Here is a 57,671-nt window from a genome sequence, read left to right as displayed (position 1 = left end):
AGCGGATAAAGGTCGTACGCAGGCTCCTCGTAAGGATGGGCTTTGAGCATGGCTTGAATGACCTTACCCTGAAGGCTTTCCGGCACAATCGTTTCGATCCGGATTTCCAGAACCTCCTCGAACTTCCCGGTTGCACCTATATAGGGATTAGTCCCTTCACCTGGCTTGAACGTTCCGACTCCCGACAGATTGAAGCTGCAATGGCTGTAATCGCCAATTGCTCCCGCCCCGTTATCAAGCATCGCCATCAGCACTCGCTCATGATGATCTTGCGGAACGAAAACGACCAATTTCTTCAGCTTCTCCGTAAAAACGGTGTCCAAAGGCTTGGTATTCTCAAGCTTCAGGGCATCCGCCATCATATCATTGATGCCTCCATCCGCTACATCCAGGTTGGTATGCGCGATATAAACCGCAATGTCATGCTTGATAAGCTTGGCATATACACGGCCCGCAGGAGTATCCGTCTGCAAATGCTTGAGAGGCCGGAAAATAATCGCATGGTGGGCGATGATCAGATCCACTTGCTCGGAAATCGCCTCGTCCACGACCTCCTCGACCACATCCAGAGTCACCATCACTTTCCTGATTTCTTTGTTCAGGGTACCCAATTGTAGCCCGATCCGGTCATCCGGAACCGCATAATGCCTCGGAGCGAGCTTCTCCATTAGCTGGATAACCGTTTGGCCTTTTGCAAACATTGCAATACCTCCTTAATTCGGTCAATCCTCTTATTTATTTGCTCCTGCTTGGCTTCCGATGCTTCCAGCCGGGAGTTGGCCAATTGATCGGAAACTTTGACCAGCTTGTCGATTTCCCGTTCCCATTTGGCAACGAATACGGGAGACACCTCTTGGACCAAATAAGGTCCCATGCTTATCAAATCGGCTCGTTCCAGCATGATTCCCTCCGTGCCTTCCACAGGCCGGACGCAATAAAGCGCCTGATTAGCCTCTTCCGCTTCCTCCGACCGGATCGCCGCCATGATTTCGTAGATTTTGCCGTCTTCTTCCATAATGTGCTCCTGCTCCAGGAACCATCCGTTATCCAGCAGCCACTGGCGAACCGCTTCTTCTCCTACATTGGGCTGCAGAATAAGCCTTCGAATGGAAGGAAGGGCTGCAATCCCTTCGCCTAGAATACGCGCGATCAGATGCCCTCCCATGCCGGCTATGACCGCCACATCCGCTTCCCCGTCCTTCAACACGGACAGTCCGTCCCCGTTACGCACATCAATCTGGCGCGACAGGCCGGCTTCACGGACTTGCTTGGCGGCAGCGGCATAAGGTCCGGGATTCAGTTCACCGGCTATAGCAGATTCTATCGTCCCCTGCTGCACCAAGTAAACCGGCAGTAAGGCATGGTCGGAGCCGATATCGGCCAGACGGCTTCCTTGCGGAACCAATAATGCAATTTGCTTCAATCTTTTTGATATAGTTATCATTCTAAACAATCCAATCGGTCCATTTTTTTCTGAACATATATAAAATGATTGCTGCTGCGGCCCATTTGCCCAGCCAGAGAAGCTGCAATGCCTCTTTAGGAAAATCACTGTTCACATAACCGTAAACCTCGGGGATGAACCAAATCAGGGCTCCAACCGCCAATAATACCGAAGCGGCCGATCGATGATGCCTGTGCAGCAGCCATCCAACCCATATTAGCAAAATTCCGCCAGGAATCCATGCCATCTCCAGCTCTATCCAATCCGGATGAAGCAGGTAGCGATTTAGCATGGATGCATATATGACCAGAAGCAGAATCCATCCGGCGAAATGAAACAAGGGCAGCCTGGCTGACAGGCCCGCTACCATCCAGATGACTGCACAGGCTGCGGCATAGGCAGACAGTACTGTCTCCGCAGCACCCGCGCTGCCTAACAGATTCACCCCTCCTGCCAAAAGCAGCAAGGAAGCAGCCCCCATGCAAATGCAGGAAAGAACCGGAAGCCGGTTCCGCAAACGTATCCCAAAGCCGTAGCATACAATAACGAAAAAGGAAACGGCGGCTATTTGCAATGGGAGGGGAAAAGAGTTAAAATTAAAAGCAATCAAACAAATTATCCCAACAGTTCCAAAAAATGATAACCAACTGCGAAGGCTTCCTTTACGAATAGCGGCCGGAGACAGCCCATGCCAGCCCCGATCATTCCTGTCCTCCGGATCGTCTTGATACAGATTGAGCAGGAAATCGCAGTACTGCTCGGGAAGCAACCGGCTGCTGCGCCATTCCCTAATTTCCCGGATAATCAGCTTTCTTCTCTCCGGTTCCAAACCGTTCACCTCATTCCAACGGGATGAGACAAGCCGGGAGCCTGTCATACAGTGCTCAGCTTCAACCCGTTTATCCGAAAAAAATTGGCCTTACTGCAAGCAGAAAGGCCAAACGGAATTATTCTAGAAAATCCTTTAACCGTTTGGAACGGCTAGGGTGACGAAGCTTGCGCAGAGCTTTCGCTTCGATCTGCCGGATTCTTTCCCGGGTGACTCCGAAGACTTTACCCACTTCCTCCAAAGTCCGGGTACGGCCGTCATCCAGTCCGAACCGAAGCCGGAGTACATTCTCTTCCCGCTCGGTCAATGTATCCAGCACATCCTCCAGCTGTTCCTTAAGCAGCTCGTAGGCTGCCGCGTCTGCCGGAGCCAGCGCTTCCTGATCCTCTATAAAATCTCCAAGATGAGAATCATCTTCCTCACCGATTGGGGTTTCCAAAGAAACCGGTTCTTGGGCAATTTTCATAATTTCACGCACTTTATCCGTGCTTAAATCCATTTCCTTGGCGATTTCTTCCGGCGTAGGCTCTCTTCCCAATTCCTGCAGCAGCTGACGGGAGACACGAATTAACTTGTTAATGGTCTCCACCATATGAACAGGAATACGAATCGTTCTCGCCTGATCGGCAATAGCCCTTGTTATCGCTTGACGAATCCACCATGTAGCGTAAGTGCTGAATTTAAAGCCCTTCGTAAAATCAAACTTCTCGACCGCTTTAATTAAGCCCATATTCCCTTCCTGAATCAAATCAAGGAACAGCATTCCGCGACCTACATATCGTTTGGCAATGCTGACCACCAGCCTCAGGTTGGCTTCGGCCAGTCTGCGCTTCGCTTCTTCGTCCCCATTCTCTATTCTCTTGGCAAGGTCGACTTCATCTTCTGCAGATAAAAGCGGAACGCGGCCAATTTCTTTCAAGTACATACGGACCGGATCATTAATTTTAATTCCCGGGGGCAGAGATAAATCGTCGTCGAAATTAAACTCGTCGTGCTCCTGCTCATCATCTCCGATAGGAAGAACATCTTCTTCCGAATCGTTGCCGACATCGATTCCAAGCTCGGACAATTGTTCGAAAAATTCATCGATCTGCTCCGGATCCTGATCGAACGGGGCCAATTTCTCCATAATATCTTTATAAGTAAGTGTGGATCGTTTTTTACCCAATTCGATTAATTGATCCTTAACCTGTTCCAAAGTCAATTCTGTTTCCAGCTCCGTATGATGTTCGTTCGCCATAATGTCTGCTCCCTCCTACCTAGAATCATCAAAAGGTAGAACCTACAATGATTTCATTTGTTTCTCTAGAATGATGATTTCACTAGCAATTTGTGCCGCCTGGACGATATTTCCCGCACGCTCCGCCTGGATCATCTCTTGTTTCTTTTGCTTGATAGCGTTCAGGCAAGGCACTTTCTTAATTTCTTGAATGTAATCTTCTATCACTTGAGGATTGATTCCTTGCCCGCTTTCCCGGATTGCGATAGAGCTGGCCAGCCGGCTTAGTTCCTCGTCTTGCAGGAAAGCCAAAAAACGGCTGATATCTGGCCGGTTCCCTTCATTATAAAAAGCGTACAAATAGGCAGCCAGGGCTGCGTGATCTTCTATATTGAATTGGTCCCCGATCCTTATACTGACCTCTTCCGCAATATCCCGGTCCAGCATCATGGCAGCAAGCAGTTTGATTTCCGCAATATGATAAGCAGGTAATAGGGAGGGGGCTTCATCCTTAGCTCTATTATTATCTATTACATTATTCCACGGATTTTCGTTATTATCCCCGTTTTCCTGCATTTTTAGAAATTGCTGGCGAAATTCGTTCATTTCCTGCTTGATCGCTTCCACCGGATAAGAAAATTCATCGGACAAAGCCTTGACATGGTGCTCCCGCTCTATAGGCGATGAGATCTCCGCTATTATCCTTGCGGCTGCCTTCAAATAGCGGACCGTATCGTTCTTGTCCTTAAAATTAAAGTTGCTGCGGATATAGGTCAATCTGAACTGGACCGCCGACATGGCATAATCCAGCACTTCCGATCGAAATTTATCCGCTCCTCTAGCCGTAATATATTCATCGGGATCCGCGCCGTCGGGAATATAAGCCACTCTAACCTGCAGCCCTGCCTTCTCCAGGATAGGCAGGCTTTTGTACGCGGCCGTTTGACCGGCCCGATCTCCGTCATAACATATAACGACCCGATCGGCCAATCTGCGCAGCGCCAGCGCATGTTCCTGGGTTAAAGCCGTCCCCATCGTCGCCATCCCGTTCACCACGCCCGCTTCCCACGCTTTAATGACATCCATATATCCTTCAAAAAGAACGGCATGCCCCGATTTTCGTATCGCTGGCCGGGCATGGTGCAAATTGAACAATTGACGGCTTTTGTTAAATAGCGGCGTCTCGGGACTGTTTAAATATTTGGGCTGCAAATCCCCGAGCGCACGTCCTGCAAAAGCTATGACCCTCCCCTTATAATCATGAATCGGAAAGATGATCCGGTCCCTAAACCGATCAACAAAGCCGCTTCCATCCGATCGCTCCACGATAAGACCTGCCTTCTCAAGCAATGTCTGAGGCAGCTCCCGTTTGAGCAGAAACTGAAACAACTTATCCTTCATGGCCGGAGCGTAACCAATTTGGAAAAAATCGAGCCATTTATCGCTCAATCCCCGGGAACGCAAATATTCAAGCGCATGCTTTCCCTGCTCCGTATTTAGAAGAATATAGTGGTACCACTTAGCGGCCAATTCGTGAGCGGTCAGCATAGCCGATGCTTCCTTCTGCTTCTCCGTTTCTTCTCCGGTAGGAGTATCCCACGTAATCGGAATATTGGCCTCTTCAGCCATATGGCGTACGGCCTCGACGAAGGAATAGCTTTCCATCTCCATCAGGAAGTTAATGCTGTTTCCGCCCGCATGACACCCGAAGCAGTAATAGGTTTGCCTTTCCGGTGTCACCGTAAAGGAAGGAGTTTTCTCGGAATGGAAGGGACATAATCCTTTCAAATAGTGGCCCTGCTTCGTCAGTTTTACGTACTTGCCCACTACATCGGCAATATCATGGTGCTTTAAGACGGCTTCTATGACCTCTTCAGGAATTCGTCCGTAGCTCATTCCTCATCACCTTCATTCGTTAACACGTATACTATTCGCTACATTGGGCCGTTTTCCTGCAAATTCCCCAAAAGTTTTGTCAAAGTTTGTAGAAATCGCTCCCGATCCTCATCGGTAAAGGGTTTCGGTCCCTTCGTATGCTTCCCGGAACGGCGCTTTTTGGACTGCTCGTGCCTTCTTTCCAACAAGAAATCAATGGTCCGGTCGGTATAAATCTGCCCCCGGTTCGACAGCACGTGCGCTCTTTTGGCCAGGCCGATCGTAGCCAGGCCGAAATCCTGAGTCACCAACACATCCTGAGGGGAGAGTTGATTGGCGATATACATGTCGACGGATTGATCCGAACGGTCCACCTGGATCACCCGAACTCCATCGCAGGGGGACAACTGATGGTCGAAGGAAGCGACCATCCACACACTAACGCCATAAATGCCCGCCGCCTTGATGATTTCGGCCTTCACCGGACACGCGTCGGCATCGACTATTACTTTGGGTCCCTGCATTATACCGTCTTCCTTTCGCGCCCCGGTGGTTTATTCGTCATTTATATATACGCTTCGAACAGAAGAAATCCTTCCAATCTTCGCAAAAACCTATTTCCTTGTCCGCATAATATCTTCGATCAGGCTGGCGGTTTCTTCGACGGCCTTATTGGAGACATCGATCACGACGCATCCGAGCCGCGACATAACGGAGGCGGAATAGTCCAATTCCTCATTGATCCGCTCCACCTTCGCATAATTGGCGTTCCCGGCCAATCCCAATGCTCTCAGTCGTTCTTTCCGTATGACATTCAGCTTGTCCGACCGGATCGTCAACCCAACAATTTTCTTGCTCGAAATAGTGAACAGCTCATCGGGAAGCTTCATTTCGGGCACAAGCGGCACGTTCGCCACCTTAAAGCGTTTATGCAGCGCCAGATACATAGCCAGAGGCGTTTTGGAAGTCCGGGAGACGCCGACAAGAACGATATCCGCCTTGAGAATTCCCCGGGGATCTCGCCCATCATCGTATTTGACGGCAAATTCAATGGCCTCTACCTTCTTGAAATAAGCTTCATCCAATTGATGAATCATACCCGGCTCATGCCTGGCCGGACGATGAAGCACTTTCTCCAGATTGGAAATGATCGGGCCCAGCAGATCAATGGTAATGACCTGTTGAATAACGGCCTGCTCCAGCAAGTAGTCCCGCAGCTCCGGAATAACCAATGTAAAGACGATCACTCCATTAGCTTGCTTAGCGGTTTGCACAATGCGATCGATTCCTTGCCGGTCATGAATATAGGTCGCTCTTCGAATATCTATTTTTATAGGTGAAAATTGGACTGCAGCCGCTTTTACAACCGATTCTCCCGTTTCGCCGGCGGAATCGGAAACTACAAAGACGACAGGTGAAGAAATAGGCTCCGTCAAGTGCAACCCCCCTTTTTCAATACATTAACCTTATAAAAGCTAATGAAATCTCTGTTTTTCATAGTAGTGCATTATATTATATACGCATGATTGCAAAAATTGTTTCATTTTCATCATTTTATTTGAATCCGGTGATCAAAAAGCTCCTGTCGGACTATTTCATGGATGAACGACCCCGTTTAAAGGATGTTCAGGACGTAATAACTTATTGGACGTTTAACTGGATTTTATACAGCTAGTTTTTTCCTCCGGAGCGAAAGACGGAAACTAAGTGGACAAACTGCAGCTAGTTTGTGCAAAAAAGACGATTTCAGCGAAAACCTTGATTCTAAATGTAGTTTTTCCATTTATTTAAATCAATTTATACCGTTCACTTGAATTTAACTACATAAAATACAGTTAAATCGTCGACCCATCTGGTAAATAACACTCCCGCCCCTTTTCTGACCGATTCGGGACGGGAGTAATCGTAGTGCATACTGCTTGCTAAAGCTAAAGCTTGTACTTTTCCATCTGGTCCAAGAAGCTTCTTGATTTCCACCGGACATCCAGATAAGTATCCATAAAGCCTCTCATGGCCGCTTTCAGAACTGCTTTCGTCTCGTCCTTAACCTCCGCCGTTCCCAGCATGCGCAAATCGACTCTCTGAAACAAGCGAAGCAGGCGCAGAATCTTGGCGGACACAGGCATGGCATGATGATCCTTGGCCTTGCATGCGGAGCACAATATCCCCCCGTTGGAAGGACTTAATACCATATCGCCCGAAGTCCGGCCGCAAGAGACGCATTGCTCCAATTGAGGAAGGTATCCGGACAAAGCTAATATTTTCATCTCCATGATATGAATTACAATCATAGCATCCTTGCCTTCCGCAATCGCGGACAGACCGGCCAGCAGCTGCTCGAACATGACGAGATCGGGTTCGGCCTCCGGCATCATCCGCTCGACCAGCTCGACCAAATAGGCGGCATAGGCAGCCTTATGCAGATCTTCTCTTATCTCTTGATAAGAATGAATCGGTTCCCCGTGATTCAGGGTCCCCATCTGACTGCCTTTATAAATAACAAAATCGCCATGCGTAAATAACTGCGCAATGGCGGAATATCTGCTCTTGACCTTCTTCGCTCCCCGCACCATCACGCTTATCTTCCCCATAGACCGCGTGAAGAGGGATATAATTTTGTGGCCTTCCCCATAATCCATCGTGCGGATAACGATACCTTCCGTCCGGTTAAGCATAGGCTTCGTTCCTCTCCGTATAAGCCGAATCGCTTTAGAGGTATGGCGATTTATTGTATGCGGTGCTCCAAGCTTAACAACCCGGGCACCGTTTCTTCAGTCGATCCATTCCTCGCGGTCCGGCTCCTCTTCCGTCAGATTCCATTCGTCTTCCGGCCAATCATCCTTGTCTTTATAAAGCAAATAAGCGTCTATATTTCCCGTTCGGGTAAAATAATCCCAATAGAACTCTCTCATAAGCAACACCCTTCCAAAGAAAAGTATCGATGCTTACTCATTAGAATGCTTTATTGCTTAAGCTCCTATGCGAAGCAATTATTAACAGTTGCTTACAATCAATCGTGCCGGAAACCGAGATCCTTCAAAATGCGCTCCTGATTGCGCCAATCCTTCTTCACCTTGACCCAGAGCTCGAGAAAAGTCTTGGAACCGAGCAGCCGCTCTATATCGACCCGCGCCTGCCTGCCGACTTCCTTCAGCATCGCTCCCTGCTTGCCTATGATAATCCCTTTCTGCGAATCGCGTTCGACGAAGATGACGGCCGAAATATGAACGACACCGTTCTCTTCCTGCCTCATATCCTCTATCGTGACCGCGATGGAATGGGGGATTTCCTCCCTTGTCAGATGCAGTATTTTCTCACGAATAAGCTCCGCGCAGACGAATTGCTCCGGGTGGTCTGTCACCTGATCCGCCGGATAGTATTGAGGTCCTTCCGGCAAATAGCGGACAATAATGTCCAGTAAGTTGGCAACATTATTTCCCTGCAGAGCCGATACCGGAACAATCTCGGCGAAAGAATACAGGTCTTTATATTGAGCGATTATCGGCAGCAGCTCTTCCGGATGCACACGGTCGATTTTGTTAAGCACCAGCAGTACCGGAGTATTTACCTGCTTAAGCCTTTCTATAATAAACCGGTCCCCGCCGCCAATCCCTTCCGCCACATCGACCAAAAACAGGATCGCATCTACTTCGTTAAGCGTCCCTTCCGCCACTTTCATCATATAGTCGCCCAGCTTGGACTGGGGCTTATGAATTCCGGGCGTATCCAGAAAAACAATTTGACTGCTGTCGGTCGAATAGACGCCGTGAATTTTATTTCGTGTCGTTTGCGGCTTGTCGGACATAATCGCTATCTTCTGGCCGATCACCTGGTTGAGCAAGGTTGATTTCCCGACATTCGGCCGGCCGATAATGGCGACGAATCCTGAGTGAAATTTCTGATTCATTCCATCCCTCCTGCTGGTATTATACAATGTTGACGACGGTAAATAAAATGACCTGATACCCGTTGTGCGATTTTCCGCAAAGGACCGATTTCAGGTTGGCAGTGTAAAGGCGCCGGGAAGCAAGGCGGAAACCGTCGTTTCGCTGACATCACCCGCTAAATTGGCCATATACACCGGCATATCCGGCGCGCATAATTCGATCATGACCTGGCGGCAAACCCCGCACGGGGTAATCGGAGCGGGAGTATCGCCGATCACCGCCAACGCCCGAAACGACCTCGGGGCTTGTCCGTCTGCAATCGCCCGGAACAGGGCTGTCCGCTCCGCGCAATTGGTCGGCCCATAAGCTCCGTTCTCCACATTGCAGCCGTGGAAGATCGTCCCGTCCGCGCCGATCAACGCACAGCCCACTTTAAAGCCCGAATAAGGAACATATGCTTTGTCGCGGGCCAATGCAGCCTCTTGAATCCATGCGGATACATCGTTCATTATGCTGTCCCCTCCTCAAATTTTTACTATTACTCCTATAATAACGTATGCAGCCAAAAAGCCATAATCGTGACAGTGATCCCAATAGCTCCTCCAAAAACCAGTGCCGGAAGCGTGCGGGTCCTTCTCTGATACAGTATGAGCAAAAATAGGACAGACAAGCTGTAAGCCAGTACGGATACCAACGGATGGAAAGTCAACAGAACAATCAGCGTCGATATGGAAAAGGAGACGGCCATCCACAAGCTCGGGCGAACATAAGATTTGGCCGAAAACCGTGTTTCTGTCACGATCAGAGTAAAGGCGACCAATCCCAGATAAAGCCAAACCGCCGAGGAAGACAGCTTGGCCGGTTCCTCCCTAATCCCGCTTATCCATCTCTCCAGCGGTTCGAAGAACACGATCGTCCCGACGGCAACGGCAAAAACCGCAGACACCAGAACAGAGGCTGCGGCAACATCTTTCGCGATTTTGGCCAACGGATGGACCTCCGGCATAGCCAGATCAACCGCTTTCTCGACTGCGGTATTAATCAGCTCCGTAACAATGACAAGAGTGACTGCGAGCAGAATGAATAAAATGTCCCACTTGCCCAACCGGAAGAAGAGGGCGGAGAGAAGAGCGACAAAAGAAGCGGAAAAATGAAATTTCATATTCCGCTGGGTAGTTAAAGCATATTTAATTCCTTGGTAAGCGAAGCGGAAGCTTTTCAGCCATTTTGCAATCCCGTTCACCTGATCAAACCGGCCTCCTGCAATATTTCTTCCTGCTTGCGAAACATCCGCTTCTCTTCTTCCTCTGTCTGATGGTCATAACCGATCAGATGGAGAAAACCGTGTACGAACAAAAATCCGATTTCCCGGTTAATGGAATGGCCGTATTCGCCTGCTTGTTCTATCGCTCTCGGCACGGATATGATAATATCCCCCAACTGATCGGCGCCGAACAAGCTTCCGCCAAGCGTATCCTCGTCGGAAGCAATCTCCTCCAGCTCGCCGTAGTTGATTTCAAGCTCCCCGGCACCGAACTCCATCATCGGAAAGGAGAGGACATCCGTCGGCTTATCCAGTCCCCGGTATTCCTTGTTCAGCTTGCGGATTTCTTCGTCGGTAACAAAGCTCAGCGCGACTTCCCCGAGGGGAATATCTTCCCGCTTACCGGCGATTTGCAGCAATTCTTCAATCATGGAGATCAGCTCGGGAGTAATTTCTAACTGATCCTGTTCATTGCTCCATTCCAGCAATAAGGCCATCGTTTAAGACTCTCCTTTGCTATCGTTATTTTTAGGCAAATCGCCCGGGTATTCAATACGGGCATGGAAGATGCCAAGCAATGTTTCTTTGAGCGCTTTGGCAATGGTATCCAAATCCTTGATCGTCAGGTCGCACTCGTCGAATTGCCCGTCATCCAGACGGTCTTTAATAATTTTACGTACCATGGAATCGATCTGTTCAATCGTCGGGCTCCGCAAGGAACGCACGGCCGCCTCCACACAGTCCGAAATTCCCACGATAGCCGCTTCTTTGGACTGCGCTTTAGGACCGGGATAACGGTATTCGCTTTCCTCAACGACCTTGCCTTCCCCGCTTTCCTCCGCCTGCTTAACCGCCTTGTAGTAAAAATACTTGAGCAGCGTCGTCCCGTGGTGCTGTTCGGCAATATCGCGGATCGCCTTGGGCAGGTTATGCTCCTTCAGCATCTCTACACCGTCCCGGGGATGCGCGGTAATAATCGCCTTGCTCAGGCTCGGTTCAATGCTGTCATGCGGGTTATCCATATTCATCTGATTTTCTATATAATAACTTGGGCGCTTGGTCTTGCCCATATCGTGATAATAAGAGCCCACCCGGCAGAGCAAGCCGTTAGCTCCCACCGCCTCTGCTGCGGCTTCTGACAGGTTACCGACCATAACACTATGATGGTAGGTGCCCGGGGCTTCGGTCAGCAGCTTGCGAAGCAGCGGCAGGTTCGGATTAGACAGCTCGACCAGCTTGAGTGGAGACAGAATCCCGAAGGCCATCTCGAAGAACGGCATAATTCCGATCACCAGAATGGCACTAATAATGCCTCCGACAGCCGCGAACGACAATCCGTAAGACAGATCCGTCATCGTAAACCGGTTATCCAGCAGAGCCTGAGTGACGATACCGAGACAGCCGAAGACCGATATCATAATCCCGGCCTTCAAGATCGTAATCCGCTGACTGGCCTTGTGCAAGGAAAAGATAGCGGCAAAGCTTACAATCAGCGAAACGAACAGGTAACGGTAATCCATCAGCCGATCCTGGTCCACGCTGAAGATAATCCCCGACATCAAACTGAAAATAATCGACGAGACGTAGGCAAGAGGCGCATCCAGCAGTACGATTACGAGCATCGTTCCCATAGCAACGGGGGCAAGGTAACCGATATGCGGATACTCCAAATTTTGTCCCAGGGAGACAATCTTCATTCCGATAATATTCAAGAAGAAGATCAGCAGAAGCATGACAAGCTGGGAATTGTTATTCTGGATGCTCAATTTGCTCTGGCGGATGAACATGAAAATGACCAGAACGAACAGCGCTACCAGCAGAGCCAGGCCCAAATGCGGACGAAAATCGGTTTTATCCTTGAGCAGGTTGAAGGTTTTGAGCCGCTGGTACGTCTCTTCCGTTATCATCTCGCCTTTATAGACAAGAACGTCATTCTTTCCGAACAGAACCGGCTTCGTATTCTCTCTTGCCTGAGCCCTGGCCTGATCGGTCTCCTTGGCATCATAAAACTTGTTGGGTGTCAGGGCAAAGCGAACAATTTCCTGCACCAGTTCCCGCGCCGTATTCTTCGTCAATGTCGAAGAGTTGACCATCTCGGTCACTTTGGCCCGGGCAGACTGCGCCTCCACAAGCGGGTCATTCATCAGCCGATTGACGATGTCCTTCGCTACCGTTTCCATGGCCGTCAAATCGTCCTTGGTCAGCCGCGGAAATTTATAGTAGCTTTCCTCCGAAAACTTGTACTGCTGCTCCAGCAGCTGCTTCTCAATCTCATTCATGAGAGTGTCGTTATAATTACCGGCCGCCCTCAATGTCTTCATAAATCTCTCTACATAATCCGTATAGATAGCCGGAAGCAAATTTCGATACAGATCGACTCTGACATCGAAGGTCATTTCCGGATCGGTATTATTCTGCTCAAGCTTGTCGAAGATCGTCTCGACAATTTGTTCATTCTTGATCGATACGATCTTATAAACCGGCTGAATCCGCGAAGCGGCCTCTTCCTTGGCTTTCTCCGTAGCCAGCGAATTCTCCTCCTGATAAGGAGCATAGATCGTCTTCTCACTGACTTTATTCGGCTGAATATCATAGGTTTCCGGAACGACTTCATTTAGAAGAGAAAAATAAAACAGAAGGGCAAAACCCAGCAATAACAAATAACGGATAACCGGGCTTGTTTTCCATTGACTGAACCGGGAGGGTGAATTCCCGGTAGCGGACGGTTCGTTTCTTGTCATGAAACTTTCAGTCCTCTCTATCCATGCTTTTCTTGATCCAGGTTGTAGGCGGTGATGATTTTCTGAACCAGAGAGTGACGGACCACATCCTGTTCGGAGAAATATACGAATCCGATTTCGTCGATGTTCTCCAGTATGCGCTCAGCCTCCACCAATCCGGATCGTTTGCCCCTGGGCAAATCGATCTGCGTGATGTCCCCGGTGATGACCATCTTCGAGCCAAACCCCAGCCGGGTCAGAAACATCTTCATCTGCTCCGGGGTCGTGTTCTGGGCTTCGTCCAGTATGATAAACGAATCATCGAGAGTTCTGCCCCTCATATAAGCGAGAGGAGCAATTTCAATCAAGCCTCTTTCCATGGACTTGGCAACCTGCTCTGCCCCCAGCACATCGTTAAGAGCATCATACAATGGGCGCAGATACGGGTCAACCTTTTCCTGAAGATCTCCCGGCAGGAAGCCGAGACTTTCTCCCGCCTCCACGGCAGGTCGGGTCAATATGATTCTCTTGACCTTGCCCTCCTTCAAGGCAGCCACGGCGAGCACGACAGCCAGGTAGGTCTTGCCGGTACCGGCCGGGCCGATGCCGAAGACAATGTCCTGTTTGCGAATTTTCCCGACATACTGCTTCTGTCCGATCGTCTTGATACGGATCGGCTTGCCTCTGTACGTATGTGTAATTTCCCCTTTGAATAAATCAAGCAGTTGATCCGCCATCATCTGTTTGGATAATTCCAGGGCATAATGGATGTCCCGTTCCGACAACGGATAGTTGTTCCGGACCAATTCCAGCAGTACCTCGAACAGCTGCTGCAGCCGCTGGGTCTCGCGGGCTTGTCCCTGAATGACAATCTCTTCTTCCCGGGAAAAAATTTTCGCATCGGTCTGCTTCTCTACGATAGACAGAAACTTGTCCTGCGGTCCAAACAACGATAGCCCCTCGGCTATGTTGGTTAGCGGTATTTTGACAATGTGTTCGCGATCGGTCAAAAGGCCTCAATCTCCTTAATCATCAGTAACTATATTATACGTAAGATATTATCGTATATGTGCTCCCGGAAGCAAATATTAATGCAAAGAAAAGAGCCGCAGCTTTCTATTTCGGAAAGAAGCGGCTGTTATCGTAACCGGTTTTTGCTAGTTTGATATAGACTTCTGCATAAGCTTGTGAAGGCTGCTTTACGCTGTTTATTCGCTGCGAACCAAAAGCGTATACCCTCTCCCAATAGCGGCCTCTCTCAAGCTCCATGGGTCGGGACGTTATCGGCAGGTGCTAGCTGACGGGGCTCTCTCCCGGGGCCGGGTCCGCTTCCGGAGGCAAGTTTACGATCGGCTGCTCGACGGCAATGTTCTCCTCCACTTCGAAATGAACCTCCATCACCAGCACTCCGTTCTCCTCCTGCTCCTTCAACACCTTCTCCGAGGTGATTCTCGAATCCTCACCCGCTCCGTGGAGAATATCCGCCCGAGCCCGCTCCAGACCGATCTGACGCGCCGCTTCCCGTTCCAACGGCTCTTCCAGGTAACGAACCTCTCGCACCTTCTCATTCATCCAGCCGACCGGCAGGCCGTAGTTCCTCCATTGGAGCGTTTTGCGCGAAGCTTCCTGCTCGGATTGTTCATATGAAGTGCCATAGCCGGTTAGCTGCAGCGCCCGGTTTCCGAAGACAAGATAGAAGCGGCGGTAGGACTCTCCGGTATAAGTTTTATATTTGCGAACCATCGGAACTTCGATTTTGCTTGTGTACCAGACCAATCCTTTGACCTGTCCCTGCGAAACTACCGTCTGCTGATACTGCTCGTTGCCGATCAGTCCGGAAATAAGCAAGTCCCCTTTCCGCACATACTGATCAGGTTGGACGACCGGCTTTCCTTTCTCCGCTAAAATTTTAGTAACGACCGCATTTTTGGAGGCGATCAGATGACGCGGACTTTTAAGCTCCTTCTGCTCGGGACTGGCGCTCTCCACCACTTGTATCTTAATGTGGGTGCCTTCTACCTTCACCCCCACCCAGGCCACCCCGGGAAGCTGTTTGTGAAGCTCCCTGGCCAAATCCTCCTGGTTGCCCAGACGAAACTTCCATTGATATTCATAGATCCCGAGCTGCTTCGCCTTCTCCAAAATTTCCATCTTCATCAGCTTCTCGTTTCCTTCCACTTCTACCTTCCAGACGATGGAGGATAGCAGGAAGAGACCGACGATGAAGAAGCATAGACCGGCAATGAAAAACTTTCGTTTCCACAGCTTGTCCAGGAAAAAAGGAAACCCGTATCTTTTAAGAAGATGTATGCGGCAGCCTGTCTTTTTTAAAAGCGGACGAAGCTTGTAAAAATCTTCGATATGCAAATTCACCTCGGCCAGATTCGGCTGTTTAATCTGCATGTCCCACAGAACGAGACGGGAAGAGGCAGCCAGATTGATGAATTCCTCCAGCCTTTCCCCGCGCAATTCAATAGTCACATATCCCTTGAGCCTGGAAATGATATTTGGTCGCACCCGCATTCACCCTTTATTATGAATTGATGTATTTAATATCGTGGATCTTGCCCTCGATGAAGACTTCCTCCGTCTGTATGCCCCTCATGACCAAATTTTCCCCGCGGACCTCCAGCGCCCCCTGCCCGAGCGCCAGCTTAAGCAATTCACTGGAAAAATGCAGGACCCCTCTGTGGTTTTCGATGTAGAGCTGCATATTACCGATCATCGTCAATCTGGGCAGATCAAGGATGACATCCTGAGGCACTTCGAGCAGCTTCGCGGTCATCATGTTGAGCTTCTTTTTAATGGAGCGCATGCCTCGCTCATCCCCCCGAACTGATAGGCTTTTTTACAAATTATGCCGATGCTTCGCCATTTATGAAAAAAGGACTCTCCGCTGGTAACAGATTGTTCAGAAAAACCGCCTTCGCGACGCTCCAACTTAACCAATTGTGACTTAATGAAAACCCATAGTGACTCTTGCAAATCCCGCCTCGCCAATCATCTTGGGGCATTCGTGGTGCCGCGCAAATGTCATGCAAAAAAACAAGAAGCCGTCCCAAGCAGCTTCCAAACTGCTGAGAAACGGCCTGAACCGACTAAATCGTGAATGCTTTCCAAAAAAAGAGCGAGGCTGGCGGTCAATTTTCCGCACCCACCTACTCTTCTCTTTCATCGCTGCCCATTGTAGCAAAATGATAGGCAAGAGAAAGCCACCCATTGTTCATGCATGAAGGTCGCATCTGGGTCCGTAAGGACATCGTAAAGACGAACAAAAGTACATTAGAATTCTGCCTTTTTCTAAAAAGAAGCGAAAGACGCTCAAATGTGCAGGTCTTTTTTGACAAAATGGGGCCATTTCGCAAAAATCGCTCCAAAGACCTGCACTATCGCTTTAGAATAAGGCACTGCGCGGCTTTTTCCCAAAAAGACCTGCAGTTTTGATTGTCTTTCTACACAATTAGGCGGATGACCGGGACTGTCTCAAAGAGTCGCATAAAACGGGAGTCTACGGAACTGAGCGGTGGCTAAAGAGGTGCTTTTTATGCCAATTGGAATCTTTATTCAGCACCATATTAACACTGTAAAGAACTTAAAGATTCCTATGTGGCAAAAAAGAGCCTGGCCGGCTCTTCTTCATAACGATATGAAAGCTGAAAGACGAGGATTTCAAGGAGAAATGAGAGAGATGGGGATTAAAACAACGGCTTGAGCCGAATTAACTTGTCGTCCCCTGGTCCGGGTGTACCCCGCCCGTCGCGATTATTGGTCATTACATACAGGGAGCCGTCCGGACCTTCTGTAACATTGCGAATTCTCCCCAGCTCATGGTGAAATAGTGCAGAGGTATGCTCGATTGAAGTATGATCCGCTCCCCAGGTAACCGCGAGAATCTGCATCCCGCGCAAATTAGCCACAAGCAGCCTGCCTTTCCAAGGGCCCTGGCTTATGAAGGTCATACCCGAGGGCGCCCAGGTATCATCCCCGCTGTGCAGCAGCGGTCGGACCATTCCGTCCTGCTCCTGGTCGCCGCTAATCACCGGCCAGCCGTAATTTTTCCCCGGCTCAATGAGATTGATCTCATCCCGCGCTGTCTGGCCGTGCTCGGAGCTGTACAGCTTGCCGGTATCCGGATGCCAGGCTAATCCTTGGGCATTGCGATGTCCCCAGCTATAGACCGGCGAACCCGAAAAAGGATTGGACTCCGGAATCGTCCCGTCCGGATGGATGCGCAGGATCTTCCCGCCCAGACTCTGCAAATCTTGGGCAAGCTGAGGTTCATACCGCTCTCCGGTCGTGATGTATAACAGCCCGTCCGGCCCGAATTTAATACGCCCTCCATTATGATTCGTATCCCCGGGAATATCAGCTATCAATATCTTGTCCACTTCGATCCGGCTTTCCCTCTGCTGCAGACGAAGCACCCGGTTCATAACCCGGCCATTCTCCTCATAGGTATGATAGGCATACAAATAACCGTTATTAGAGTAATCGGGGTCGATTTCAAGACCCAGCAGCCCTCCTTCCCCTTTGCTTATGAACGGTTCTTCAAACCGGAATACCGGGTCCTCCACTAACTTTCCCTGCCTAATAAGCCGGATTTGTCCGGGTCTTTCCGTAAATAAAATATCTCCCTCGGGGGTAAATACCATTTCCCAGGGAACATTTAATTGCTCGGCTATTATCTCCGCTTCATGCGGTAAACGTCCTTCTTCCTCCTGCCCCATGACCGGACCCGTCGCCTCTGGCCTGTCCACAGCCTTGTCCGGGGAACAGGCTGCTGTAAGCAGGAGGATCAAGAAGATCCCGATACTCTTTATCATTTGGGCCACTCCTTTACTATGAGTGAATATGGAAATGCCCCTGCCGGCTGAACCCGGCAGGGGTGTGTAATTACTTGCGGTAAGGTCTTCTGGAGCGGGGCGGCCCGAGAATCTCGGACCAGATAATACCTTGGATCGCTTTGCGCTGCAGTTGGTCAGCCCTTTCCTTCTCTTTCAGCCTATCCGCTTCAGAGCGATGATCGAAGGTCCGGCGGGAACCGGTAGCCGAGGCGTTGGCAGCCGGTTGCCCGGATTCCGGTTCTTCATAGCGGAAGACTTCCCGGTATCTCTCTTCTTCTTCATCATCATGACTGTAGAGCGGCTTATCCTCTATGACCGATCGCCGATCCATAGCCTCTCTGTCCGGCCGGTCCGCTCTTGGAACGGTCTCCGGGGAACGATCCGATGATGAGGCCGGTTGGACCGGCCCCCCTCCGAAAGGAGGCATGCTTCTCGTATTTTTCGGCTTGCCGGGTTTGGACTTCGACACCAAAGTAGATATAATGGCAAGCACAATAATAACGATATGGATGTTATCCAACAAATACTCGATAATTCCCACTTAGTCCCCCCCTTTGCTTCGGTTTATGGTGAGGAAGCCAGGGTTATTCCTTGTCATTCTTGTCATCCATTCCCTGCATGCGTCCGAAGCTGGAACGCATTTGGGTATCGGATTCTATATTTTTCAAGTTCATATAATCCATGACTCCAAGCTTGCCTTGGCGCAGAGCATCCGACATAGCCAGCGGAACCTGGGATTCGGCTTCGACGACCTTCGCTTTCATCTCCACTACCTTGGCCTTCATTTCTTGCTCCTGTGCAACGGCCATGGCGCGGCGTTCTTCCGCTTTCGCTTGGGCAATCCGCTTGTCCGCTTCCGCTTGCTCGGTTTGGAGGTGGGCTCCGATATTTTTACCTACATCTACATCTGCAATATCGATAGACAAAATTTCGAACGCAGTTCCGGCGTCCAAGCCTTTGCCAAGTACGGTTCTGGAGATCGAATCCGGATTTTCCAACACGTCCTTGTGAGTGTTGGAGGAACCTACTGTCGTGACTATTCCTTCTCCGACGCGGGCAATGATCGTTTCTTCTCCCGCACCCCCGACCAGGCGGTCGATGTTCGCGCGTACCGTAACGCGCGCTTTAACTTTTACTTCAATTCCATCCTTGGCTACGGCGGCAACCATCGGAGTTTCGATCACTCGCGGGTTAACGCTCATTTGTACGGCCTGCAGCACATCCCGTCCGGCCAGGTCAATGGCAGCCGCACGTTCGAAGCCAAGCGCTATGTTCGCACGCTGTGCCGCGATTAAAGCATTGACTACCCGGTCAACATTCCCCCCGGCGAGAAAATGGCTTTCCAATTGGTTAATGGACAGCCCAAGTCCCGCTTTGGTAGCCTTGATTTGCGGATTGACAATCCGGCTGGGAATGACACGACGCAAGCGCATGGCCACCAGGGTGAAAATCCCGACGCGTACGCCGGAGGCTTGTGCGGAAATCCACAGCATCACCGGGAAAAAGCTGAAAAATACGGCCAGCACAATAATAACCAGCGCTGCGATCAACAAAGTAAAAATATCTAGATCAGCCAAATGTAACAACCTCCTGATTCATTTTATTGTTATCTGTCTTAATGAGCCTCGGGGCTCAGCCTGGATCCGGCTCTAGCCGATCTCATCCTCATTAAGTTCGCGGACGACTACCCGTGTTCCTTCTATTTGGGTTACTTTAATTTTCCGGCCTTTATCAATGTAATCCCCAAAGGTGACCACATCAATGCGTTCTTCACCGATCAATGCGGTGCCGGATGGGCGAAGGACCGTTAAAGCCACTCCGTTTTTTCCTAACAGATGGTCTTTGACGGAACTGCTTGTATACCCTTCCTCATTCTTCTGCTCTTCACTCAGAATGAATTTCTTCCATACTCCTTTACGCTTAAAGATCTTAATAAAGATGGCGATCAGGATAATAGCGGGAATCACGGCAATCCCCAACGATTTCAAACCGCTCGCCGTATTATAGGAAGCCATCACAACCCCGCTGATCAGGGAAATGGTACCGGCCGCGGCAAACAATCCAAAGCCCGGAACGACAACTTCTATAATGAGCAAAATGATGCCGAGAACAAATAAAACAATCTCCTCAATCCCGGCAAAACCGGCAATATAATGGCTAAAAAAGTATAAGCCGAACCCGAGAGCCCCCAGGATGCCCGGCAAGCCGAAGCCCGGAACGAACAGTTCAATCGCTACGCCGGCGATACCGATCAGCAATAACAAGGTTTTGGCTACGGGGCTTGTAAGAATCCGGCTCAGGTTCTCCGCTGTGCTCGGTTCTACAAATATGCGCGGAGCCTCCTGTACATTTTTGAAGCTCAGCACTTCTTCGAGAGTTGCTGCGGTATGCTCGGAATAACCGGCTTTCAGGGCGTCATCATAGGAGAGCGAGACCAGTTGTCCCTTAGCAAATGTTCGGCCGGCTTCGGGAATTTCGACCACGATATTTTTATCGACCATTCCCGCAGCGATAACCGGGTTGCGCCCTCTCATCTTGGCAGCCGATTCCATCGATTCTACCCAGTAGGAGATGTGCTTGGCATTATCCACTTCCCTGCCGCTCGCATCCACGATAGCCGCCGCGCCAATGACGCTCCCCGGAGACATTACGATTTCATTGGCATTCAAGGCAATGAAGGTACCCGCAGATGCTGCGTCTCCATGAACGAAAGCGACCGTAGGAATTTTGCTGTCTCTTACGAGGTTCCCAATCTCCATAGCTGCGGTAATCTCGCCGCCTAGCGTATTGATATCCAGGACGATAAGTTGGGCAGAAGCTTCGTGCGCCTCTTTAAAGGCTCTCTCCAGGAAGCTCTGCAGACCGCTTTCAATCGTTTGATGCACCGGGATGATATATACGGCACGGGATGAAGCGGGCTGGCTCTCCGCATGGATTCCTGCAAAGGGCAGCAGCATTAACAACAAAGGCAATAACCAGACCACCTGCATAATTCTTTTTTTGAGCATAGTTCCCCCTCCTTTCTTGGTTTTCTCGCAGCCTTTTACAAAGTACTACGTAAAGTTTTGGCATATGTTTCAAAGCTTAAACAAATTTTTGCAAAAGTCGTCTGCCTTGTAAATATGATTACTCCCGACTGGAAAATTATGTACTGCAACCGCTCCATAGGAACCAGTAAAACATGCCTAGTAGCGGTTTTTGATCCGCAGCCTAAGCTGCGGATCAGAAACCTGTCTGCGTATTCCGTAAGATAGTAAAAAACACCCCTGAACGGGGTGTTTCACCAGTTGTCGGTTTAATTCAGCAGTTGTTGTACCAACTGATTGACGAGCTTGCCGTCTGCGCGCCCTTTTACCTTCGGCATAAGAGCACCCATCACCTTGCCCATTTCCGCTTTGGAAGAAGCGCCCGTTTCCTGGATGGTCTGCTGTACAAGAACTCTAACCTCTTCCTCCGTCAATTGCTGCGGAAGGTACTCGGCAATGACGGCAATTTCTGCTTTAGCAGCTTGCGCCAAATCCTCTCGGCCTGCTTTTTCGAATTCCTGGAGGGAATCTTTTCGCTGTTTGATTTCACGACTTATTATATCAAGCACTTCGTTGTCATCCAACGATCTACGCTGATCGATTTCAATATTCTTGATCGCGGAGCGGATCATTCGGATTACGGAGAGTCTGAATTTATCCTGGCTCTTCATCGCCTGCTTCATATCTTCGTTCAATCGATCACTTAAGCTCATCAATAAGTCCTCCTAGAACTTCCGCTTCCGAGCGGCCTCCGACTTCTTCTTACGTCTAACGCTGGGCTTTTCGTAATGCTTACGCTTTTTTACCTCAGCCAGCACTCCATCTTTAGCGATGGAACGTTTAAAGCGGCGAAGAGCAGCATCTATTGTTTCATTCTTACGAACTTTTGTTTCTGACACCAGATTTCCCTCCCTCCGAACAGACCGTCCAAAACGACTAACACGGGTATCAAACTTCATTATATGTTATAAGGAAAGCGGGTGTCAACCTACCTCCCAACATAACCCAAACTATGCTGCGGCTCCTTGCCCTCACGGCGTTCTTCCGGTTCCTTCAGTTGGTTAAACGAGCGGTTTTTCTTATACCTAGCTTCGCCTCTCCTATTTATTAAGAAACTATTTTTCGAGCGGTTTGCTTCCCGCATGAGAGGAGTTCGGATGAAAATCTATGTTGACAGTTCCGCAGAATTAACCGTTTAAAGGACCCAGCTTCTCGCCGCCCAACAGATGATAATGAAGATGAAACACGACTTGCCCGGCATTCTTGCCGCAGTTATTAAGCAGCCGATATCCGCTCTCATGAACTCCAAGCTGTTTCGCAACCTCTTGTGCGGCGAGATGAATCTCTCCAATAACCTCCACATCTTCCTCCTGGACATCATTCATGGTGGCGATGTGCTTCTTGGGAATTATAAGAGCATGAACGGGTGCGGCCGGCTGGATATCGTGAAAAGCAAGCACCTTGTCGTTCTCATAGATTTTCTTCGAAGGAATGGAACCTTCGATAATTTTACAAAAGATGCAATCCATGACCATAATCATCCCTTCGTTTAAATGCATAGTAAGCTTGTTCAGCGATGCCGGGCATCGGTAAAATCAAATGGAGACTGGCCCGTCTAATCATAAACCGGCTGTAGAAGCCGGATTCTTAACAGCTAAAGCGTCCCCGATAAACATAGTTTAACCAATTATAGGATACGTGTTCAACTCATGGAGAAAGAATCACGATTTATTCGGGAAGCGGAAGCCTTATTAGTTATAGCTACAAGCTCTCCACATAAAGCCGACTGCCCTGTCCCGAGGGCTCGGCGGGCTGCACGATCAAGCGGCGGGGAAGGCGTGCCTTCAGCTCAGGCACATGGCTGATAATGCCAACCGTTAAACGGTCGGTATGCAGCTTCTCCAAAGCGCCGATCACCGTATCCAGCAGGTCGGGGTCCAATGTCCCGAAGCCTTCGTCCAGGAAGAAAAATTCGAGCGGATACTGGCCGCTAAGCTGAATCTGGGCAGACAGCGCAAGGGCGAGCGCAAGGGAGGTCAAGAACGTCTCCCCTCCCGACAAGGAGCTGACCGGGCGCCGGATTCCGCCGTTGGCGTCGTCCCGGATAACGAATCCCCCGCTGGAATCGATCTCAATCGCATAGCGCTGACGGGTAAGCTGACCCAGCTTGTGCGAGGCGGAACGGCTCACCTGCATCAATTGTTCCTCGGCTATGAACTCAACGAAAGCATTCCCTCTTAACACGGATTGCAATTTATGCAGCCGCCCGTATTCCTCTTCGTTCCGGGCACGCTTGGCTTCCAGCTCGGTCCAGTGGGCGTGCTTGTTCTTCAGGTCTTCCAGATCCCGCTCCGCTTTGGCACGCTCGCTCAGCGCCTGTTCATCAAGCAGATGCGCCTCTTCCTTCGCTCTCTGGATTTCCTGCCATTGCGCTTCCGTAATGTCGGCCCCGGACAACTGGCCGTCGATATGCTCCAACCTGGCTTCCAGGCGAGACTTCCTGTCCCGATATTCGGCGACTTCGGAGGACCACTGCTGCAGCCGTTCGGGCGTAAGCAGCGCCCTGCGAACCTCCTCTTCCCCGGCAAACGGGGACGGCTCCAGTGCCTTGCGCCAATGGGCCTCGGTCTTGGCCAGCTGCTGATCGGCGGCGCTGCAATCTTGGCCGGAAGCAATGAATTGCCGGTTCAGCTCCTGCAGCTCGGCCCGGACCTTCTCGAGTCTGGCAGCTTGCTCCTTCTCCTCGGCAACAAGCCGTTCCAGACGGCTCTTAACCTCCGAGAGTTGACGATCGACCGGCTCATGGCCCGCCTTCTCCGCTAACTGCTGCTTCTGCATCGAGAGCAGCTGCTCCAGCCCCTTGCGCTCCGTATCCAATTGCAGCAATTCTTTGTCCCGTTCGACCATCTCCGCTTGCAGCTCGTTAAGCTTCGCTAACGAGTTTTCCAGGAAAACAACGCTCTTGTCCAGCCGTTCGTTCAGTTCCTCCCGTTCTTTATCCTTGTGATGCAGAGCGGCAAGCTGCTCCTCCAGAGTGTCCCTGTTCAGATCGGGAAACCTTCGCTGCCATTCCCGTTCCTGAAGATCCATTTCCGCACGGACGGCCTCCAGCTTGCGGACGCCGCCGTCCTTCACGGTGCGTAAAGCATCCTTCCGCGCTGCCAGCTCTCCACGCCGCTGCTCCAGAAGCGTCCACTCTGCGAACAAGTCCCGCATCTGCCCTTCCATACGGGCTAATGCGTTCTTCTCGCCTTCCAGCCGCTCCCGCAGAGCTCGTCCATGTTCAAGCAGCTTGTCGGCCTGCTCCTCCACCTTCGCAAGCTTATGCAAGTGCACCTGTTCGGCCTCATCACCCGATACGTTCGGTCCCGGAACAGATTCTTTGCCGTCCTTGGCGGTCTGACCGATAAAGGCCTCTGCCGATTCCGCATACCGGGCAGCCATGGACGCTCCGCCCTCCGGTGGCGTTGCCGCCTCGGCGGCAGCCGCCGCAGCCTCCTGCAGAGAAGCGCCGCCTATCCGGTCCGCCAGCTTCTCCGCCAAATGGCCGACGGACAGCTTCAGCTGCATGGCCTGTACCTGCAGGTCTTTGGCTTCCTCGGCCACCTGCTTCAGCACCTTGATCTCCCCTGCGTATTCGTGCGCCGTGTGGGCCTGAGCGGGTGCCGGATGATGGAGCGAGCCGCACACCGGGCATGCGTCGCCCGGGCTTAAGGAGGAGGCCAGCATCGACGCCAGCCGGCCAAGCTCCTGCTCCCGCTCCTCCTCCTCAATCCGCCGCAGCCAGTCATTGGCTTCCCGCAGAAGTGCCGCGGCCGACCGCTCCAATTGTGCTGCGGAAGCCGCTTGCCTGACCGTCTCGGACCAGTGAAGCTGCAGGCGGTTCGCCAGACGCTCCTGTCCGGATCGGACTTCCCGCTCCTCCTTCTCCACAAGGGCCAGACGCTCCTCCGCCTCCTGTGCCTCCCGCTCTCCTTCGGCGCGCTGACGGGCCAGCGTTTCCCACTTCTGCTGTGCCTTGGAAGCATCCTGAAGACGCTGCCGCTCCTCGGAAGGGACCTCGACAAGCTGTTTCCGCTCCTTCAGCTCCGTTTGCAAACGAAGGGCCTTGGCATGGATTTGCCGCTCCTTCAGCAGCTCCTCCTCCGTCTTCTGCTTATGCAGAAGAGCCTCCTGTTTACGAGAATCCAACGCATGAAGGGCAGCCTCGCTCCGCCCCGCTTCCTCCGCCAGCCGAAGAGCTTGCTGCAGCTCTTCCATGCGAATGCGCAGTGGAGCTTCATGCTCGGCCAGCCGCTGTCTGGCTTCCGTATACTGTGCCGCCGTCTCGTCATGCATTCGCGACATCCGTTCGAAGCCGGATTTAATTTCATTATGTAACCTTAGCTTCTCGGCAGACCATCGCCGGGCTTCCTCCCATTCCCGAAAGAGCGGATACAGGAGCTCGGCCTGTCCGGCCCGCTGTATTCCTTCCTCCATGGCCCGGATTTCCGGCTCCCTCCCGGCCAGCGCCTGCCATTCCTGGCGGAGTGCCGCTGCCTCCTGCTTCAGCATATATATTTTGCGGCTCTCTTCCCATCTCATGTCTGCCAGCAATCGCAGTTCCCGCTTCTCCTTGGCTTGTTCCGCCGCCGACTGGAAGCGCTGCTCCGCTGCCGCAACCGCCTCCCGGGAGGCGTCCCCGAGCCCCTGCTGCTCCGCCGCCAGTTCCTTGACGGCAGCCTCCGTATCCTTCAGCTTGCGGCTGACTCTCGCATTCAACAAATCGCCGTACTGCTCCAGGTGAAACAACCGCTGCAGCATCTGCCTTCGCTCGCTTCCTTTGAGAGACAGGAACTCGGCGAATTTCCCTTGCGGAAGCACGACGGCCCTCGTAAAATCCTGCATGGATAAGCCCAGAATTTGCTGAATCCGCTGGTTTACCTCGGATGCTTTATCCGCCAGGACGACCCCTTCCCCATTCGCTTCTTCGATCAGACGGCTGATCGTATTGTTCACGGACAATTCATTACCGCGCTTGAACTGCCTTTCTACCCGGTATTTCTTGACCCCTCCCGAATAGGACAATTCGAACACGAAGGAAACGGACAGCACCTTCTCCGCATGGTTCAGAATACCTTGCGTCCCGTTGCTGGCGCGCTCCACTTTGCCATAGAGGGCTAATGTGATGGCATCGAGGATCGTCGATTTTCCGCTTCCCGTCGGCCCGAAAATCCCGAACACGCCCGCGTCGCACAGACGGGTGAAATCTACCTCCTGCTTCTCGCGATAGCTCTGCAATCCGGATAGCGATAAATAGACCGGCCTCATCCTCTCGCCTCCCCTGCTGATTCTGAATCGGAATCCTCTTCGGCATTAAGCAGCTCCATAAACAGACGAATTAATTCCGGTTCAGGTTGGGCTCCACCGGTTTGCCGCGAATAAAAGCGGCTGAACATTTCGTCGATGGGCAGCCTCTCCTGCTCCTCCGGAAGCTGCTCGGAAGCTTGGGTGAAAATCGGGCGGATCTGCACAATCCCGCCTCGCTGCTTGCGCAAGCCCTGAATTTGTTCCATAGTCAGAGCTTCCTCCAGATGGATTTCCAAATCGATCCACGCGGAAGCATCCCTGTTCTCCTCGAACCAGCGGTATACTTGAGCGATTCCTTCCGCCGCTTTCCAACGAACGAGCGGACGCCCGCTGGACAGATAAATCTCCTCCGTCCTCAGTGTTCCACCGGGGGATATATCGAGTACCGTGACTGATTTGGCTTGCCCCGCTTCCGAGAAGCTGTAGGCAAGCGGAGAGCCCGAATATTTGACCGGCACGTCCGCCTTCACCGATTGCGGGCGGTGAAGATGGCCGAGAGCGACGTAATCCGCCGCCGTGCCAAAGGCCTTCGCGTTAACGGTATAAGCTCCGCCTACCTGGATCGGCCGTTCTGAATCGGACTCCGCCCCGCCGAGCACATAAATATGGCTCATGATCAAATTGACCGTATCCTTGGAGAAGCTTTGCGAAGCCTGGCGGATCATGGCCCCGATCCGGTCCGAATAAACGACCTGCAGACTTTCCTCATCCGCGTCCTCGGACAGCAGCTCCTTCAGACGGGATTCCGATGGATACGGCAGGGCGTAGAGCATCGCCCGCTCTCCGGTCCGGCGGATATCCAGCGGCATCGCTTCGGTGCCCGGCAGGCCAAGCAGTGTAATCCCTTGACGGTCAGCCAGAGGTGCGGATGCCGCAAGACGCTCGGGATTGTCGTGATTCCCGGCGATGGCGACAATCTGCCGCGCTCCCCCGTCGGCCAGACGGGATATGCTCTCATAGAACAGCTTCTCCGCCTGGGCCGGAGGATTTACCGTATCATAGACGTCTCCCGCCATCAGCACGAGATCGATCTGCTGATCCCGCACAATCCCGACCAGCTCGTCCAGGAAGGCTTCCTGCTCCTCCAGCCGGCTTCTTCCTTCCAGCGTCCGCCCGAGATGCCAATCGGCGGTATGTAATATTCGCATTAGTCCACCTCCAGTCGCCGCTTTACCTTCCCGCCCATCTCCACGAGATGGGAGCCATCGAAGAAGTACAGATAAATGTCCGACAGCGGCCGTTTCCAAATCTGCTCGACAGCCCGCGCATATAAGCCGAGCTGAACCTTATACCGTTCGGCATGCTCTTCCGGCGGGCGCCCTTTCATCGCATCGGTTTTGTAATCCAGCAGCACAAGCCCTTCCTCATCCTCAAACAGACAGTCGACCACCCCTTGAATGAGTATCGTCTCATCCTTGGCACCCGAAGACGTATTCGGATACACTTCGCCGGCGGGAAGTCCATAGCTGAACGGCACCTCGCGCTGAACCCTTCCCGCCCGCAGCATCCTTTTGCCTGCAACCGTTTGATAGAATCCGGAAATGACCGACGGATCCACCGCTTGGCGCTGCTCTTCGGTCAGCAGGCGAAGCTCCACCATCCGCTCCATTTCCTCGAGAATATCCTTCTCGTCCAGTTCCGGATGAAGCCGCAGTCTTTGCATAACTGCATGGTAGACCGTTCCCTTCTCCGCCGCACTGAGCTGCCACTGCTCTATAAATCGCGGACGGCGAAACAGATGCGCCTGCAGCGAAGAGGGGGCTGCCGCAGGAGCGGCGATATCGTCCGACAGGCTCCATACTTTCTCTTCATGCATTCGTTTGATTTCGGATACGGACGTTTTGGACAGCAGCTTCACGGCATCCGCGAACGGATAAGACCAGGAAAGCCGCCGGTTCACTTCTTCCCTATCCGCGGATTCTGCCGATTCGACCGGCTGCAGGTGCCGGACCGCCTCCATTCTCTCCGCCTGCAGAGCGGAAGCTTCTTCCGCGGCCGCCGCCTCCTGAACGAGCATTGCCGGATAAATAACGGACACCTTCCACTCCGAACGGTCCCTTGCCGCCCAATCCGGTGTCGGATTCAGCATATGCCCCATCTCTCTCAGCGGCTGACAATGCTCGTGCTTGATCAAGGCCGGCCCGATCCAATCCAGGTAGCATTTCGCCTGGGCCAGCTCGTAATCCGGGAGTACCGGCGACTGCAAATCGCTGCGCGCCCATAATTCCAATTGTCTCGACAGCGAACGCACCGTGCCGAGCAGAAATAATTTCTCTCTCGCTCTCGTCAGCGCGACATAGAGCACCCGCATCTCCTCGGCCAGCATCTCCAGCCGCATTCTCCGGCGTATGGCCAGAGTAGGCAGCGAAGGATAGCTGATCCTTTTGTCCAAATCGACATAATAAGGGCCCAGCCCCAATTCCTTGTGAATGAGAAAATGCGAATTCAGGTCCTGACGGTTGAACGCCTTGCCCATGCCCGCCACGAATACGACCGGGAACTCCAGCCCTTTGCTCTTGTGAATGGACATGATGCGGACGACATCCTCCTGCTCGCCCAATGCCCTGGCAGTTCCCAAATCTCCGCCGCTCTCCTGCATCCGCTCGACAAACCGCAGGAAACGGAACAGCCCGCGAAACGAGGTCGCTTCATATTGCCGGGCGCGATCATGCAGAGCGCGCAGGTTGGCCTGGCGCTGAACCCCTCCCGGCATCCCCCCGACGAAATCGTAATACCCGGTCTCCTGATACAGCGACCAGATCAAATCGGCCAGGGAGCTCTGGCGTGCGGCGGTCCGCCACCTCTCCAGACGTTCAATAAATACCCGAAGCTTATGGCGAAGCTCCCGATGCCCGTCGTCCGGATCTTCGATAAACTGCAGCAATGCTTTATAGAAATCCCCTTTGCGGTCAGCCGTTCTAACGATGGCCAGATCATCCGCCCGGAGTCCGACAATCGGGGAGCGAAGCACCCCAGCAAGAGGAATATCCTGATATGGATTGTCAATGATCTTGAGCAGAGAAAGGATAATATCCACTTCTGTCGCCATAAAATATCCCGTATTCAAATCCGCATAGCCGGGAATGCCCTGCTGCCTCAGTTCTTCCATGAAAACCGGCGCCCAACTGTGCGTTGCCCGCAGCAAAATGACGATATCCCGGTACTGTACAGGCCGCAGGCCGTTTTCTCTTTTGTCATATACCTGGAACGGCTCCTCCCCGGTTCCGCCCATCAGTTTGCGAATTTGCAGGGCGATGGACCTGGCTTCCAACTGAGCCGTTTCCATCTCACGGATTTCCTCGGCGAACGAGGAGCTCTCCTTGCCCTGCCCCGCCGCTTCCTCCGCCTCATCCGGGCCGTCCTCCGGCTCCACCGCACGATCCCCGCCGGCACGGTCGATCAGCATCCATTCCACCGGAAGCTCCCGCTTTCCGGGGGCCTGCTCATAATATTCAGCCCCGTACACAAGCTCGGCATCCCGGTCATAGGAGATCTCCCCTACCGTCTCGTTCATGACCTGCTTGAACACAAAATTGACTCCGTCCACCACTTGTCTTCGGCTGCGGAAATTCCGGGCAAGATCTATGCGTCGCCCTTTCCCGCTTCCATCCTGCCGGAAGGAGCGGTATTTCTCCAGAAACAAGCTGGGCTCCGCCAGCCGGAAGCGATAGATGCTCTGCTTGACATCGCCCACCATAAACCGGTTACCCCGATCCTCGCGGGACAGCAATTCGACTATCGCCTCCTGCACCCGGTTGGTATCCTGATATTCATCCAGCAATATTTCCACATACTGTTCCCTGTACTCCAGCGCGGCCTCCGACGGCTTCAATCCGCCTCCCGCATCCGGATCGCTCAGCACCTGCAAGCAATAGTGCTCCAAATCGGCAAAGTCGATCAAGCCTTTGCCCCGTTTCGCCTCCGAGAACCGGACGGCGAACTGGCGCACAAGCTCCACGAGCATGCCCATGACCGGATGCATCGCCTTCAGCTCCGCTTTATACTGTTCGGGCGAGCGGGTGAACAGCTCTTCGCGCAGGGCGTTGAACCGCTCCTTGGCCGTATCCCGGATGGCCTTGACCTTCTCCTGCAGCGACTTATCCAGACCTTCCCCCCGGCATGGCTTCAACCGTCCGAACGAAGCGGTCTGGAACCGTTCATAGAGCGATTCCCAGCTTTCTCCACATAATCCCATTAACTGAGATATCATCGCCGTTTCATCCGCCAGATTGGCCAAATACGGTGCCGGGCCTCCCGGCTGTTCAGCCAGACGGGACGCCTCCTGCAGCAATCCGGCTATTCCTTCCAGCTCCAGCCGGACATCGCGTATGAGGCTGTCAAACCAGAGCGAAGGCTCCATCGTATCCGTATTGAAAAACTCGCACATTTGGTCCAGCCACCGGTCTGGCAAAGGATGGCTGCGCGAGGCATCATAAAGCTGGAGGACCAGCGCAAACACCGCCTCGTCACTTCGGTCCCCTCCAAACCATTCCAGCATGTTCCAGAATTCGCTGGTTTCGTCCTCATGGCTGTAATAATGCTCGAACAGCTCCTCCAGCACATCCTGGCGCAGCAGTGCCGCTTCCGTCTCGTTGGCTATCCGAAAGCCGGGATCAAGCGGAATTCGTTGAAAATGCCGCTGGATGACTTCCAGACAAAAGGAATGCAGCGTCGTAATCGAAGCGCGGTGAATGAGAGCCAGCTGTTTCTTCAAATAGGCGGAATCCGGCTTGTCGTACAGAGCCTTCTCCAAGGCGTCGCGAATTCTCTGCCTCATTTCGGAAGCGGCCGCTTTCGTAAAGGTGGCAACCAGCAGACGGTCGACATCGACCGGATGGTTTTCGTCGGATATCCGGCGAATGATCCGCTCTACGAGCACCGCCGTCTTACCCGATCCTGCGGCTGCGGCAACGAGAATGTTCTGTCCCGTCCGGGTAATGGCCTCCCACTGCTCATCCGTCCAGGCCGATTGAGCCGGCTTGACAGGCGGGGCCTTGGCCTCAATCACATCCGACAAGTTATTTTCCTGCTCTTCATTGCGGTTCATTGTCGGCCTTCCCTCCTTTACTTAAGCTGTCCATCGAAGCAGCGTCCTCCAGACTTGTCCAGATGTCCACGCTGTCCTTTCTCTCGAGAATGCGGAAATCATTGCCCTTAAGCAGCGGGTCGAACTGGCAGACCGGCTTGAAGGGGCAGAAGGTGCAGGCGGATTTCCCCCCCAGGCGAAACGGGGTGATGCTGACATTCCCCTCTGTAATTTCCGTGCCGATGCTGCGGATTTTGCTGCGGACATACCCCCGCAGCCGGTCCCATTGCTCGGGAGTGGCCACCGATGCGGAGGAATAGAAGCTCCCGTCCGTTTTCAAGGCAACGGGGATCAACTGGGAATAGCCGCTCTGCAGGTCTCTGTCCATCAGCCTCACCGCTTCCTCGTCGGCCAGAACGAGCCCCTTCATCTTAAATTGCTTGCGTGTCTCCGCTTCGGCGTCTTCCCGGGAAATCGGATATTTGGTGCGGACCAGCGGGTTATGCACGTGGAAATAGAGCACCCCGGCCGGGCGCGCCTTCTGTCCGAGCCAAACCTCGGAGTGGCTTAGAACGACATCCAGATAGGTAAGCATCTGCAGGGACAATCCATAATAAAGCTCGGCCAGATGCAGCGAGGTTCGGCTCGATTTGTAATCGATGACCCTGAGTAGCAGTCCGCGCTCGCTCTCCGCCCGGTCTACCCGGTCAATTCGGCCCACAATCTCCATCGTGCAGCCGTTGTTCAGCCGGAAGGTAAGCGGGGGCAGCGTCTCCCCGGGCCCAAATCCGAGTTCAAGCCCGACCGGTACGAATCCGCTTCGCTTCGCGTGTTCGGCCAGAATGACGGAAGCCTTCCCGACGATTCCTTTAAGCTTCCTGGCTATGTAGCGGTAGCGGGGGGAGCTGAGCAAAATTTCGCTCTGCAGCCGCGGGGCGAGCCTGTCCACCATTTCGGAGGCCCGATGCTCCAGCTGCTCTCTGCTGAGCAGCGCCCAGTCGGCCTGCTCCTGCTGCAGGGAGCCGATCAGCCCGCTGAGAGCCGCATGGAACAGCTGGCCGATATCAGGCGCCTCCAGCCGGTAGACCCTGCGCTCCGCCAGCCTCAGCCCATGCGAGGCAAACTGGGAAAACGGGCAGGCGACAAACCGCTCCATGCGCGATACGCTGGCTTTCAGCTGGTCGCCGTAGAGAAGCCGGCTGGAGCTTGCGGACAGTGCGGCTTCGGCATTGCTAAAGTCAAGTGCCCGGACCATCATCTCCAGCTTGTCCCGCCATTGGGGCCGTTGCTGCAGCCAGTTGTAGACCTCCCACCAAAATTCGGCCATCTCCTCCCCCTTCATCCACTGCTTCATCCGGATGAATAAGTGGGAGACGGCTTGTCCCGGAGGGGAAATAAACTGCATTTGCTCCTCCTCGGACAAGGAGGAGTCCGGTTCGGCCAGCAGCAGCTTCTCCTTGACGGATGGAAACAGAGCCTGAATCTGCTGGATGATTTCTGAAGGCAGCAGCGCCCTTCCTTCTTCGTCCGCAAGCGGGTAGCTCAGCCACAGGTGCTCGGAAGGTGCACATAGAACCGAATAGATGAGCAATTGCTCATCCAATTGCCTGCGCCGGCCTCCGTCTGCAAGCTTCACTCCGGCTTCCCGCAGAAACTCGCGTTCATTCTCGGACAGTATTCCGTCCATGTTGATCTTGGCCGGCAGCACACCGTCATTAACTCCCAGTACGAAACAATACTTCACGCGTGTGGAACGGGTCCGGTCAATGGTTCCGATCAGCACCTGATCCAGCGAAGGAGGAACAAGCCCCATCCTTATGCTGTCCAGTCCGGAATCGACCATCTCCGCAAACATCTCACGCCCGATACTCTCCTCGCCCAGCATCTCCACCAGCTGGTCGAGCAGTTCAACTATCCTGTCCCATACCTGGGAATGCTCGCGGGCTTTCTCCGGGTTGCCATTCCGGATGCATTCCTCGCTCCATCGCTCCAATCGTTCGGGGACCTGTAAATCTATCAGCAGCGCATACAGCGCTTCTGCCATTTGCCGGACGTTCTCCGCCTGCGAGAAGCTTCTCTGGAAAGCGGACAGCGGCTCCGTCACCAATCTGCGGCAGGCTTGAATTCGTGCAACATACTCGGGATCGGGGCGATATCCGGTTATCCCGTCTTCCTCCTCAAGGGCGGCCTGCACCCTGAACTCCCATGCCCTGTCATCCAGCCAGCGCGATCCTTGAATTCCGGCCGCTAGAACGTAATTTTCCAGCTCGTCCATAGCGTGTCTCGTAACGGGGTTCTCCCCGGATTCCGTCAGCGGCAGGAAGAAATCCGTCTTCACACAGCGGAATACCGCATCATAACGCCAATTCCGGATGACGACTTCCAATGCGGAACGGATGAACTCCGCCAGCGGATGGTGAAGAATCGGGCGCTTCTGATCTATAAAATGAGGGATACCGAACTGCTGAAGAACGGTGGTCAGCAAATCCCCGTACCCGTCCATATCTCTTACCATAATGGTCATGTCCCGCCAGCGGAGCCCGCGGTCCGCGGCCAGCCGAAGCATCTGTCTGGCCACCCCTTCTACCTCCGCCTTGCGATGAACCGCCGACCGGATCGACAAACCTTGCGGCTCGGTCCCGTCAAGCTGCCGTTCCCGGTAAGCCCGCTTGGCCGCGGACAATCGATGCTCATAATGGCGTTCCAAATGAGCCAGCATCGCATTCGCGGCATAACGCGGAGGCGTTTCCTGCGCCAGCCGGATAATCCGCGGATTCGGCAGACCAACGGCTTCCATACGCTCCCGAAGCCGTATCATCGTCATCGCCGTTGGATAAAATAAATCCAGCTCATTCGGCTGTTCCCCCGCATCATAAGGCTTGTCCAGACAGAGGGTGACCGTAACGCTGCGGCAATGAAGCATGCATTGGACCAGAGCGGCGTGCTCCAACGGAGTGAATCCGAAGAAGCCGTCCACCCAAATATCCGCCTCCCGGATCCAGGGACAATTCCTAAGCTGAGCCGCCATCCGCTCCACGAAGGCGTCCGCATCCAAATATTGTTTAGTTAATTCCTTCTCGTAATCTATGTATACTTTCAGCAAATCTTCCAGCTTCTGCTCCAGAGTCCCGGGCTGCTCCGCCAACAACGGGGTCAGCCGCTCATGCTGCTGCGCGAGTTCATCGGGAGTGATGCACTGTCTCTTCAGTTCGCTGAACAGCGACAGCACCTCTTTGGCAAATCCGACCTGTGCGACAGAATGCCGGAATAGCCGGAGATTATCCTTATGCTTGTTAAGAATCCGCTGCAGCAGCATGGTCTTCCCGGTTTCGTCAATCGGAATCCCCGCGGTTCCTCCTGTTTCCTGCATGATGCGCCAAGCCAGTCTTGGAAAGCTATATACTTGAGCACGTATCGTTCCGGATAAACCGGGTGCGGACACCAGCGCCTGCTCCGCCTGATAGGTTGCCTGCTCCGGGACAAGGAGAATAAGCGGTCTGCCGTCCGGTTCCTTCTCCAGCCGTTCGCGGATTTCCGTCAGACACAGCTCGCTCTTGCCGCTGCCCGCCCGACCGATGACCATCCTGATATCCATGCGTCGTCCCCCTTCGCTTTGTCTATTTATTCTATCATATTTCCTTGCAGATAGGGAGATCATCCGTTCCCATCAGACCCGGTCCAAAAACTGGAGATAGAGAGCCCTGCCCTGCAATCCAGGCCGGATCAAATGAAAATTTATGAATTTTCAATATCCGTTCACAATTGATTCACCGTATCCAAATCATCCAGTAAATTCCTGTGCTAAAATATACAAGAAGCCTTCTACGCTTTCGAATACCTTCTTCGAATTCCAACTGATCTTTGCATGAACCTTTCCTGCATCAGTCATACTCCTGTTGTAAGCCCCCTTTAGCTCCTGGCTCCCTGCTATCCACAAATCCATCCCGAATCCTCCACAGCCTAATGTCAGCATTCTCGTTATACGGGACGATCGGGGAGCTATTTTGCCTCTGAGGAAATTCGGAAACGAACCGGAATCACGTCAATGAATTTATTAATCAGAAATCCGATTAAAGGAAAGGACGGATGAACAGATGAGCAAAAAACGCAATCCTGCCGAAGGTTCGGAACAACCGCTGCCCCAGCAGCTCGCTGAGGATGCTGTACCGTCGTCCGACAAGATGACTCACACATGGATGGAGGAAATTTACCGGGATTTTGAAGAGAGGGGCGGCATGGACGACCTGCCAGGCAAGGGCAAGCCTCTGAAGCTGGAGGATGGCGATGTGCTGAGCTCCATTCTCAAGAACGCCAACTACCTTCCTCCATGGGTGGAGCTGCGTATGGAAATACGCGGCCGGCTGCTCCGTATCTGCAACCGGATTAAAGCGGGGGAGAAGGAGGATGCGGAACTGAATCGGGAGTTGGAGGAAATTAACCTTAACATCAGAAAATATAATCAAATGGTTCCCAGTCCTCTTTTGCAGCGCAACAAAGTATACTTGGAGACCGTTAAGACACAATTGGATAAATGGGATTAAGCGGCTAAGGGCAGGCTTGTATCATGGATCTCCTTTTTCAGACATATACATGGACTAACTATGAAAAAGGAGACAGGCCGTCATGTTTACGACTATATTTATCCCTATGGCGCTGGGGCTGGCTGTTTTTCTGCTCGGCATGAAAGTGATGGAAGCCGCGCTCCATCAATGGGCCGGTCAATATCTGAAAACCTTGCTGGAGAGATTTACAAAAACACCGCTTCGCGGAATGATCGCTTCCACCGGCATTACTGCGGCGATGCAGAGCAGCACAGCCGTTACCGTGATCACGATCGGCCTCGTCAATGCAGGGCTAATGCGCTTTCCGCAAACGCTCGGCATCATACTGGGTACGAATATCGGAACGTGTCTGACCACGGAGCTGATCGGCCTGAATCTGCACAAGCATTCCCTGAGCATATTCATGGTCTCGCTTGTGATCTGGCTTTCCACATTCGTCCTGCCCGACCTTCCCGCTTATCCGCAATTATGGAAAAGGCATGTCCGCAACGGGGCGTTGGCTGTTGTCGGTTTCTCCTGCATTCTGCTAGGTCTGGAAGTGATGCAGTCCATTATCCCCCATCTGCGTTCGCGCGGTTTGTTCGCCTGGTTCGTGCAGCAATCCCAGAGCAGTCTGCTGTGGGCGATGATTGCCGGGGCCATCCTGACCGCTATCATTCACAGCGGTGTACTGACCATTACAATGGCTATGTCGCTGGCCTCCGTCCAAGTCATCTCCCTGGACGTCGGAATCGCCATCATCATCGGCGCCAACGTTGGAACCTGCGTAACGGCCCTCATTGCCAGCATCGGCGGAAGCCGGTACGGCGGATATGTAGCCTGGACGCATATTTTGCTTAACGTCGGCGGGGCCCTTCTGTTCTACCCGCTGATAGGCTCCCTCGGCACCATCGTCAGTTGGATGGCGGATTCTCCTTCCCTGCAGGTCGCCCGGGCCCAGACGATTTTCAATATCGCTTGTTCGTTGATCGCTCTTCCGCTCTGTTATACACCGCTTATTAGAAGACTGAAGTGATCGGCCGGCGGGAGCCCCGGCCTAGTAATCTTCCATTCCCTGCAGCCCGCTAACGATAGCGATGCCGGAGCTGGTGCCGATCCGAGTGGCTCCCGCCTCCAGCATCGCTATCGCCGTTGCGGCGTCGCGTACGCCTCCGGATGCTTTGACCCCCATGGAAGAAGACACAGACTCCCTCATTAACCGGACAACCTCTGCCGTTGCTCCTCCCGGGCCGAATCCGGTGCTTGTCTTAACAAAGCCTGCACCGGCCTGCTCGGCCAGGCGGCAGCCCGCTCTTACCAGCTCGCTGTTCAAATATCCCGTCTCCAGAATGACCTTGACTACGGCTTGTCCCTCCACCGCTGCAACCACCTGTTGAATATCGGCTTCCACCTCTGTGAAACGATGATCCAGCAGCATTCCGATGGGCAGCACCATATCGATTTCAGCAGCACCCCATTTCACGGACTGGGCAGCCTCATACGCCTTGACCTCGCTGCCGTTGGCGCCGTGCGGAAAACCACAAACCGCGCTTATGCGAACGTCTGAGCCTTGGAGCTGTTCCCGGCAATAAGCCACCCACCCCGAATGAACGCATACGCTGTAGAAATGGTGACGAACAGCCTCTTCGCACAGGGTACGAATGGCTTCTGCCCGTGCATCCGGCTTAAGCAGTGTATGATCGATCGTCCGGGCCAGAGTGCTTCTATTCCATTCCATCGCTGCTCACCTCTATTCCCAGCTTCTTCAACGCTTTGCACAGTACGGAATCGTTATTGCTGTAGCCATACTGGATCTGCTGACGCCAAGCTTCCACAGGCTCCAGCCACTCCACTCCGCGGATTTCCTCCACCTGGGCCTGAAGATTCCCGCCGATGCCGCGAACCAGAAAATAATGGACCTCCTTATCCATATTGCCGTGCTTCGGATGGGAGAACTGATAGGAAATCGTCTCGATCGGCTCGATGATCTCGCCTTCAATGCCGGTCTCCTCGGCGATTTCCCTCAACGCCGTCTGCTCCTTCGTCTCACCCGGCTCCATCTTTCCCTTCGGCAGAGTGATTTTACCGTAACGGTCCTGGATCATTTGAATCCAATACCTTCCGTCCTCTTCTTTAAAGACAACACCGCCCGCTGATACCTCCACCGGCGTTCCTCCCTTTCATTATGAAAATTAAGAAGGATTTCATTCTGGCGAACAGAACGAAATCCTGGTACGGTTGGCGCGCTATGATGCGGCTCGTTCCTCAAGTTAAACGACCGCAGACCGGGCCGAATCCAGCGTAGTAACATCAGAGCCGAGGCATTCGTTAACCCCTGCTTCATCGATCCTTACACGCACGAGCTGGCCGATCAAATCCTCGCTCCCCCGGAACACAACCTGCAAATAATTATCTGTATAGCCCATCAGAAGGCCGCTGTCCGGCGCTTCTTTATAAGGGCGCTCCGGAATAACCTCCAGCACCTGCCCGACGAACGGCTTGGCATAAGCCAGCTGCATTCTTTCAGACAAATCGATCAGTTCATGGACTCTCCGGTTCTTGATTTCTTCATCCACCTGATCCTCCATTCGGGCGGCCGGCGTGCCAGTCCTCTTGGAATAGGGGAATACGTGCATTTCCGCGAACTGCATTTGCTCCATGAACCGGTATCCGTTCGCGAACATTTCTTCCGTTTCACCCGGGAAGCCGACAATGACATCGGTCGTAATCGCAGCGTCCGGCATGATCCGGTGAATCTTCTCGATCTTGCTGCCGAATTCAGCCGTCGTATATTTGCGGCGCATCCGCTTCAGCACCCGGTCATCTCCCGCCTGCAGCGGCACATGAAAATGCCGGCACATTTTATCCGAGCCCTGCAGCACCTCGAGTACCTCGTCCGTGATTTGGCTCGCCTCTATCGAGCTGATCCGGACCCGGTTCAGCCCGTCAACCTTGTCGAGATCCCATAGCAGCTTCGCCAGGCTGTAGCCCTCCAGATCCTCGCCATAGCCTCCGGTGTGAATCCCGGTCAGGACGATCTCTTTATACCCGGCGTCCACCAATTGTCTGGCTTGGGCCAAGACGCTTTCCGGTCTGCGGCTGCGAAGAAGGCCCCGCGACCAGGGGATGATGCAGAAGGTGCAGAAATTGTTGCAGCCTTCCTGTATTTTCAGGAATGCCCGGGTACGGTCTGAAAATTCCGGAACATCCAGCTCCTCGAACTCCCGGGTTTTCATAATGTTGCGCACCGCATTGATCGGCTGGCGCTCCTGGCGGAAACGGTCAACCAGGGGGATGATTTTGTCCCGATCCTGGGTGCCTATCACAATATCTACCCCGGGTATCGCCGCGACCTCTGCGGGCGAAGTTTGGGCATAGCAGCCGGTGACCGCAATGATCGCATCCGGATTGCGGCGGATGGCCCGGCGGATCACCTGCCGGCTTTTTTTGTCGCCGGTATTGGTTACGGTGCATGTATTGATTAAATAAACGTCGGCCTTCGTCTCGAAGTCGACCTGCTCGTAGCCTTCTTTCTTGAATAGCTGCCAAATTCCTTCCGTCTCATAGAAATTAACCTTGCAGCCTAAAGTATGAAAAGCAACACTTGGCATAATTAACCTCCCATCTCTCCGCTTTCGTATAATATGCAAGCCAAAGCCACCATAGCGGCCGTCTCGGTACGGAGAATTCGCTTGCCGAGGCTGACCGGAATGCATCCTGCCGCCTCCGCCTCGGAAGCCTCCCGTTCGGTAAATCCCCCTTCGGGGCCGATCAGGATAACTACATGCAGTTCTTGCCCGTGATCGCGGGCTTGGGCTAGCCTGTCCCGAAGCAGGGGACGAAGCTGCCGGGTTTCTTCTTTCTCGTAACAAAAGAGAGCCAGATCCGCCTCCCGGGCCCTCTTAAGCACCTGCTTCCACGTTACCGGCAGGCTAAGCTCGGGAATCCGGGTACGATGCGCCTGCTCTGCGGCTTCCTTGGCAATTTTGGCCCATCTTTCCAAACGCTTGGCTTCTTTCTTCCCGTCATATTGAACAATCGTCCGTTCCGAAACGAACGGAAGGAAGCCTGCTGCCCCGATCTCCGTTCCTTTCTGAATGACGATCTCCATCTTGTCGCCCTTGGGCAAGCTTTGCGCAATCGTAACCCGGACAGACGGCTCGCTATCCGATCCCAGCTCCCGGACCAGAACCGCCTGCACCCGCTGCTCCTCCAGGGCGGAAATCTCCGCAATCCACTCCCGGCTGATGCCGTCACAGCAAATGATTTGATCACCGATCCCGGCCCGCATGACCCGGATCAGATGTCGGGCATCGTCTCCCGTTATTTCCACGGAATCGGCCGTAAACCGTTCCGGCGGTATGAAGTATCGCTGCATAGCTTTGCTCGCTTTCTAAACAAATATCACCTTTCATCATACAACTTTTGAGCCTTAAATGCTACTGCCAGTGTCCCGTATCGCGTACCAATTTCAACCGGAAGGGGGCTTCCCAGCGCCGTGTCGAAAACGGGCTGGAAGCCGACGAACGAAGGCCGGTCCTCTCTACTCTTGCGGAACGAGGGCCAAGCTTACTCCCGAATCAACCGATCTTAAGAAAAGTGGCCCAATGGATGGCCTTGCCGAAGATGACCTGAAAAACAGAGTCCATCCCGAACAACAGGGGCACCCATAGAGAGAAAAACGGCCCCAAGGTGACGTTGTACAGCGGTCGGATGAAAACAATAAGCAAAAAGAGAAAGAAGGCCCACTGCTCAAATTGCTGCAGCTTCAACCGGGTATGGACCGGAAGGAACTCCTGCACGATCCGGTATCCGTCGAGAGGCGGCAAGGGCAGCAGATTGAACAGAAACAGAATCAGGTTCATAAAGATCAAGAGGCTCAAAAAGACTCGCACCGCCTCGAATACACCGGGGCTCATCAGGTCAAACAAGCCGAAATAAGCCAATAGATATGTTAATAGAATACCGATAAAAGCTATGACCAGATTGGCAAGCGGCCCGACGGCGGAAACAATGATGCTCATTAAACGCGGTTTGCGGAAGCTGCTTCGCCTGACAAGCACCGGCTTGGCCCAGCCGAAGCCGACCAGAAAGATAAGGATGGTCCCGAGAAGATCCAGATGAACCTTGGGGTTTAATGTGACCCGGCCCATCGAGCGCGGGGTCGGATCGCCGAATCTGTCGGCGGCGTAAGCATGCGCGAACTCGTGCAGCGTGAAAGCGATCAGGAGCACGAGAAAAACAAACGGAATTTGCTCCAGCGGAAATCTCAAAAAATTTTCCAAAACGGGTCCCTCCGCCCTCTACAATTTTCGCGCAACAAGAGCGACCCAATCTTGTTCCTGGTAAGTTGCCTCTATGACAAAGCCATGCTCTGTCAGCGCTTGTTCCACTGCCGCCTGCTTGGGCGCTATGATCCCGGATGCGATATAGACTCCTCCGGGCTGCAGGGCTTCGTAAACATCCCCTACGAATTGCAAAATGATTTCCGCCAATATGTTGGCTACCACCACCTGCACCGGGAGCCGGACCTGCGCTGCCTCCGAAGCCGGGGCTTGTCCTTTCAAAGCCCCGAGAAGATCGCTTTGCATGACGTGAATCTGCTCCTCCAGACCGTTCAATCTGGAATTCTCCGCCGCACTGGAAACGGCCACAGGATCCAGATCAAGCGCGAGCACTGCTCTCGCTCCCAGCTTGGCTGCGGCAATCGCAAGCACTCCGGAGCCGGTGCCGACATCGATCACATCCTCACCGCCGCGAATGACCTTGTCCAATGTTCTAAGACAAAGAGCCGTTGTCGCATGCGTTCCCGTACCGAAGGCCATACCGGGATCCAGCTCCAGAACAATTTCCCCGGGAGACGGAGTATAGTCTTCCCACGTTGGCTTGACCGTCAATCGGTCCGAAATCCGCAAAGGCTTATAGTACTGCTTCCAGGCAGTGGCCCAATCCTCGTCATCCACAAGAGTATGCCCGAATACGGGCGAGCCTGTGTCAATATCGAACTCTTCCAATTGCGCTACCGATTGCTTCAGCTTCGCCAACAGGCTATCCATGTCCGTTCCTTCGGGATAGTAGCCTTTAATGATGGCCCGGCCCTCCGGAATATCGTTCAAAGGAAGCTCATACCATTGCCCCAACGATGTGTCGCGAGGCTTGTTGAGCGTTCCGGATTCCTCAATCGAAACTCCACCCGCCCCAAGCTCATGCAAAAAATTAGTAATCATTTCAACGGCTTCTTCTGTCGTATCTACCGTAACTTCATGCCAACGCATGAAAACCCTCCTATCCATTCGGCAACTACGCCGGGAAATACATTAAGGTCTATTGTACTACATCCTATACACCAGTAAAACTTTTTTGGCAGATAAATATGAATATGGCATATAGGAGCTAAATGGTTGTTACGGCAGAAGAAAAACCGGGGAAAAACCCCGGTTTTGACAGATTGACATGCCTGCAGCATGAGGGGGATGCGCTTCGATAAGCCTGCCTTCGTCCGTCTTTAATGATTTAGAGCATCTGGGTAAGGAGAATGCCGAGCATCCGTTTCTATGTTTTCCAATATAGGGCCCCCACGGCTCTCAAACAAGGCCGCCGCTTTCCTCGATTACTTTTAAAGCTTGCTGGTGGATATCTTCCTCAACGACGGCCGTGAGCAAAATATCCCTGCCCGTAACCACATCCTCCTGGCGGCCGTCGCTCATTCCGCTTGCAGTTACATCGGCCGCAATCAGTTCACCCACATCCTTATTGGACACATCGGCATCGGAGGTCAGAGCTCCAAGTCCGCTGACATTCCCGGTTAAAGGATTGAACGTTTCTTCCACCGGCTCGCCGGGAAACCGGCTGATCCGATCGATCTGCACATCGACCGCGCGCATCGCCTTTAGTTTGGACGCCACTTCCTCGGCTTCCTCCGGGCTTTTGAAATAGGCCAAAATATTTTTCTCCGCCATCAGGACTCCGCCCTTTCGTCCGCCGCTTCCGCTCTTGCCAAAGCCTCCAGATCGTCTTCATCGGCGAGCTCTCTCGAGAATTCAACATCCTCATTTCTGGCTATCGGCAAGTTCTTGTCATTCATTGTTTGCCGGTCTTGCGGGTTTTCTCTTTCCTTCATCACTTTAGTCCATCCTCCCTTATCACTGTTTCCTCTAAATCTCTGATGACCAGCGGCATCCTGCTTAAGTTAAAAACTTCGCGCCGCTTTTGTTCCATTATGCCTGCCGCCTTCCGGTATCGTTTATAACGATGTATAGGAGTTTTAACGGACCCTAGAAACCTTAATGGCTCCAGAAGGGTCTTTCGGTAATTTTAACGGACTCGAATGACCCTATTCCCAAGAAATTCACACGAAAGTAGGAATTCCAAGCAATAAGCGCAGCTGTGTCCGTTAATCTAAAAAAACGCCTATTTTGACGAAATAGGGTCTCCCGGTTCCGTTACATTTTCGCTGCTGGACTTTTCACTATCTTTTGTCATGACATTTAGATTTCCTTGAGTTTGCAATGGCCTCTGCCGGGGCGGATTTCCCTGATCCCGCATAGTTTAACCTTCCCTTCCCCTGTTCATGCAAAAATCTGTCCAATTCAGGCAAAATCAACTAACAAGGATGGCTGTCGGTGAGCAGGCTCTCGTTCTATAAGTACTTGTTGAAGGATAAATTAGGGAGGCCAAATGAACGATGTGAAATTCCTGTTCGTCGGAATGCGGACCAGCTTATTTAGTTCGTGGACAAGATTCGCCTGATTCATTTTCCTTGGCGAGACACACAAGGCTCATAATCATGCTAGGGTTTCAAATCCATGCAAAAAGGACCGAATCGTCCAAGACGACCGGTCCCTTCAATGATTCCGCTATTAATCCCCGAGGAATGCTTTCTTCATCCGCTCGAAAATCGATTGATTCTGCTCGTGCGTCTTCTCTCCGCTAAGCTTGGAGAAGGCGCGAAGCAATTCCTTCTGTTCTTCGTTCAGATGGGTCGGAGTGACCACAACGACCTTCACATGCTGGTCTCCCTGGCCGTAGCCCCGCAATCTCGGAACCCCTTTGCCTCTTAATCGGAAATAGGTGTCTGTCTGTGTTCCCGCCGGGATTTTCAGCTTAACCTTCTCCGTCAGTGTAGGAATTTCTATTTCATCGCCCAGCGCGGCCTGGGTGAAGGTGAGGGGAACCTCACAATAGATATCGTCGCCCTCACGCTCGAAAAATTCATGAGGCTTCACACGAATAACGATGTACAAATCTCCAGGCGGGCCTCCGCGCGTTCCGGGCTCCCCTTCGCCCGATACCCGAAGCTGAGCACCTTCATCCACACCGGCCGGGATTTTAACGTGAATTTTTCTCCGTTTTTTCACTTTGCCCGTACCGTGGCACTCGCCGCATTTTTCCCGAATGATCTGCCCTTGCCCATTACACTGCGAGCAGACCCTTCGGTTGACAATACGTCCGAACGCCGTATTCTGAATGACTTCCTGCTGACCGGTTCCCTTACAGCCCGGACAGGTGTCCGGCCGCGTTCCCGGCTTTGCCCCGGAGCCATGGCAATGATCACAGGATTCCGTCCGCGGGATTTCGATGTCGGTCTCTTTCCCGAATACCGCCTCTTTGAACTCGATCGTCATGGAATATTGAAGGTCGCTGCCTCGTTGGGGGGCGTTAGGATTCCTTCTGCCGCCTCCGCCGAAGAACATATCGAAGATATCTCCGAAGCCTCCGAAATCCATTCCTTCGAAACCGCCGCCACCCATTCCCTGGTTAGGATCTACATGGCCGAACTGGTCGTAAGTGGCCCGTTTCTGGGAATCGCTCAGAACATCATAAGCTTCCTTAACTTCTTTAAACTTCTCTTCCGCATCCGCTTCTTTATTCACGTCCGGGTGGTATTGTCTCGCCAATTTCCGGAACGATTTCTTGATCTCCTCGGGAGTCGCGTTACGATCCACCCCAAGCACTTCATAATAGTCGCGTTTACTCACTTGTTCACCTCTTTCCGCCGGTGTTCTGGAGGCTGCCTTATCCTAAGAATGATGACAGAATGTCAAAAAAGCTCCCTACAGCAAGGAAAGTCAAAGTCAGGCCGGTCCCGACTTTGACCTCCTTCAGTCAAATCCACAACCAAAGAACAATTCGGATATTACTTTTTATCCTTGTCGTCCACCACTTCGTAATCGGCGTCCACTACATTCTCTCTGCCTTTGGCCTCTTCTTTAGCCCCTTGCTCCGGATTCTGTCCGGCTTGAGCCTGTTGAGCCTGTTCATACAGCTTAACCGACAATTGTTGAACAACCTGGGTCAGCTCTTCGGTCGCTTTCTTAATCGCATCTATATCATTGCCTTCCAGAGCCTGCTTTACTTTATCCTTCGCTTGGTTGGCTTTGTCGATTTCAGACTGGTCTACCTTATCTCCCAAATCTTTGATCGTTTTGTCGACTGTGTATACCAATTGATCCGCTTCGTTGCGCGCTTCCACCATTTCTTTGCGCTTGCGGTCTTCCTCCTCATGCGCTTCAGCTTCCTTCATCATGCGGTCGATTTCTTCATCCGTCAAACCGCTGGAAGATGTAATGGTAATCTTCTGGCTTTTACCCGTGCCTTTATCCAATGCAGATACGTTCACAATACCGTTGGCATCGATATTGAACGTAACTTCGATTTGCGGAATGCCGCGCGGTGCAGGAGGGATATCTCCGAGCATGAATCGGCCCAGCGTTTTATTGTCCGCTGCCATTGCTCTTTCCCCTTGCAGAACGTGGATTTCCACACTCGTCTGATTATCTGCGTAGGTGCTGAAAATTTGCGATTTGCTGGTCGGAATCGTCGTATTGCGGTCGATCATCTTGGTGAAGACGCCGCCTGCGGTTTCGATTCCAAGGGAAAGCGGAGTAACGTCGAGAAGAACGACATCTTTGACATCACCTGTCAATACGCCCGCTTGAATCGCTGCACCCAGTGCAACCACTTCGTCCGGGTTAACTCCTTTGTGAGGCTCTTTGCCGGTCAATTTCTTAATTGCCTCCTGAACGGCCGGTATACGCGTTGAGCCTCCGACCAGTACGACCTTCTGAATATCGTTAGCGCTGAGGCCGGCATCGCTTAACGCTTGGCGGGTCGGTCCGAGAGTTCTCTCTACCAAATGAGCTGTCAATTCCTCGAACTTGGCGCGGGACAGATTCATCTCGAAGTGCTGAGGCACTCCGTCCACCATCGTAATAAACGGAAGAGAGATTGTCGTCGTCAGCACGCCGGACAACTCTTTCTTCGCTTTCTCCGCCGCATCCTTCAGCCGTTGAACAGCGGCTTTGTCCTTGCTTAGATCAACGCCCTGCTCTTTCTTGAATTCTGCAACCATATAATCCATGATCGCTTGGTCAAAATCGTCTCCGCCCAGCTTGTTATCACCGCTGGTGGCCAGCACTTCGAAAGTTCCATCGCCCAGTTCGAGAATGGACACGTCGAACGTTCCTCCGCCCAAGTCATAAACCAGGATGGTCTCCTCTTCTTTCTCCAGACCATAGGCCAGAGCTGCGGCTGTCGGCTCGTTGACGATACGCAGCACTTCAAGTCCTGCAATTTTGCCCGCATCCTTGGTTGCCTGACGCTGGCTGTCGTTAAAATAAGCAGGTACGGTAATGACGGCTTGCGATACCGTGCTTCCCAAATAAGCTTCTGCGTCGGCCTTGAGCTTCTGCAGAATCATCGCGGAAATTTCCGGAGCTGTGTAGTCTTTGCCGCCAATGCTCACTTTATGGTTAGTCCCCATATAGCGCTTAATGGATGCGACTGTTCCATCAGGGTTGGTAATCGCCTGACGCTTGGCGCTTTCACCGACCAGTCGTTCGCCGTCCTTCTTGAAGCCGACGACCGAAGGTGTGGTGCGGTTTCCTTCCGGGTTAGGAATAACAACCGCTTCGCCGCCCTCCATTACAGCCACGCATGAGTTTGTTGTTCCCAAGTCAATACCGATTACTTTACTCATACTACTCCTACCTCCTCAAATATGTCATATGCCGTTGAATGCCGCTTAGTGCACGAAAAGCTTACATGCTGACCTTGACCATGGAAGGACGAATAACCTTTTCTTTCAGCACGTAGCCCTTCTGCAATTCTTCAACAACGATTCCTTCTTCATATTCTTCCGATTCCACCTGCATAACCGCCTGGTGGTACTCCGGATTAAAAGGCTGGCCTACCGCTTCAATCGGCTTCAGTCCTTCCTGTTGAAGCACTTGATCCAATTGGCGGAAGGTCATCTCCAGTCCTTTGACGAGCGCATCGAAATCTTTAGTTCCCTTGCTGGATTCGATCGCCCGTTCGAAATTATCGACAACCGGCAGAAGCTGCTCGATCAGATTCAAAGAAGCATATTTGGCAAACTCCTCTTTCTCTTGACGGGTTCTTCTGCGGAAATTATCGAAATCGGCCTGGGCTCTCAGATAGCGCTGGTAGTTTTCCTCCGCCTGCCTGCGAAGCTCCTCCATACGTTCGTCGGCGCCCTCCTCGGCATCTGCCTGCTCTCCGGCAGAGCTTGCCTGGGCCGACCCGTCCGAAGCGGCTTCCGTCCGGCTGTCCTCCGGCTTGTCTGATCCGGCTTCACCTTCTATGTTATCCTTCTTCAGGTTGTTATCCTCTTCTATAACGGCTGCATCTTTCTCTTGTTCACTCACGAATGTTTCACCTCCTTAATAGCGTTACACTGGAAGCATTGATGATTTATAGAACTTTTCCAACGCTATAAATCCGACTTCCACATTCCAGAATTTCTGACTTAATCACGTTCCGTGTAACCCGGCTTCATCTTAACAACGGTATGAATTCTTAGAATGGCCGAAGCTACTTCCCCCGCCGCTTGGATGGCATGGATCTTGACCAAAGCCGGATCGACAATCTCCCTCTCGAGACAATCGATCAGCTCCCCGGTATCGCAATCGATACCGATGGCATCGGAATTCGTCTCCGCTTGGCTAGCCTTGGCCAGCTCCACCTTCTCCAGCGGGTTGTAGCCTGCGTTAACGACTATTTGTGCAAGAGGCTTGCGCAGAGCGCGGGCGACGGCCGACAAGCCGAACGCCTCCATTCCGTGAACCGTCTCGCGATACCGTTCGATTTCCCTTGCGGCTGCCAGCTCGATGGTTCCTCCGCCGGGTACATACCCCCCGCGAAGTGCGGCCTGGACTGCAGCGGCCGCATCCATCGCGATCCGTGACAGCTCGCCGCCGACTTCGCGGGTGCTGGCTCCCACCAGAATCGAGACGGCCGGACGGCCTCCGCCTTCTGCTATTTTAACCTTCTCCAGCCGCTCGTCATACCCGATTTTGCCGGCGCGGCCAAGAAAGACCTCTAATTCTTCCGGTGATTTCTCCAAAGCGGCGCGGCGGACCGGCCTGGCTCCGGTAAATTCACACAATAACCGCAGCTCCCGGCGGGGAACCCGTGTCAGTAGGAAGATTCCGCGGTCGGCGCAAAATTGTTCCGCTTCCGGATCGGCACCGCGGTCGACCGCGATGACGCCGATCCCCAGCTTCGCCAATTGTTCAAGCTGGCTTCGGAATCTGTTCCTTCGGAGCATATATTCTTTAAATCCCGATTCGGTCTTTAAAGCTTCTTCCTCGGTTTGTTCGGGCTCCAGCGCATCCTGAAGGACCAGGATTCGCTGTTCCGGCAATTCTGCAAGCCATGGCAGCATGGACGGCTGCCGGTTGATCAGGATTCCCGGCCATACTTCGCTGTGTTCGGCTGCGGATGGAACGACGGCATCCGCCAGCCGGTAGGTTTCCTCACACAATCTTCGGGTGCCGGCATATTGGGCGGCCCGGATCACCAGGTTGGCGATCTCTTCGCGCTCACGGCCCGCCACATACGCGATCCGGTATAAAATCGGATCGTCCGTGCCGGACACTTGACGTGTCCGCTCCCGCAAATAGCCGATGGCAAGCCGAACTCCTTCCTGAATTCCGGCTACCACCTTAGCCACGGGAACCCCCTTCAGCACCTCGGCGATTCCTTCGGCGACCAACGCTCCCGACAGCACGGTAGCCGTTGTCGTGCCATCGCCAACCAACAGCTGCTGCGACCGGGCGACCTGCACCATCAGCCGGGCGGCGGGATGGGAGACATCCATCTGCTCGAGAATCGTCGCGCCGTCGTTCGTAATCAGGACATCTCCCTGACCGCCCACGAGCATCGTATCAAGCCCTTTGGGGCCGAGCGTTCCCTCTACGGCCGAACAAATGGCCCTTACGGCACCCGCATTGTTCAACAGCGCGGAATGCCGTTCCTCTCCTTCGGAATGGCCTTGCTTCGTTTGACTCATTCGCCTGGTATCCTTCCTCTATTATTTATACCAACGCGCCAGCAGCAGCGCCATATCCTTGGAGACGTAATCGAGCAAGCTGATTACCTTGCCGTACTCCATTCGGGTCGGGCCGAGAATTCCAACCGTTCCGAGACATTGTCCGTCCAAGGAGTAAGTGGCTGTGATCAGACTGCAGTTGCTCATCGCCTCCAGCGAGTTCTCGCTTCCGATCCGGACCTGAATCCCTTCCGGCAGGTCGTCCAGCAGCTTCATGATCGCCGGAGTTTCTCCCAATGTATCGAGAATGAGCTTGACTTGATCGACGTCCTTAAACTCCGGCTGGATCAGCATATTGGTTGCCCCGCTCATATAGATTCGATCCTGCTCGTTATGTTCCAGAGCGGATTCGACCGTGCGGATGAGCTCTTCGTATTGGGTGACATGCTTGCTCAGCTCGGTGCCTATCTCGTTATACAGCTTGGATTTCAGCTGAAAGAGCGGGACCTGGGTCAGCTTGGCATTCAGGATGTTAACCGCCTTCTCGATTTCCGAGATCGACATGCCATCCGGAATTTGGACAATGCGGTTCTCCACATGCCCGGTATTCGTGACAAAAATCGCCACCCCGGTCCTTTCATCCAGCGGAATGATTTGCAGATGCTTCAGCGTAGTGCTGAACACCTCGGGTCCGAGAACAATGGACGTATAATTGGTCAATCCGGAAAGAATGGTTGCCGCATGCTGGAAGATCTGTTCCATCTCCTGTATTTTCTCAGCAAAAAAAACCTTCATCACATTCAGCTCGTGACTGGATAAGGTTCCATACTTGACTAGATGGTCTACATAATAACGGTATCCCTTATGGGATGGGATTCGGCCCGCAGAAGTGTGCGGCTGCTCCAAATAACCCATTTCCTCCAAATCGGACATCTCGTTACGGATCGTTGCCGGGCTGAAAGCCACATCTCCCCGCTTGGAAATGCTTCTGGAGCCGACAGGCTCAGCGGATCGAATGTAATCATCAACGATGGCGTTCAATATTTTTCTCTGGCGCTCGGACAACATGTCAATCCCTCCCATGCAGTTGCGAGTGCGGTTAGCCGTTATAGGCGCGGATAAGCTGCCGCGTCCTTCGTTAGCACTCCACTCAAACGAGTGCTAAGTGATACTACAAAAATACCAGACCCAAACGCAAGTTGTCAAGTTAATCCAAGCGTTTGAGCACGGCAATTTCGTCACAGCAATGCTGCTTTTTGCAATGAATGCAGTCGGTCCATACCTTTTCCGGGAAAATATCCTTTGGTACAACCGTGAAGCCCATTTTTTCAAAAAAAGCGACCTCGTAGGTTAAAGCCATAATCTTGGGAATTTTTTCCTCTCTCGCTTCCCGGATTAAATAATCGACCAGCTTTCGGCCAATTCCCCGGCCCTTGCAGCCCTCGGCCACTCCCAGAGAACGGATTTCAACCAACTCCTGTCCTAACTGGCACAGGGAGCCGCAGCCCAGCAAACGGCCTTCCTCTTCCGCAATGACAAAACTGTCTAGGGAATATTTAAGCAGTTCCTTGGAACGGGGCAGCATAATTCCTTGTTGGGCATAGCCGTCAATTAGCTGATATAAAGCATCCAAATCATGCTCCGCCGCTTTTCTACAGATTACAGCCATCGTCATCACCGCCAAATCCAAATACTGTTACAACGTTCTTATTTAGAAGTCCGGAGGATTATCAGACTGCTTCGACCAGATCCGAGTAAGAGAAAGTCTTGGCCCGTTATCCGTTGGATTTCCCTTGGCTTTCTCTTGAATTTGCTCTTGAATATTTGAAATCCTTTTCCTGAACTTTTAAAAGAGTTACGTATAAATATACAACACTATGAATAATCAATTCAAGATAAAATTCCGATGAATTCGGCGAAAACTTCATTGCCAAGCAGTATTCCTTTATCGGATAACCGGACTCTGCCTTCGTCTGCTTCCAGCAACCCCTGCTCTGTCAGACGGTTAATAACCGGGCCGAACACTTCCATCAGGCTTTCGCCGAATTGATCGGCAAAATCGTCTTCCGAGACCCCGCTCAGCACCCTCAAGCCGACCATCATAAAATCCTCCATCGCTTCGCCGCGGCTGACTTCATTGGCCTCCAGAATCGGAAGCCCTTGCCGGGTTGCGTCGATATAGGGCTGGATGCCTTTGACATTAATATGCCGCACCCCTTCCATATAACCGTGCGCACCGGCTCCTAATCCGTAGTAGCTGCGATTATGCCAGTACATTAAATTATGCCGGCTTTCGAATCCGGGAATGGCAAAGTTGCTGATTTCATATTGGGCATATCCGGCCTGCTTCAGCTTGTTCATCGTCATCAAGTACATGGACAGCTCTTCCTCTTCTTCGGGAAGCGGCAGCTCATTTCTCTGATACAGCTTGTGGAATAAGGTATTCTCCTCCACCTTGAGCGCATATATCGAATAATGCTGCAAATCCAGCTCAAGCGCCTTGTCCAGGGAATCGCTCATCATCCCGACCGTTTGCTTCGGCAGACCGAGCATCAAGTCGATGGACAGATTGGAGAAGCCGATCCGTTTCGCATTCTCAATGCTTTCATATACATCGTCCACCGAGTGGATACGACCGATCCGTTTCAGCAATTCAGGATCGAAGGATTGGACCCCGAAGCTGATCCGGTTAACCCCGCCGGCTTTCATGACCGCAAGCTTCTCCGCATCGGTCGTGCCGGGATTGGCCTCCATCGTAAATTCGAAACGGTCCGTCCGATCCGGAAAGTACGTCTGCACCAGGCCCAGAAACCGCTCCATCTGATCAGGCAGCAATACCGTAGGAGTACCGCCGCCTACAAATACGGTTTCCACCCTCCAGGCGGGGAAACGCTCTACCGTCATCGACATTTCCCGTTCCAGCGCATCCAGATATTCGACCACAGGCTGTCCTTTAAGCACATAGGAGTTGAAATCACAATAGTGACATTTATTGGTGCAGAAGGGGATATGAATATATACCGCCGCAGCGGGGGTATAGAACGGCTTCATAAGGGCATCCTCACTTTCCCTGGGGATTGCTTCTGACTGGAAGCATGGATTAGATGGGATCACTTTGGAATGGGATCCATACTAACAAAAAGGCAGGAAGGCTGTAAGCCTCCTGCCGGAACAGCAGCGGCAGCCGGTGTGCCTTCCGTTAGTTGTCGTCCAGGCTTAGAACCGCCATGAACGCCTCCTGCGGCACTTCTACACTTCCGACCTGTTTCATCCGCTTCTTTCCTTCTTTCTGCTTCTCCAACAATTTACGTTTACGGGAAATATCCCCACCGTAACATTTCGCCAATACGTTCTTCCTCATCGCCTTAACCGTCTCCCTGGCAAGCACCTTCTGGCCGATTGCCGCCTGAATAGGCACTTCGAACATTTGACGCGGGATCAGTTCTTTCAGCTTCTCGCAGATTTGCCGCCCGCGATGGTATGCCCGGTCCCGGTGCACGATGAACGACAATGCGTCTACCTGCTCTCCATTAAGCAGAATATCCATCTTCACCAGATTGGAACGCTTGTAACCGGAGAAATCATAGTCGAACGAAGCGTAGCCTTTGGTGGACGATTTCAGCCGGTCGAAGAAATCGTAGACGATTTCGGACAGCGGGATGTCGTATGTCAACGTTACCCGGTTGGTATCCAGGTATTCCATATTGAGAAATTCCCCGCGCTTGCCTTGGCACAGCTCCATAATCGCACCGACAAAATCGTTGGGAACGATAATCGAAGCTTTAACGAACGGCTCTTCCACGTATTCGATCTTCCCTTGCTCGGGATAATTGGATGGATTATCGATTTCGACCGTCTGCCCGTTGGTCAGCGTCACCTTGAAGACCACGCTCGGAGCCGTTGTGATCAGCGGAATATTGAACTCCCGCTCGATCCGCTCCTGAATAATCTCCATATGAAGCAATCCGAGGAATCCGCACCGGAATCCGAAGCCGAGCGCCGAAGAGGTTTCGGGCTCGTAGCTGAGGGAGGCGTCATTCAGCTCCAGACGCTCCAGGGCTTCGCGAAGATCATCGTAATCGGACGTTTCGATCGGATACATTCCGCAGAAGACCATCGGATTGATGCGGCGGTAGCCGGGCAGTGGCTCGGCCGTCGGATTCTTGGCATCGGTGACCGTATCCCCTACCCGTGTATCCTTAACATTCTTGATACCGGCCACAATGAACCCGACATCGCCGACATACAGCTCGTCCACGATCGACATCCTCGGCATAAACGCTCCGACCTCAATGACTTCGAACGTTTTGTTCGTCGCCATGAATTTGATTTTGGACCCGGCCTTGATCGATCCGTTCACAACCCTGACGTAGACGATAACCCCTTTGTAAGGGTCGTAATGGGAGTCGAAGATAAGCGCTTTAAGCGGCTCATCCGGATCTCCCTGGGGAGCCGGTACCTTCGTGACAATCTGCTCCAATATTTCCTTGATCCCGATCCCGGCTTTGGCAGAAGCCAACACCGCTTCGCTGGCATCCAGACCGATGACATCCTCAATTTCCTGCTTAATCCGCTCCGGTTCGGCGCTGGGCAGGTCAATCTTGTTAATGACCGGCAGAATTTCCAGATCATTGTCCAACGCCAGATACACGTTAGCCAAAGTCTGGGCTTCGATTCCCTGCGCCGCATCGACGACCAGCAGAGCCCCTTCACAGGCGGCCAGGCTTCGGGACACCTCATAAGTAAAGTCTACGTGTCCGGGAGTATCGATCAGATTGAGAATGTAGACATTGCCGTCATCCGCCTTATAGTTCAAGCGGACGGCATGCAGCTTGATCGTAATTCCTCTTTCCCGTTCCAGATCCATCTGATCAAGCACCTGATCCTGCATTTCCCTCGTCGTCAATGCTCCGGTATATTCCAAAATCCGGTCGGCCAGCGTCGATTTCCCGTGGTCGATATGCGCGATAATTGAAAAGTTTCTAATGTTTTGTTGTCTTACACGAATGTCCGTCATGCTTACCCCCAAAAGAGCAATATACAATGACAATCATTATAGCATGCCGGGGGAACCCGCATCAATGAAATTGCAAAAAAGAGGCTATTGGCCGAATAGCTTCAGCCAAATAGCTTCAGCCAAATAGCTTCAGCCAAATATCCAATCCACTAACCCGATAACCGCTCTCATGCCCAACTCGGAAAGCCAACGGACCGCTTCCCCGATTTTGTTCAGCAGCTTGTTCAAGAAGGATTCGCTAATCTTAAGCTCCGGCTCCGGGCGGAACGGCCCGGCCGGGGAAGCCCCCTCCCTGCCGAATTCATTCTTGGCTGCGGATGAGGAGGCTGATCCGTCTTGAGGCTGGCGGCCCGTATCAGAGGTACGGACACCGCCGGGAGAGCTTGAGGAGTTCGTTCCCTCCGAACGGACGGAGGAAGCCGCTGCGGCATCCGAAGGCGAGGTAGCAGAGCCGCCGGGCGGCCGGTCGGGTTCTAGCAAGCGCGCCGCTCCGGCCGGTTCATGGTCCGTAGATACCACATCTATCCCGTAGAAAATACCTGCAGCGAACACTAAAGCTACGAATAACAAGCGGTACGAGAAGCGCTTCATCCTGCCACCTCATCCGTTGGACGCGCCGGCGGGAGCATCCACCTTCTCCGCATCCCAATAGATTTCGGAAATCACGTCGGCCAATATATCTGCCGTGCGGTAGCTTTCCTCCAACGTATTGAAGGGACCGCCAATCTCAATGAGCACACTGTTAGGGGTCAAGGACTGGTTATACTCGGCATCTCCCTGGTGAGCCGATTTCCCCCAGATTCCCCGGGACAGCCCGGGCATTTTCTGCTCCAGCTTGTCGTGAATGCGGGCGGCGAACTGTTCGTTCTTTTCCCAATCCGGATTTTTCTGTCCGATGATGAAATAGACCTGGGCATAATCTACGCCGTCAATTCGGGCTGTCGTTTTCTCGCGGGGAAGGGAATCTCTGTGAATATCGAACACGAAATTAATTTCCGGATGGGCGGCAAAAGCTTCCTTCACGGTATTTCGGGAATATTTGTAGGATTTATACCAGCTGTAGTCCGCCTGTGTTTTCTTGTATTCGGGGCTGTAATCGACTGCCCCTACCCCCTTCTCCTCGAGCTTCTCGGCCAATCTCTTGCCTACTAGCGTAATGTTGAGCTTCTCGTCGTAAGCCTTATCCGCTTCTTCGATCCCTAACTCCGGCACCCAAGACTCTTCATAATGAGTGTGATAGATGAGCACCACTTTCTTATCCCCGGTCGTCGGCTTCTCCTGCGGAGGCTGGGATGAAGGCTGCGGCGATGGAGCAGGGCTCGGCGACTCTTCCGGGGGCTGAACGGCGGGATTCTCACCTTGCGAACCCGGTTTGTCGTCAGCCGGAGGCGGGCCATAATCCTGGGGCGGAGCTCCTGTACCGGTTCCCCGGATGGGTGTTGCGCTCGCATTCCCTAAGCCGGGAACTTCTCTCGCCAGCAAGGTTTTGGGATCCTTCGGGTTAATATCGGTAACCAAACGAAACAGAAACCCGAACACATTCTCCCCCGAAAAGGTAGATTCCCTCTCCCGGTTAAGCTGCGGAATCTCCAGTCCGATCATGTCGATAAAGAAATCGTTGGAAACCTGCGCCGCCAATCCTTTCATAGAGGAGAGCGGAGAGTTCTTCAAATAGGTTTGAGCATAGCCCGCCAATCCCAGAAATAGAAAAAATAACAGCGTACTGAGAGATAGAATCATCAGATTTTTGCTCATTACCCGGACATTTTGCGCGGTTTTGCGTATTTTGCTTAAATCCATCGTGAACGCTGTCCATTTCATATTACTTCCTCCGATCCCGTTAGTTAGTCTCGTAGAATGCTGCAGCTGTTTGTCTACTAAGCAATCTATGAAACGAAAACGGAAGATAGAACCGGCCCGGACAAATTATTGAGAGATTATGAGACTTCAGGAATCGAGCTTAACAGGCCAAAAAAAACCTCCAAATCCACTGTTTAAGTAGAGAAGGAGACGTTTATTGGTTAAATTTTCCACCCACATTCGCAGATTGTATTACCTTCCGGGACTGCGCCATTCCGCTTGCACGGCACCAGCAGTAAAAGCGGTGTCTATAACCAAATGGCTGCTTTCGGGAACACCCTTACCCGGAACTCGTATATTCTCTGATAGCATACCGGATTTCTTTTAACGAGGACAGAGTCAGGAAAGCTCCCTGCGGCTCGGCATTTACCTCCACCAGATTAAACTCCCAATCGTTGGGAGAAGGCAAATAGATGGAATGAATCCCGTTTTCCAGTGCGGGAAGCACATCGGTCCTTATTGAGTTGCCTATCATCCAGGTCCGCTTGCGGTCGAAGGGTCCGGATTTCAATATTCCGTCCAGCGCTTCCGTATTTTTATGCCGGCGAACGAACATGCGGTTTTCGAAGAAAGCTTCAAGCCCCGCCTTCTTCACCTTCTTATGCTGGACAGCCGGAACCCCGCCGGTATACAAACATAACTGATGCCCGTCAGTCCGCAGTTCCTCCAGGGTCTCCGTCATGTGCGGATAAGGCTCGGCGTCCTGATCGTAGACCGACCATCCCAGCTCCTTCAGCCAAGCGGTTTCCCGCTCCGAGACCGGCCGCCCATAAACCGCGGCAAATTGCAAATAAGTGTCCACCAGGGATTGTGGAAAATGCTCCAGAGTAAAACCAAACCGGGTGACTCCGGAAATGTCGATGTCCAGCTGCTTCTGCTTGATTTCGTCTGTTCCGAGCCGGTATTCTGCAAACCAGAGGGCCAATTGCTCGGCAAAGTGATCGATAACACCTTGAAAATATTTATTGCAATGGATCAATGTATCGTCCAGATCGAATAACAACGTTTGCTTGATCATGATTCTATCTCCTTAATCTGCTATCTGAATGGCCGGGTAAAAGATTAGAATATACCATATTCTAAAATATTTCCTCATCCGATGTAAAATCCATTATTTTGCCCGGCCTTCTTGCGGAGCCGCAGGCGCAGATTCAGGTACTGAATTCGTGTAAAAAAAGCCCCTGACAGAGCCATTTTCGGAGATGATGAATAACCATGGTATATAAAATAAAAGCAAAAATACGCTTATTTTAGACACTTTAACCAAAAACCACCTGAATAAGCGCATTTCTACATTTATTTTGGAGCAATTTCCTCAAACTTGGAAAAATAGATGTACTTTTGCTTTTAATCGGCTCATTTTTCCAAAAACGCGGTAAATTAAGTGTACTTCCTCCACGGCCCCCTAACGAAGATAGTGTAAAATCTCTGTGGGTGTAGGAATTGGAAAAAGCGGATATAGAAAAAGAGCTTCTCCCT

The 57,671-nt window shown here is 52.5% G+C and carries 52 protein-coding genes (1 of these 52 running past the window's edge); 3 read left to right on the top strand and 49 right to left on the bottom strand.

Annotation, left to right across the window (positions count from 1 at the left end; translation table 11 throughout):
* From ACFQ03_RS15660 to yqfC, 17 genes are all read right to left on the bottom strand, one after another.
* Positions 1 to 701, bottom strand: partial view of a Nif3-like dinuclear metal center hexameric protein gene (locus ACFQ03_RS15660; RefSeq protein ID WP_379289289.1) — the 5' portion only. 415 nt of this gene lie to the left of the window's left edge; only the first 701 of its 1,116 coding nucleotides appear in the window; it begins with the start codon at positions 699 to 701; the stop codon falls past the left edge of the window.
* Entirely contained in the window at positions 668 to 1,444 is a 777-nt protein-coding gene (locus ACFQ03_RS15655) for a tRNA (adenine(22)-N(1))-methyltransferase (protein WP_144934153.1), read from the bottom strand. The genes ACFQ03_RS15660 and ACFQ03_RS15655 overlap by 34 nt, the downstream gene beginning before the upstream one ends.
* Before the next feature lies 1 nt (position 1,445).
* Positions 1,446 to 2,321 carry a hypothetical protein gene (locus ACFQ03_RS15650; protein WP_379289286.1) on the bottom strand — a complete coding sequence of 292 codons (876 nt, stop codon included), beginning with the start codon at positions 2,319 to 2,321 and terminating at the stop codon, positions 1,446 to 1,448.
* 70 nt (positions 2,322 to 2,391) lie between these two features.
* Positions 2,392 to 3,513, bottom strand: coding sequence for an RNA polymerase sigma factor RpoD (rpoD, locus tag ACFQ03_RS15645; protein WP_144934149.1), 1,122 nt, complete (start codon positions 3,511 to 3,513; stop codon positions 2,392 to 2,394).
* Positions 3,514 to 3,555: 42 nt separating this feature from the next.
* Positions 3,556 to 5,388 carry a DNA primase gene (gene dnaG, locus ACFQ03_RS15640; RefSeq protein WP_144934147.1) on the bottom strand — a complete coding sequence of 611 codons (1,833 nt, stop codon included), beginning with the start codon at positions 5,386 to 5,388 and terminating at the stop codon, positions 3,556 to 3,558.
* Between the two features lie 38 nt (positions 5,389 to 5,426).
* Positions 5,427 to 5,891, bottom strand: coding sequence for a YaiI/YqxD family protein (locus tag ACFQ03_RS15635; protein ID WP_144934145.1), 465 nt, complete (start codon positions 5,889 to 5,891; stop codon positions 5,427 to 5,429).
* A gap of 90 nt (positions 5,892 to 5,981) precedes the next feature.
* The gene (locus ACFQ03_RS15630) at positions 5,982 to 6,803 is read right to left on the bottom strand and encodes a pyruvate, water dikinase regulatory protein (protein ID WP_144934143.1); all 822 of its coding nucleotides are present in this window, start codon (positions 6,801 to 6,803) and stop codon (positions 5,982 to 5,984) included.
* A gap of 492 nt (positions 6,804 to 7,295) precedes the next feature.
* Positions 7,296 to 8,042, bottom strand: a complete 747-nt coding sequence (gene recO / locus ACFQ03_RS15625) for a DNA repair protein RecO (RefSeq protein ID WP_379289284.1) — start codon at positions 8,040 to 8,042, stop codon at positions 7,296 to 7,298.
* 96 nt (positions 8,043 to 8,138) lie between these two features.
* Positions 8,139 to 8,279 (bottom strand): YqzL family protein, encoded by a 141-nt coding sequence (locus tag ACFQ03_RS15620; RefSeq protein WP_144934139.1) that lies wholly within the window; start codon positions 8,277 to 8,279, stop codon positions 8,139 to 8,141.
* Positions 8,280 to 8,377: 98 nt separating this feature from the next.
* Complete coding sequence (gene era / locus ACFQ03_RS15615; RefSeq protein WP_144934137.1) at positions 8,378 to 9,274, bottom strand: GTPase Era; 897 nt, start codon at positions 9,272 to 9,274, stop codon at positions 8,378 to 8,380.
* Between the two features lie 90 nt (positions 9,275 to 9,364).
* Complete coding sequence (gene cdd / locus ACFQ03_RS15610; RefSeq protein WP_144934135.1) at positions 9,365 to 9,763, bottom strand: cytidine deaminase; 399 nt, start codon at positions 9,761 to 9,763, stop codon at positions 9,365 to 9,367.
* Between the two features lie 35 nt (positions 9,764 to 9,798).
* On the bottom strand, positions 9,799 to 10,497 hold the full coding sequence (locus tag ACFQ03_RS15605) for a diacylglycerol kinase family protein (RefSeq protein WP_379289281.1): 699 nt from the start codon (positions 10,495 to 10,497) through the stop codon (positions 9,799 to 9,801).
* Complete coding sequence (gene ybeY, locus ACFQ03_RS15600) at positions 10,494 to 11,015, bottom strand: rRNA maturation RNase YbeY (protein WP_379289279.1); 522 nt, start codon at positions 11,013 to 11,015, stop codon at positions 10,494 to 10,496. The genes ACFQ03_RS15605 and ybeY overlap by 4 nt, the downstream gene beginning before the upstream one ends.
* A 3-nt stretch (positions 11,016 to 11,018) precedes the next feature.
* Positions 11,019 to 13,259 (bottom strand): HD family phosphohydrolase, encoded by a 2,241-nt coding sequence (locus tag ACFQ03_RS15595; protein WP_379289276.1) that lies wholly within the window; start codon positions 13,257 to 13,259, stop codon positions 11,019 to 11,021.
* A gap of 17 nt (positions 13,260 to 13,276) precedes the next feature.
* A complete protein-coding gene (locus ACFQ03_RS15590) occupies positions 13,277 to 14,248 on the bottom strand; it encodes a PhoH family protein (RefSeq protein WP_150960030.1) in 972 nt (323 codons plus the stop codon).
* Between the two features lie 283 nt (positions 14,249 to 14,531).
* Positions 14,532 to 15,755, bottom strand: coding sequence for a sporulation protein YqfD (gene yqfD / locus ACFQ03_RS15585; RefSeq protein WP_144934125.1), 1,224 nt, complete (start codon positions 15,753 to 15,755; stop codon positions 14,532 to 14,534).
* Between the two features lie 16 nt (positions 15,756 to 15,771).
* Complete coding sequence (gene yqfC, locus ACFQ03_RS15580) at positions 15,772 to 16,053, bottom strand: sporulation protein YqfC (protein ID WP_144934123.1); 282 nt, start codon at positions 16,051 to 16,053, stop codon at positions 15,772 to 15,774.
* Between the two features lie 729 nt (positions 16,054 to 16,782).
* Here yqfC and ACFQ03_RS15575 point away from each other — a divergent pair.
* On the top strand, positions 16,783 to 16,950 hold the full coding sequence (locus ACFQ03_RS15575) for a hypothetical protein (RefSeq protein WP_186328258.1): 168 nt from the start codon (positions 16,783 to 16,785) through the stop codon (positions 16,948 to 16,950).
* Here the strand turns inward: ACFQ03_RS15575 and ACFQ03_RS15570 are convergent.
* The 12 genes from ACFQ03_RS15570 to ACFQ03_RS15515 form a co-directional block, all read right to left on the bottom strand.
* Positions 16,934 to 18,061: a PQQ-dependent sugar dehydrogenase gene (locus tag ACFQ03_RS15570; RefSeq protein WP_150960031.1), complete on the bottom strand. Its 1,128-nt coding sequence runs from the start codon at positions 18,059 to 18,061 to the stop codon at positions 16,934 to 16,936. The two genes, ACFQ03_RS15575 and ACFQ03_RS15570, sit on opposite strands and share 17 nt — an antisense overlap.
* Before the next feature lie 70 nt (positions 18,062 to 18,131).
* Positions 18,132 to 18,623 (bottom strand): hypothetical protein, encoded by a 492-nt coding sequence (locus ACFQ03_RS15565; protein WP_144934119.1) that lies wholly within the window; start codon positions 18,621 to 18,623, stop codon positions 18,132 to 18,134.
* A gap of 43 nt (positions 18,624 to 18,666) precedes the next feature.
* Positions 18,667 to 19,659, bottom strand: coding sequence for a flotillin-like protein FloA (gene floA / locus ACFQ03_RS15560; RefSeq protein ID WP_144934117.1), 993 nt, complete (start codon positions 19,657 to 19,659; stop codon positions 18,667 to 18,669).
* A 72-nt stretch (positions 19,660 to 19,731) separates the two neighbouring features.
* A complete protein-coding gene (locus ACFQ03_RS15555) occupies positions 19,732 to 21,090 on the bottom strand; it encodes an NfeD family protein (protein ID WP_150960033.1) in 1,359 nt (452 codons plus the stop codon).
* 287 nt (positions 21,091 to 21,377) lie between these two features.
* The gene (locus ACFQ03_RS15550; protein WP_144934113.1) at positions 21,378 to 21,821 is read right to left on the bottom strand and encodes a GatB/YqeY domain-containing protein; all 444 of its coding nucleotides are present in this window, start codon (positions 21,819 to 21,821) and stop codon (positions 21,378 to 21,380) included.
* 12 nt (positions 21,822 to 21,833) lie between these two features.
* Positions 21,834 to 22,007, bottom strand: a complete 174-nt coding sequence (rpsU, locus tag ACFQ03_RS15545) for a 30S ribosomal protein S21 (RefSeq protein WP_144934111.1) — start codon at positions 22,005 to 22,007, stop codon at positions 21,834 to 21,836.
* 288 nt (positions 22,008 to 22,295) lie between these two features.
* Positions 22,296 to 22,637 carry a histidine triad nucleotide-binding protein gene (locus ACFQ03_RS15540; protein ID WP_144934109.1) on the bottom strand — a complete coding sequence of 114 codons (342 nt, stop codon included), beginning with the start codon at positions 22,635 to 22,637 and terminating at the stop codon, positions 22,296 to 22,298.
* Positions 22,638 to 22,869: 232 nt separating this feature from the next.
* Positions 22,870 to 26,418, bottom strand: coding sequence for an AAA family ATPase (locus ACFQ03_RS15535; protein WP_379289271.1), 3,549 nt, complete (start codon positions 26,416 to 26,418; stop codon positions 22,870 to 22,872).
* On the bottom strand, positions 26,415 to 27,605 hold the full coding sequence (locus ACFQ03_RS15530) for an exonuclease SbcCD subunit D (protein WP_144934105.1): 1,191 nt from the start codon (positions 27,603 to 27,605) through the stop codon (positions 26,415 to 26,417). Before ACFQ03_RS15530 ends, ACFQ03_RS15535 begins: the two co-directional genes overlap by 4 nt.
* Positions 27,605 to 31,504: a helicase-exonuclease AddAB subunit AddA gene (addA, locus tag ACFQ03_RS15525; RefSeq protein ID WP_150960034.1), complete on the bottom strand. Its 3,900-nt coding sequence runs from the start codon at positions 31,502 to 31,504 to the stop codon at positions 27,605 to 27,607. Before addA ends, ACFQ03_RS15530 begins: the two co-directional genes overlap by 1 nt.
* Complete coding sequence (gene addB, locus ACFQ03_RS15520; RefSeq protein WP_379289268.1) at positions 31,491 to 35,078, bottom strand: helicase-exonuclease AddAB subunit AddB; 3,588 nt, start codon at positions 35,076 to 35,078, stop codon at positions 31,491 to 31,493. Before addB ends, addA begins: the two co-directional genes overlap by 14 nt.
* Positions 35,079 to 35,264: 186 nt before the next feature.
* Complete coding sequence (locus ACFQ03_RS15515) at positions 35,265 to 35,426, bottom strand: hypothetical protein (protein WP_191964367.1); 162 nt, start codon at positions 35,424 to 35,426, stop codon at positions 35,265 to 35,267.
* A 151-nt stretch (positions 35,427 to 35,577) separates the two neighbouring features.
* On the opposite strand from ACFQ03_RS15515, the gene ACFQ03_RS15510 reads away from it, so the two are divergent.
* Together ACFQ03_RS15510 and ACFQ03_RS15505 are read left to right on the top strand one after the other, a co-directional pair.
* Entirely contained in the window at positions 35,578 to 36,024 is a 447-nt protein-coding gene (locus ACFQ03_RS15510; RefSeq protein ID WP_150960036.1) for a DnaJ family domain-containing protein, read from the top strand.
* 82 nt (positions 36,025 to 36,106) lie between these two features.
* Positions 36,107 to 37,060: a Na/Pi cotransporter family protein gene (locus ACFQ03_RS15505; RefSeq protein WP_144934099.1), complete on the top strand. Its 954-nt coding sequence runs from the start codon at positions 36,107 to 36,109 to the stop codon at positions 37,058 to 37,060.
* Positions 37,061 to 37,081: 21 nt separating this feature from the next.
* On the opposite strand, the gene deoC is transcribed toward ACFQ03_RS15505, so the two are convergent.
* The 20 genes from deoC to ACFQ03_RS15405 form a co-directional block, all read right to left on the bottom strand.
* Complete coding sequence (gene deoC, locus ACFQ03_RS15500) at positions 37,082 to 37,762, bottom strand: deoxyribose-phosphate aldolase (protein ID WP_144934097.1); 681 nt, start codon at positions 37,760 to 37,762, stop codon at positions 37,082 to 37,084.
* On the bottom strand, positions 37,749 to 38,129 hold the full coding sequence (locus ACFQ03_RS15495; protein WP_255453008.1) for an NUDIX domain-containing protein: 381 nt from the start codon (positions 38,127 to 38,129) through the stop codon (positions 37,749 to 37,751). Before ACFQ03_RS15495 ends, deoC begins: the two co-directional genes overlap by 14 nt.
* A 165-nt stretch (positions 38,130 to 38,294) precedes the next feature.
* Positions 38,295 to 39,635, bottom strand: coding sequence for a tRNA (N(6)-L-threonylcarbamoyladenosine(37)-C(2))-methylthiotransferase MtaB (gene mtaB, locus ACFQ03_RS15490; protein WP_379289264.1), 1,341 nt, complete (start codon positions 39,633 to 39,635; stop codon positions 38,295 to 38,297).
* 2 nt (positions 39,636 to 39,637) lie between these two features.
* Positions 39,638 to 40,402, bottom strand: a complete 765-nt coding sequence (locus ACFQ03_RS15485) for a 16S rRNA (uracil(1498)-N(3))-methyltransferase (protein ID WP_379289262.1) — start codon at positions 40,400 to 40,402, stop codon at positions 39,638 to 39,640.
* Between the two features lie 202 nt (positions 40,403 to 40,604).
* Positions 40,605 to 41,309, bottom strand: a complete 705-nt coding sequence (locus ACFQ03_RS15480; RefSeq protein ID WP_144934089.1) for a site-2 protease family protein — start codon at positions 41,307 to 41,309, stop codon at positions 40,605 to 40,607.
* An 18-nt stretch (positions 41,310 to 41,327) separates the two neighbouring features.
* On the bottom strand, positions 41,328 to 42,299 hold the full coding sequence (gene prmA, locus ACFQ03_RS15475; RefSeq protein WP_379289259.1) for a 50S ribosomal protein L11 methyltransferase: 972 nt from the start codon (positions 42,297 to 42,299) through the stop codon (positions 41,328 to 41,330).
* 309 nt (positions 42,300 to 42,608) lie between these two features.
* Positions 42,609 to 42,983: a hypothetical protein gene (locus ACFQ03_RS15470; protein ID WP_379289257.1), complete on the bottom strand. Its 375-nt coding sequence runs from the start codon at positions 42,981 to 42,983 to the stop codon at positions 42,609 to 42,611.
* Entirely contained in the window at positions 42,983 to 43,144 is a 162-nt protein-coding gene (locus ACFQ03_RS15465) for a YfhD family protein (protein ID WP_379289306.1), read from the bottom strand. The genes ACFQ03_RS15470 and ACFQ03_RS15465 overlap by 1 nt, the downstream gene beginning before the upstream one ends.
* Before the next feature lie 739 nt (positions 43,145 to 43,883).
* Positions 43,884 to 45,002 carry a molecular chaperone DnaJ gene (gene dnaJ, locus ACFQ03_RS15460; RefSeq protein ID WP_144934084.1) on the bottom strand — a complete coding sequence of 373 codons (1,119 nt, stop codon included), beginning with the start codon at positions 45,000 to 45,002 and terminating at the stop codon, positions 43,884 to 43,886.
* Positions 45,003 to 45,160: 158 nt separating this feature from the next.
* Positions 45,161 to 47,002: a molecular chaperone DnaK gene (dnaK, locus tag ACFQ03_RS15455; RefSeq protein WP_144934082.1), complete on the bottom strand. Its 1,842-nt coding sequence runs from the start codon at positions 47,000 to 47,002 to the stop codon at positions 45,161 to 45,163.
* A 61-nt stretch (positions 47,003 to 47,063) separates the two neighbouring features.
* Positions 47,064 to 47,690, bottom strand: a complete 627-nt coding sequence (grpE, locus tag ACFQ03_RS15450) for a nucleotide exchange factor GrpE (protein ID WP_225312721.1) — start codon at positions 47,688 to 47,690, stop codon at positions 47,064 to 47,066.
* 101 nt (positions 47,691 to 47,791) lie between these two features.
* Positions 47,792 to 49,336 carry a TCP-1/cpn60 chaperonin family protein gene (locus ACFQ03_RS15445; RefSeq protein WP_144934080.1) on the bottom strand — a complete coding sequence of 515 codons (1,545 nt, stop codon included), beginning with the start codon at positions 49,334 to 49,336 and terminating at the stop codon, positions 47,792 to 47,794.
* Between the two features lie 21 nt (positions 49,337 to 49,357).
* Positions 49,358 to 50,383, bottom strand: coding sequence for a heat-inducible transcriptional repressor HrcA (gene hrcA, locus ACFQ03_RS15440; protein WP_150960041.1), 1,026 nt, complete (start codon positions 50,381 to 50,383; stop codon positions 49,358 to 49,360).
* A 139-nt stretch (positions 50,384 to 50,522) separates the two neighbouring features.
* Entirely contained in the window at positions 50,523 to 50,984 is a 462-nt protein-coding gene (locus ACFQ03_RS15435; protein ID WP_186328257.1) for an N-acetyltransferase, read from the bottom strand.
* Between the two features lie 221 nt (positions 50,985 to 51,205).
* The gene (hemW, locus tag ACFQ03_RS15430) at positions 51,206 to 52,366 is read right to left on the bottom strand and encodes a radical SAM family heme chaperone HemW (protein ID WP_150960042.1); all 1,161 of its coding nucleotides are present in this window, start codon (positions 52,364 to 52,366) and stop codon (positions 51,206 to 51,208) included.
* Positions 52,367 to 52,514: 148 nt separating this feature from the next.
* Entirely contained in the window at positions 52,515 to 54,332 is a 1,818-nt protein-coding gene (lepA, locus tag ACFQ03_RS15425) for a translation elongation factor 4 (RefSeq protein WP_150960043.1), read from the bottom strand.
* A gap of 129 nt (positions 54,333 to 54,461) precedes the next feature.
* The gene (locus ACFQ03_RS15420; RefSeq protein ID WP_144934072.1) at positions 54,462 to 54,923 is read right to left on the bottom strand and encodes a hypothetical protein; all 462 of its coding nucleotides are present in this window, start codon (positions 54,921 to 54,923) and stop codon (positions 54,462 to 54,464) included.
* 9 nt (positions 54,924 to 54,932) lie between these two features.
* Positions 54,933 to 56,153: a stage II sporulation protein P gene (spoIIP, locus tag ACFQ03_RS15415; protein ID WP_379289251.1), complete on the bottom strand. Its 1,221-nt coding sequence runs from the start codon at positions 56,151 to 56,153 to the stop codon at positions 54,933 to 54,935.
* Between the two features lie 319 nt (positions 56,154 to 56,472).
* Positions 56,473 to 57,210 carry an HAD family hydrolase gene (locus ACFQ03_RS15410; RefSeq protein ID WP_379289249.1) on the bottom strand — a complete coding sequence of 246 codons (738 nt, stop codon included), beginning with the start codon at positions 57,208 to 57,210 and terminating at the stop codon, positions 56,473 to 56,475.
* Positions 57,211 to 57,451: 241 nt separating this feature from the next.
* Positions 57,452 to 57,671: hypothetical protein (locus tag ACFQ03_RS15405; RefSeq protein ID WP_379289247.1), on the bottom strand; the 220-nt coding region annotated here is incomplete at its 5' end.

The organism is Paenibacillus residui (assembly GCF_042677205.1).
GTDB lineage: Bacteria > Bacillota > Bacilli > Paenibacillales > NBRC-103111 > Paenibacillus_L > Paenibacillus_L residui.
The sequence above is the reverse complement of the archived record's forward strand: the minus strand, read 5'-3'. Positions and strand labels throughout refer to the sequence as shown.

Bases quoted from the DNA above. Each gene is read 5' to 3' on its own strand.
- ACFQ03_RS15655 (WP_144934153.1), bottom strand. From the start codon at position 1,444: ATGATAACTATATCAAAAAGATTGAAGCAAATTGCATTATTGGTTCCG.
- ACFQ03_RS15650 (WP_379289286.1), bottom strand. From the start codon at position 2,321: ATGACAGGCTCCCGGCTTGTCTCATCCCGTTGGAATGAGGTGAACGGT.
- rpoD (WP_144934149.1), bottom strand. From the start codon at position 3,513: ATGGCGAACGAACATCATACGGAGCTGGAAACAGAATTGACTTTGGAA.
- dnaG (WP_144934147.1), bottom strand. From the start codon at position 5,388: ATGAGCTACGGACGAATTCCTGAAGAGGTCATAGAAGCCGTCTTAAAG.
- ACFQ03_RS15635 (WP_144934145.1), bottom strand. From the start codon at position 5,891: ATGCAGGGACCCAAAGTAATAGTCGATGCCGACGCGTGTCCGGTGAAG.
- recO (WP_379289284.1), bottom strand. From the start codon at position 8,042: ATGCTTAACCGGACGGAAGGTATCGTTATCCGCACGATGGATTATGGG.
- ACFQ03_RS15620 (WP_144934139.1), bottom strand. From the start codon at position 8,279: ATGAGAGAGTTCTATTGGGATTATTTTACCCGAACGGGAAATATAGAC.
- era (WP_144934137.1), bottom strand. From the start codon at position 9,274: ATGAATCAGAAATTTCACTCAGGATTCGTCGCCATTATCGGCCGGCCG.
- cdd (WP_144934135.1), bottom strand. From the start codon at position 9,763: ATGAACGATGTATCCGCATGGATTCAAGAGGCTGCATTGGCCCGCGAC.
- ybeY (WP_379289279.1), bottom strand. From the start codon at position 11,015: ATGGCCTTATTGCTGGAATGGAGCAATGAACAGGATCAGTTAGAAATT.
- ACFQ03_RS15595 (WP_379289276.1), bottom strand. From the start codon at position 13,259: ATGACAAGAAACGAACCGTCCGCTACCGGGAATTCACCCTCCCGGTTC.
- yqfC (WP_144934123.1), bottom strand. From the start codon at position 16,053: ATGCGCTCCATTAAAAAGAAGCTCAACATGATGACCGCGAAGCTGCTC.
- ACFQ03_RS15575 (WP_186328258.1), top strand. From the start codon at position 16,783: ATGCCAATTGGAATCTTTATTCAGCACCATATTAACACTGTAAAGAAC.
- ACFQ03_RS15570 (WP_150960031.1), bottom strand. From the start codon at position 18,061: ATGATAAAGAGTATCGGGATCTTCTTGATCCTCCTGCTTACAGCAGCC.
- ACFQ03_RS15555 (WP_150960033.1), bottom strand. From the start codon at position 21,090: ATGCTCAAAAAAAGAATTATGCAGGTGGTCTGGTTATTGCCTTTGTTG.
- ACFQ03_RS15550 (WP_144934113.1), bottom strand. From the start codon at position 21,821: ATGAGCTTAAGTGATCGATTGAACGAAGATATGAAGCAGGCGATGAAG.
- ACFQ03_RS15540 (WP_144934109.1), bottom strand. From the start codon at position 22,637: ATGGATTGCATCTTTTGTAAAATTATCGAAGGTTCCATTCCTTCGAAG.
- ACFQ03_RS15535 (WP_379289271.1), bottom strand. From the start codon at position 26,418: ATGAGGCCGGTCTATTTATCGCTATCCGGATTGCAGAGCTATCGCGAG.
- ACFQ03_RS15530 (WP_144934105.1), bottom strand. From the start codon at position 27,605: ATGCGAATATTACATACCGCCGATTGGCATCTCGGGCGGACGCTGGAA.
- addA (WP_150960034.1), bottom strand. From the start codon at position 31,504: ATGAACCGCAATGAAGAGCAGGAAAATAACTTGTCGGATGTGATTGAG.
- addB (WP_379289268.1), bottom strand. From the start codon at position 35,078: ATGGATATCAGGATGGTCATCGGTCGGGCGGGCAGCGGCAAGAGCGAG.
- ACFQ03_RS15515 (WP_191964367.1), bottom strand. From the start codon at position 35,426: ATGGATTTGTGGATAGCAGGGAGCCAGGAGCTAAAGGGGGCTTACAAC.
- ACFQ03_RS15510 (WP_150960036.1), top strand. From the start codon at position 35,578: ATGAGCAAAAAACGCAATCCTGCCGAAGGTTCGGAACAACCGCTGCCC.
- ACFQ03_RS15505 (WP_144934099.1), top strand. From the start codon at position 36,107: ATGTTTACGACTATATTTATCCCTATGGCGCTGGGGCTGGCTGTTTTT.
- deoC (WP_144934097.1), bottom strand. From the start codon at position 37,762: ATGGAATGGAATAGAAGCACTCTGGCCCGGACGATCGATCATACACTG.
- ACFQ03_RS15495 (WP_255453008.1), bottom strand. From the start codon at position 38,129: ATGATCCAGGACCGTTACGGTAAAATCACTCTGCCGAAGGGAAAGATG.
- mtaB (WP_379289264.1), bottom strand. From the start codon at position 39,635: ATGCCAAGTGTTGCTTTTCATACTTTAGGCTGCAAGGTTAATTTCTAT.
- ACFQ03_RS15485 (WP_379289262.1), bottom strand. From the start codon at position 40,402: ATGCAGCGATACTTCATACCGCCGGAACGGTTTACGGCCGATTCCGTG.
- prmA (WP_379289259.1), bottom strand. From the start codon at position 42,299: ATGCGTTGGCATGAAGTTACGGTAGATACGACAGAAGAAGCCGTTGAA.
- ACFQ03_RS15470 (WP_379289257.1), bottom strand. From the start codon at position 42,983: ATGGCGGAGAAAAATATTTTGGCCTATTTCAAAAGCCCGGAGGAAGCC.
- ACFQ03_RS15465 (WP_379289306.1), bottom strand. From the start codon at position 43,144: ATGAAGGAAAGAGAAAACCCGCAAGACCGGCAAACAATGAATGACAAG.
- dnaK (WP_144934082.1), bottom strand. From the start codon at position 47,002: ATGAGTAAAGTAATCGGTATTGACTTGGGAACAACAAACTCATGCGTG.
- ACFQ03_RS15445 (WP_144934080.1), bottom strand. From the start codon at position 49,336: ATGAGTCAAACGAAGCAAGGCCATTCCGAAGGAGAGGAACGGCATTCC.
- hrcA (WP_150960041.1), bottom strand. From the start codon at position 50,383: ATGTTGTCCGAGCGCCAGAGAAAAATATTGAACGCCATCGTTGATGAT.
- ACFQ03_RS15435 (WP_186328257.1), bottom strand. From the start codon at position 50,984: ATGGCTGTAATCTGTAGAAAAGCGGCGGAGCATGATTTGGATGCTTTA.
- hemW (WP_150960042.1), bottom strand. From the start codon at position 52,366: ATGAAGCCGTTCTATACCCCCGCTGCGGCGGTATATATTCATATCCCC.
- lepA (WP_150960043.1), bottom strand. From the start codon at position 54,332: ATGACGGACATTCGTGTAAGACAACAAAACATTAGAAACTTTTCAATT.
- ACFQ03_RS15420 (WP_144934072.1), bottom strand. From the start codon at position 54,923: ATGAAGCGCTTCTCGTACCGCTTGTTATTCGTAGCTTTAGTGTTCGCT.
- spoIIP (WP_379289251.1), bottom strand. From the start codon at position 56,153: ATGAAATGGACAGCGTTCACGATGGATTTAAGCAAAATACGCAAAACC.
- ACFQ03_RS15410 (WP_379289249.1), bottom strand. From the start codon at position 57,210: ATGATCAAGCAAACGTTGTTATTCGATCTGGACGATACATTGATCCAT.